General features: G+C 43.7%; 51 protein-coding genes, 6 tRNA genes and 1 other RNA gene (1 of these 58 cut by a window edge). 28 read left to right on the forward strand and 30 right to left on the reverse strand.

Annotation, left to right across the window (positions count from 1 at the left end):
- The first annotated feature begins 46 nt into the window (after positions 1–46).
- Both NI468_RS00510 and NI468_RS00515 read left to right on the forward strand, forming a co-directional pair.
- The gene (locus NI468_RS00510) at positions 47–1,333 is read left to right on the forward strand and encodes a PQQ-dependent sugar dehydrogenase (protein ID WP_249449783.1); all 1,287 of its coding nucleotides are present in this window, start codon (positions 47–49) and stop codon (positions 1,331–1,333) included.
- Positions 1,334–1,637: 304 nt separating this feature from the next.
- Positions 1,638–1,799, forward strand: a complete 162-nt coding sequence (locus tag NI468_RS00515) for a YqaE/Pmp3 family membrane protein (RefSeq protein WP_121979864.1) — start codon at positions 1,638–1,640, stop codon at positions 1,797–1,799.
- Between the two features lie 208 nt (positions 1,800–2,007).
- On the opposite strand, the gene ssrS is transcribed toward NI468_RS00515, so the two are convergent.
- From ssrS to NI468_RS00530, 3 genes are all read right to left on the reverse strand, one after another.
- Positions 2,008–2,191: non-coding RNA, 6S RNA (gene ssrS / locus NI468_RS00520), on the reverse strand.
- 97 nt (positions 2,192–2,288) lie between these two features.
- Complete coding sequence (locus tag NI468_RS00525) at positions 2,289–2,576, reverse strand: cell division protein ZapA (protein ID WP_004279505.1); 288 nt, start codon at positions 2,574–2,576, stop codon at positions 2,289–2,291.
- Entirely contained in the window at positions 2,573–3,130 is a 558-nt protein-coding gene (locus NI468_RS00530; protein WP_004279506.1) for a hypothetical protein, read from the reverse strand. Before NI468_RS00530 ends, NI468_RS00525 begins: the two co-directional genes overlap by 4 nt.
- Before the next feature lie 64 nt (positions 3,131–3,194).
- On the opposite strand from NI468_RS00530, the gene NI468_RS00535 reads away from it, so the two are divergent.
- From NI468_RS00535 to NI468_RS00565, 8 genes are all read left to right on the forward strand, one after another.
- Positions 3,195–3,827: a UPF0149 family protein gene (locus tag NI468_RS00535; RefSeq protein ID WP_005246896.1), complete on the forward strand. Its 633-nt coding sequence runs from the start codon at positions 3,195–3,197 to the stop codon at positions 3,825–3,827.
- Between the two features lie 129 nt (positions 3,828–3,956).
- Positions 3,957–5,291 carry a Xaa-Pro aminopeptidase gene (pepP, locus tag NI468_RS00540; protein ID WP_005107469.1) on the forward strand — a complete coding sequence of 445 codons (1,335 nt, stop codon included), beginning with the start codon at positions 3,957–3,959 and terminating at the stop codon, positions 5,289–5,291.
- Positions 5,292–5,584: 293 nt separating this feature from the next.
- Complete coding sequence (locus NI468_RS00545; protein ID WP_004279510.1) at positions 5,585–5,824, forward strand: DUF378 domain-containing protein; 240 nt, start codon at positions 5,585–5,587, stop codon at positions 5,822–5,824.
- Between the two features lie 526 nt (positions 5,825–6,350).
- On the forward strand, positions 6,351–6,719 hold the full coding sequence (locus tag NI468_RS00550) for a GNAT family N-acetyltransferase (protein ID WP_249449794.1): 369 nt from the start codon (positions 6,351–6,353) through the stop codon (positions 6,717–6,719).
- A 72-nt stretch (positions 6,720–6,791) separates the two neighbouring features.
- Positions 6,792–6,920: a hypothetical protein gene (locus NI468_RS16230; protein ID WP_276534223.1), complete on the forward strand. Its 129-nt coding sequence runs from the start codon at positions 6,792–6,794 to the stop codon at positions 6,918–6,920.
- 105 nt (positions 6,921–7,025) lie between these two features.
- Positions 7,026–8,234, forward strand: a complete 1,209-nt coding sequence (gene ubiH, locus NI468_RS00555; RefSeq protein ID WP_005107466.1) for a 2-octaprenyl-6-methoxyphenyl hydroxylase — start codon at positions 7,026–7,028, stop codon at positions 8,232–8,234.
- On the forward strand, positions 8,231–9,478 hold the full coding sequence (locus NI468_RS00560; RefSeq protein WP_180180379.1) for an FAD-dependent monooxygenase: 1,248 nt from the start codon (positions 8,231–8,233) through the stop codon (positions 9,476–9,478). Before ubiH ends, NI468_RS00560 begins: the two co-directional genes overlap by 4 nt.
- Positions 9,479–9,652: 174 nt before the next feature.
- Entirely contained in the window at positions 9,653–9,907 is a 255-nt protein-coding gene (locus NI468_RS00565) for a hypothetical protein (RefSeq protein ID WP_004646359.1), read from the forward strand.
- 90 nt (positions 9,908–9,997) lie between these two features.
- Here the strand turns inward: NI468_RS00565 and rsmI are convergent, their stop codons facing one another.
- A complete protein-coding gene (gene rsmI, locus NI468_RS00570; protein ID WP_253099003.1) occupies positions 9,998–10,840 on the reverse strand; it encodes a 16S rRNA (cytidine(1402)-2'-O)-methyltransferase in 843 nt (280 codons plus the stop codon).
- Between the two features lie 10 nt (positions 10,841–10,850).
- Here rsmI and NI468_RS00575 point away from each other — a divergent pair, with 10 nt between their 5' ends.
- The 4 genes from NI468_RS00575 to NI468_RS00590 all read left to right on the forward strand — a co-directional run bounded on the left by NI468_RS00575 (position 10,851) and on the right by NI468_RS00590 (position 13,929).
- Positions 10,851–11,810 carry a penicillin-binding protein activator gene (locus NI468_RS00575; protein ID WP_253099005.1) on the forward strand — a complete coding sequence of 320 codons (960 nt, stop codon included), beginning with the start codon at positions 10,851–10,853 and terminating at the stop codon, positions 11,808–11,810.
- 11 nt (positions 11,811–11,821) lie between these two features.
- The gene (locus NI468_RS00580; RefSeq protein WP_253099242.1) at positions 11,822–12,238 is read left to right on the forward strand and encodes a YraN family protein; all 417 of its coding nucleotides are present in this window, start codon (positions 11,822–11,824) and stop codon (positions 12,236–12,238) included.
- Positions 12,239–12,371: 133 nt separating this feature from the next.
- Positions 12,372–13,058 carry a BON domain-containing protein gene (locus NI468_RS00585; RefSeq protein WP_253099006.1) on the forward strand — a complete coding sequence of 229 codons (687 nt, stop codon included), beginning with the start codon at positions 12,372–12,374 and terminating at the stop codon, positions 13,056–13,058.
- Complete coding sequence (locus tag NI468_RS00590) at positions 13,048–13,929, forward strand: alpha/beta hydrolase (protein ID WP_005246884.1); 882 nt, start codon at positions 13,048–13,050, stop codon at positions 13,927–13,929. The genes NI468_RS00585 and NI468_RS00590 overlap by 11 nt, the downstream gene beginning before the upstream one ends.
- A gap of 106 nt (positions 13,930–14,035) precedes the next feature.
- Here the strand turns inward: NI468_RS00590 and nudC are convergent, their stop codons facing one another.
- The 3 genes from nudC to dnaQ all read right to left on the reverse strand — a co-directional run bounded on the left by nudC (position 14,036) and on the right by dnaQ (position 17,966).
- The gene (gene nudC / locus NI468_RS00595) at positions 14,036–14,812 is read right to left on the reverse strand and encodes an NAD(+) diphosphatase (protein ID WP_071851824.1); all 777 of its coding nucleotides are present in this window, start codon (positions 14,810–14,812) and stop codon (positions 14,036–14,038) included.
- Positions 14,812–16,455, reverse strand: a complete 1,644-nt coding sequence (locus NI468_RS00600; RefSeq protein ID WP_253099008.1) for a chemotaxis protein — start codon at positions 16,453–16,455, stop codon at positions 14,812–14,814. Before NI468_RS00600 ends, nudC begins: the two co-directional genes overlap by 1 nt.
- 125 nt (positions 16,456–16,580) lie before the next feature.
- On the reverse strand, positions 16,581–17,966 hold the full coding sequence (dnaQ, locus tag NI468_RS00605; protein ID WP_253099010.1) for a DNA polymerase III subunit epsilon: 1,386 nt from the start codon (positions 17,964–17,966) through the stop codon (positions 16,581–16,583).
- 207 nt (positions 17,967–18,173) lie between these two features.
- On the opposite strand from dnaQ, the gene NI468_RS00610 reads away from it, so the two are divergent.
- The 5 genes from NI468_RS00610 to NI468_RS00630 all read left to right on the forward strand — a co-directional run bounded on the left by NI468_RS00610 (position 18,174) and on the right by NI468_RS00630 (position 26,775).
- On the forward strand, positions 18,174–21,467 hold the full coding sequence (locus NI468_RS00610; RefSeq protein ID WP_253099012.1) for a LysM peptidoglycan-binding domain-containing protein: 3,294 nt from the start codon (positions 18,174–18,176) through the stop codon (positions 21,465–21,467).
- A 10-nt stretch (positions 21,468–21,477) separates the two neighbouring features.
- Positions 21,478–23,319, forward strand: coding sequence for an extracellular solute-binding protein (locus NI468_RS00615; RefSeq protein WP_253099014.1), 1,842 nt, complete (start codon positions 21,478–21,480; stop codon positions 23,317–23,319).
- A 24-nt stretch (positions 23,320–23,343) separates the two neighbouring features.
- The gene (gene yejB, locus NI468_RS00620) at positions 23,344–24,390 is read left to right on the forward strand and encodes a microcin C ABC transporter permease YejB (RefSeq protein WP_253099016.1); all 1,047 of its coding nucleotides are present in this window, start codon (positions 23,344–23,346) and stop codon (positions 24,388–24,390) included.
- Positions 24,390–25,400: an ABC transporter permease gene (locus tag NI468_RS00625; protein WP_253099018.1), complete on the forward strand. Its 1,011-nt coding sequence runs from the start codon at positions 24,390–24,392 to the stop codon at positions 25,398–25,400. Before yejB ends, NI468_RS00625 begins: the two co-directional genes overlap by 1 nt.
- 130 nt (positions 25,401–25,530) lie before the next feature.
- The gene (locus NI468_RS00630; RefSeq protein ID WP_253099020.1) at positions 25,531–26,775 is read left to right on the forward strand and encodes an NADH:flavin oxidoreductase/NADH oxidase family protein; all 1,245 of its coding nucleotides are present in this window, start codon (positions 25,531–25,533) and stop codon (positions 26,773–26,775) included.
- Positions 26,776–26,839: 64 nt separating this feature from the next.
- Here the strand turns inward: NI468_RS00630 and NI468_RS00635 are convergent, their stop codons facing one another.
- The 13 genes from NI468_RS00635 to pyrC form a co-directional block, all read right to left on the reverse strand.
- Positions 26,840–28,261 (reverse strand): iron-containing redox enzyme family protein, encoded by a 1,422-nt coding sequence (locus NI468_RS00635; protein ID WP_253099022.1) that lies wholly within the window; start codon positions 28,259–28,261, stop codon positions 26,840–26,842.
- A 308-nt stretch (positions 28,262–28,569) separates the two neighbouring features.
- Positions 28,570–28,645: transfer RNA gene (locus NI468_RS00640), tRNA-Glu, on the reverse strand.
- 46 nt (positions 28,646–28,691) lie between these two features.
- Positions 28,692–28,767: transfer RNA gene (locus NI468_RS00645), tRNA-Glu, on the reverse strand.
- Positions 28,768–28,791: 24 nt separating this feature from the next.
- A tRNA-Glu gene (locus NI468_RS00650) sits at positions 28,792–28,867 on the reverse strand.
- A 131-nt stretch (positions 28,868–28,998) separates the two neighbouring features.
- A complete protein-coding gene (locus NI468_RS00655) occupies positions 28,999–29,910 on the reverse strand; it encodes an alpha/beta hydrolase (RefSeq protein ID WP_253099024.1) in 912 nt (303 codons plus the stop codon).
- A 245-nt stretch (positions 29,911–30,155) separates the two neighbouring features.
- A complete protein-coding gene (locus tag NI468_RS00660; protein WP_253099026.1) occupies positions 30,156–31,049 on the reverse strand; it encodes an alpha/beta hydrolase in 894 nt (297 codons plus the stop codon).
- An 83-nt stretch (positions 31,050–31,132) separates the two neighbouring features.
- Positions 31,133–32,545 carry an amino acid permease gene (locus tag NI468_RS00665; protein WP_004646376.1) on the reverse strand — a complete coding sequence of 471 codons (1,413 nt, stop codon included), beginning with the start codon at positions 32,543–32,545 and terminating at the stop codon, positions 31,133–31,135.
- A gap of 114 nt (positions 32,546–32,659) precedes the next feature.
- Positions 32,660–32,735 (reverse strand) — tRNA-Glu (locus tag NI468_RS00670).
- 177 nt (positions 32,736–32,912) lie between these two features.
- Positions 32,913–33,071, reverse strand: a complete 159-nt coding sequence (locus tag NI468_RS00675) for a hypothetical protein (RefSeq protein ID WP_253099028.1) — start codon at positions 33,069–33,071, stop codon at positions 32,913–32,915.
- Positions 33,072–33,152: 81 nt separating this feature from the next.
- Positions 33,153–35,648: a TonB-dependent receptor plug domain-containing protein gene (locus NI468_RS00680; protein WP_253099030.1), complete on the reverse strand. Its 2,496-nt coding sequence runs from the start codon at positions 35,646–35,648 to the stop codon at positions 33,153–33,155.
- Positions 35,649–35,807: 159 nt separating this feature from the next.
- Positions 35,808–35,883, reverse strand: a tRNA-Glu gene (locus NI468_RS00685).
- A gap of 20 nt (positions 35,884–35,903) precedes the next feature.
- A complete protein-coding gene (gene rnt / locus NI468_RS00690) occupies positions 35,904–36,563 on the reverse strand; it encodes a ribonuclease T (protein WP_004279557.1) in 660 nt (219 codons plus the stop codon).
- Positions 36,548–37,582, reverse strand: coding sequence for a dihydroorotase (gene pyrC / locus NI468_RS00695; RefSeq protein WP_004279558.1), 1,035 nt, complete (start codon positions 37,580–37,582; stop codon positions 36,548–36,550). Before pyrC ends, rnt begins: the two co-directional genes overlap by 16 nt.
- Before the next feature lie 152 nt (positions 37,583–37,734).
- Between pyrC and NI468_RS00700 the strand changes: the two genes are divergently transcribed.
- Entirely contained in the window at positions 37,735–39,006 is a 1,272-nt protein-coding gene (locus NI468_RS00700; RefSeq protein ID WP_253099032.1) for a GGDEF domain-containing protein, read from the forward strand.
- A gap of 84 nt (positions 39,007–39,090) precedes the next feature.
- Here NI468_RS00700 and argG read toward each other — a convergent pair whose 3' ends face one another.
- Positions 39,091–40,431: an argininosuccinate synthase gene (gene argG / locus NI468_RS00705; RefSeq protein WP_004279561.1), complete on the reverse strand. Its 1,341-nt coding sequence runs from the start codon at positions 40,429–40,431 to the stop codon at positions 39,091–39,093.
- A 248-nt stretch (positions 40,432–40,679) separates the two neighbouring features.
- On the opposite strand from argG, the gene NI468_RS00710 reads away from it, so the two are divergent.
- The 3 genes from NI468_RS00710 (at position 40,680) to NI468_RS00720 (ending at position 43,387) form a co-directional block, all read left to right on the forward strand.
- Positions 40,680–41,033, forward strand: a complete 354-nt coding sequence (locus NI468_RS00710) for a hypothetical protein (protein ID WP_253099034.1) — start codon at positions 40,680–40,682, stop codon at positions 41,031–41,033.
- Positions 41,034–41,173: 140 nt separating this feature from the next.
- Positions 41,174–43,210, forward strand: a complete 2,037-nt coding sequence (locus tag NI468_RS00715) for an NADPH-dependent 2,4-dienoyl-CoA reductase (protein WP_253099037.1) — start codon at positions 41,174–41,176, stop codon at positions 43,208–43,210.
- 87 nt (positions 43,211–43,297) lie between these two features.
- Positions 43,298–43,387, forward strand: a tRNA-Ser gene (locus NI468_RS00720).
- A 124-nt stretch (positions 43,388–43,511) separates the two neighbouring features.
- On the opposite strand, the gene NI468_RS00725 is transcribed toward NI468_RS00720, so the two are convergent.
- From NI468_RS00725 to NI468_RS00735, 3 genes are all read right to left on the reverse strand, one after another.
- Complete coding sequence (locus tag NI468_RS00725) at positions 43,512–44,483, reverse strand: methyltransferase (protein ID WP_253099038.1); 972 nt, start codon at positions 44,481–44,483, stop codon at positions 43,512–43,514.
- 335 nt (positions 44,484–44,818) lie between these two features.
- A complete protein-coding gene (locus NI468_RS00730) occupies positions 44,819–45,517 on the reverse strand; it encodes a pirin family protein (RefSeq protein WP_114541932.1) in 699 nt (232 codons plus the stop codon).
- Between the two features lie 180 nt (positions 45,518–45,697).
- Complete coding sequence (locus NI468_RS00735; RefSeq protein ID WP_044110271.1) at positions 45,698–46,921, reverse strand: L,D-transpeptidase family protein; 1,224 nt, start codon at positions 46,919–46,921, stop codon at positions 45,698–45,700.
- Positions 46,922–47,126: 205 nt separating this feature from the next.
- Between NI468_RS00735 and hemE the strand changes: the two genes are divergently transcribed.
- The 5 genes from hemE (at position 47,127) to NI468_RS00760 (ending at position 53,185) form a co-directional block, all read left to right on the forward strand.
- Complete coding sequence (gene hemE, locus NI468_RS00740) at positions 47,127–48,197, forward strand: uroporphyrinogen decarboxylase (RefSeq protein ID WP_253099040.1); 1,071 nt, start codon at positions 47,127–47,129, stop codon at positions 48,195–48,197.
- A 10-nt stretch (positions 48,198–48,207) separates the two neighbouring features.
- Positions 48,208–49,011, forward strand: a complete 804-nt coding sequence (locus tag NI468_RS00745; RefSeq protein ID WP_253099042.1) for a DUF817 family protein — start codon at positions 48,208–48,210, stop codon at positions 49,009–49,011.
- A 143-nt stretch (positions 49,012–49,154) separates the two neighbouring features.
- A complete protein-coding gene (locus NI468_RS00750; RefSeq protein WP_004279577.1) occupies positions 49,155–49,625 on the forward strand; it encodes a DUF3015 family protein in 471 nt (156 codons plus the stop codon).
- Between the two features lie 77 nt (positions 49,626–49,702).
- Positions 49,703–51,589, forward strand: coding sequence for an Lnb N-terminal periplasmic domain-containing protein (locus NI468_RS00755; protein WP_253099044.1), 1,887 nt, complete (start codon positions 49,703–49,705; stop codon positions 51,587–51,589).
- A 198-nt stretch (positions 51,590–51,787) separates the two neighbouring features.
- The gene (locus NI468_RS00760; RefSeq protein ID WP_253099046.1) at positions 51,788–53,185 is read left to right on the forward strand and encodes a diguanylate cyclase; all 1,398 of its coding nucleotides are present in this window, start codon (positions 51,788–51,790) and stop codon (positions 53,183–53,185) included.
- Positions 53,186–53,196: 11 nt separating this feature from the next.
- On the opposite strand, the gene NI468_RS00765 is transcribed toward NI468_RS00760, so the two are convergent.
- The 6 genes from NI468_RS00765 to trpD all read right to left on the reverse strand — a co-directional run.
- Positions 53,197–53,757: a DUF4385 domain-containing protein gene (locus NI468_RS00765; RefSeq protein WP_247144120.1), complete on the reverse strand. Its 561-nt coding sequence runs from the start codon at positions 53,755–53,757 to the stop codon at positions 53,197–53,199.
- Between the two features lie 114 nt (positions 53,758–53,871).
- A complete protein-coding gene (locus tag NI468_RS00770) occupies positions 53,872–54,306 on the reverse strand; it encodes a hypothetical protein (protein WP_253099048.1) in 435 nt (144 codons plus the stop codon).
- A gap of 323 nt (positions 54,307–54,629) precedes the next feature.
- A complete protein-coding gene (folE, locus tag NI468_RS00775) occupies positions 54,630–55,178 on the reverse strand; it encodes a GTP cyclohydrolase I FolE (RefSeq protein ID WP_253099244.1) in 549 nt (182 codons plus the stop codon).
- Between the two features lie 93 nt (positions 55,179–55,271).
- Positions 55,272–55,955 carry a Smr/MutS family protein gene (locus tag NI468_RS00780; protein ID WP_005246851.1) on the reverse strand — a complete coding sequence of 228 codons (684 nt, stop codon included), beginning with the start codon at positions 55,953–55,955 and terminating at the stop codon, positions 55,272–55,274.
- Between the two features lie 197 nt (positions 55,956–56,152).
- Complete coding sequence (trpC, locus tag NI468_RS00785) at positions 56,153–56,959, reverse strand: indole-3-glycerol phosphate synthase TrpC (RefSeq protein ID WP_044110283.1); 807 nt, start codon at positions 56,957–56,959, stop codon at positions 56,153–56,155.
- Between the two features lie 20 nt (positions 56,960–56,979).
- Positions 56,980–57,671 carry the 3' portion of an anthranilate phosphoribosyltransferase gene (trpD, locus tag NI468_RS00790; RefSeq protein ID WP_064095533.1) on the reverse strand. The gene runs 355 nt beyond the window's last position, so the window shows 692 of its 1,047 coding nt (coding positions 356–1,047); the start codon falls outside the window, past its right edge; it ends in the stop codon at positions 56,980–56,982.

The following is a 57,671-nucleotide window of genomic DNA, read 5'->3' on the forward strand; positions in this document are numbered from 1 at the left end:
TATTCAACTTTTACTTACAGGTACCAGCTGTGCACTTCTCCTAACCATGACTGGATGTACCATGCCTTCCAAGTCGCCTATCAATGACAGTTATGGTTCCCAGCCACATTTGCCCAAACCAAAATCAAGCTTGCTGCCTACGGTCAATATTGCGCCTGCTAAAGGTTGGCCTGAAGGTAAAATGCCGACACCTGCGACAGGTTTAAAAGTTCAGGCATTTGCCAAAGGGTTGCAGCATCCGCGCTGGCTGTATGTATTGCCGAATGGTGATGTACTGGTGGCCGAAACCGATGCACCGCCCAAGCCCGATGACAGCAAAGGGATCAAAGGCAAAATTATGAAATGGGTGATGCAACGTGCCGGCTCATCGCATCCCAGTACCAACCGCATCAGTCTGCTTCGCGATAGCAATGGAGATGGGGTAGCTGAACAAAAAACCGTATTTTTACAGAATCTCAATTCTCCATTTGGCATGGCGCTGATTGGTAATACATTGTATGTAGCCAATACTGATGCGCTGATGCGCTTTCCTTATCATAACGGGATGACTCAAATCACAGCAGCCGGTACCAAGGTGCTGGATTTACCGGCAGGCCGTTTAAACCATCACTGGACCAAAAATGTCATTGCCAATCCTGCAGGCAATAAACTTTATATCACAGTGGGTTCCAACAGTAATGTAGCTGAAAATGGCTTAGAGCAAGAGCAGGGCCGAGCACTGATCATGGAATTTGACATCACCAGTGCTCAAGTACGACCTTTTGCTACCGGACTGCGTAATCCGAATGGCATGGATTGGCAACCCCAGAGCGGCACACTTTGGACGGTGGTGAATGAACGTGATGAGCTCGGCAATGATCTGGTTCCTGATTATCTGACCTCTGTCAAAGAAGGCGCTTTTTATGGCTGGCCCTATAGTTATTATGGCCAACATGTAGATACGCGGGTCAAACCGCAAAACCCTGCGCAAGTTGCGCGGGCAATTCTACCGGATTATGCATTGGGCAATCATACTGCGTCATTGGGCTTGGCCTTCTATAAGGCAGATCTGATGCCTCAATATCGAAACGGTGCGCTGATTGGCCAGCATGGTTCATGGAACCGCAAACCGCACAGTGGCTATAAAGTGATTTTTATTCCCTTTCAAAATGGACAACCGATGGGCCCACCTCAAGATATCTTGACTGGATTCTTAAGCGATCAGGGCGATGCATATGGGCGACCGGTCGGTGTGGCGGTAGATTCTTCAGGTGCCATTTTGGTTGCTGATGATGTCGGTGATGTGATTTGGCGAGTATCACCCTTGAGTACACCAGCTGCAGTAAGTAAATAAAGGTCTAGGGGTTTAGGGTTTTATTTAGATCTAAATCTGTGGGATAGCAAGGTTGAAGTAAAAGCTATTTCATTAAAACATCAATATTTTGATTGAAAATATGCAAAAGCTAGCGGGTTTAAAACAATTTTTAAGCTTCATTTAAGCTGGCTGAATTAGGCTTTCAGGATATTTTTAAGCGTAATACAGCATGTACAGAGATTATGCTGATCCCATTAAAAATATCTAAATCTTAGTGCCAGTTTTAAGTGCCAATAAAAACTGGATATAAGAATTTAAAACATGGCAAAAGAGGGTTTTAAGAATGAAATCAATTATTGCATTTATCTTCCCTTGGTCATTATTTATGACCATTCATCGACCAGCCGAAGCGACAGTATGCTTAATGCTTCAAATTTCGATTTTAGGCTGGATTCCTGCTGCAATCTGGGCGATACATACTTTATATCGAGATAAAATAGCCTGAAAATAGGAAAATAAGTTACTTAAAGATTGTTTGATTTTGACGGAAGTAATTAAAGCCCTATCTTTTTTATAGCTAAAGATTTTTTTTCATTCCAGATGATGAATACATCAATAAAATGAATCTAGAGGAATGTTCGAGAGAAATACTACAAAATTAAAATAAGAGGAAATTCGGGAAAAATTATAATTATATTTTGAAAAAGAAATTGAAGTACTCCGAAGATGCCGCTGCATGTGTCGTTACCCTGAACCCGATGAGTTCAAGGAGGATGCGACGTATACTTGCTGGGTTTCCCATACGGAGATGGGCATACACTCTAAATATACAGAACACACCCATAAGTGTTAGTATCGGCAGGGGAATAGACCCGCTGGCGAACACCTCAGAGTTAAGTTAATTATAAACAATAATGCCGGTGTGGCAACTCTCTGCTGTTCATGAACTGTAAACAGTTCGGTCGAATGTCCGAAGTTTAAACAAAATTCGAGATTATTCAGTCAGTTCTTCAACTTCTTCTAAAATAGTTTGTAACAAACGTTCGCAATGCGCATATTGTTGCAGTGATCTGTTCATATTCAACACCTCCTGCATCAGCTCAAGTGCCACCATAATAATCAGCTTGCTAGGTTCCATGCGTGGCGCTTTACGGCGAAATTCATCATATTTGTCATTTAATAACTGTGCTGCGCGTTCTAATTCTTCCTGCTTGTCAGGAGTAGAGGCCAAACGGAAACTATGCCCCAATACTCTGAGATCAATTGCAATTTGTTCACTCATGATGAGGCTTCCTCAGTCGCTTCAGTCGGATGGGCCAGTTGTTGAATTTCCTGTGCGTGATGATCCTGCGCAGTACCGAGAATCGCCAGACGTTGAATAATCGCTTCAACCTTGGCTTTGGCATTTTCATTTTTCTGGGTTAAACGTTCAGATTCCTGAGTCAGACGCTGAATTTCCTGTTGGGCATGACGCTGTTCAAGGATCATCTTTTCCTTAACCACACGCAGTTCATTCCGTTCAGCCAGAATTTCCTGAAAACGGTTTTTTAGATCGGTACAGCTTTTTTCCAGACGGCCATAACGGTCTGCCAGTGCAGTTGCATCATTATTGAGCAGTTGAAATTGGGCACGAGAATCCGTCAATTGTTCTGTCAGATTTTCATTTTCTTGTTGTTTTTGCGCAATCACGCTGTTCTTTTGTTCAATTTGCTGTTGATGTTGCATCATTGAAGAGTCTTGCTCTTCGCGCAAACTGGAATTTTCACTTTCAAGCCGTGCAAGTCGCGTTTTTAACACGCCGATCTGCACTTGTAGACGCTGTAATTCTTCTAACATATCGAGGTCGCACAGTGTTGCAAACAAAGGTAATATATAAGCAGTATAAAGATTGGATAAACGAATGCAAGACGATATTTCAGGTTGGACCGAATGGCACCGCAATTTTTCTTCAATTGAGGAAATTTCTAGCCCTAGCGAACTGCATGGTTTGCTAACAGGCATTGTTTGTGTCACCCAGGCGCCAAGCAGTGAAGAGTGGTTACAGATTTTAGAAACACTGGATGTACCTGAACTGGATGCCGAAGCATTAGAGTTGTTGACGGGCGAAGCTGAAGATGTGTTCCATGCATTGTCTGAAGATGAGCTGGATTATTTACCTTTGCTGCCTGATGATGAGCATGTGCTTTCAGAACGCGTACAGGCTCTGGCGGACTGGTGTGCCGGCGTGGTCTTAGGTTTCGGACTGGCTTCAGGACATATCCGTCAGGATGAAGTTGAGCTGATTGAACATTTACAAGATGTAGCCGCAGTTGAATTTGAAGACTCAGACGATGATGCTGAAGGTGAAGAAAGCTATCAGGAATTGTACGAATTTGTGCGTCTGATTCCTGTCAGTCTGTCTTTAGGGCGTAAAAAGGTCGAAGTTGAAGAAACGCCACTCTTACAGCAATTTAGTCAAAAAAATCAGCCTAAAGTCGCTACTACAGAAGCGCAAAGTGTAGTCGAGATTTTCTCGCCTAAACGTCTAAGCTGATGAAATGCTGAGGTGAGTCATCACCTGCTTGAAATCAGGCATATATTTTGCTGTTTACAGTGAAATCTATAGTCTGATTTCAAGACTATATTCTAAATACAAGTATTGATCGATAAGAAGTAAGGTGTAATGAAGAAATTGACACAGGCAGTTTTTGAGGAGCGTCGCGCAATCCTCGCAGGGGAAATCGGTTTACGCAGTATCGCTATTATCGCGACCAGTCCGGTAGCCATGCGTAACCGTGATGCAGATTATAAATACCGTGCAGACAGCAGTTTCTTCTATTTAACCGGATTCGCGGAACCTGAAGCTGTGGCTGTGATTGAAACCTTTGACACTGAAGAAGAAGGCTATAGCTACAGTTTGTTCTGTCGGGAACGTAACCGTGAAATGGAAATCTGGAATGGCTACCGTGCGGGTATTGATGGAGCTATTCAGGATTATGATGCAGATGAAGCCTATGCAATTGATCTGCTAGATGAAGAAATCTTAGAAAAGTTACAAAATAAAGATCAGTTATTTTATCGCATTGGACAGCATGCAGAGTTTGATGCGCGTGTCGCCAAATGGATTGCAACTGCAAGTGGTGAAAGCCGTCGTGGTACTTCTGCACCAGCGCAAGTAATTCAGCTGGATCGTATTGTCGATGAAATGCGTCTGCATAAAGATGCAAATGAAATTGAATTGATGCAGATTGCTTCCGATATTTCTGCTGATGCACATACTCAAGCGATGCTAGCAGTACGCCCGGGCATGATGGAATATGCACTGGAAGCCGAGCTGAATTATATCTTTGGCAAAAATGGCGGTGTTCCGGCCTACAACAGTATTGTCGGTGGCGGTGAGAATGCCTGCATCCTGCATTATGTAGAAAATGACAAAGAACTGAAAGATGGCGATTTGGTCCTGATTGATGCTGCGGCTGAATATCAGCTTTATGCTTCAGACATTACCCGTACCTTTCCAGTGAATGGTAAATTTAGCCCGGAACAGAAAGCTTTATATAATGTAGTGCTGGATGCTCAAATTGCTGCAATTAATGCTGTGCAAATTGGTAACTCGTATAAAGAACCACATAATGTTGCAGTGCGCATCCTAGTGCAAGGTTTGCTCGATCTTGGCTTGATGCAGGGGAATATTGACGACATTATAGAAAAAGAAGCTTTCCGCCAGTTCTACATGCATGGTACCGGACACTGGCTCGGTATGGATGTGCATGATGTCGGTGCTTATAAGGTGGACGGTGAATGGCGCTCGTATGAAGAGGGTATGGTCGTGACCGTTGAGCCGGGTCTTTATATCGCGCCTGATGATGAAACAGTAGATGCTAAATGGCGTGGAATTGGCATTAGGATTGAAGATGATGTGGTGGCCACTGCAAATGGCCCGCTAGTTTTAACCGCGAAAGTCGTCAAAACGGTAGAAGAGATTGAGGCATTAATGGCGAAAGCGTGCGCTGCTTAATTTGAGAAAAAATACAGCAAGCCGGTCGCAAGATCGGCTTTTTTTATGACATTTCTATGCCGTTTCAAACAAGAATTCCTAGCTATATCGCATCGATCAAAAAGTGATTTAGCTTACGTTTATATCGAACAAGTCAAATAAAACTCACCTAAGTAAAATTTACAGCTTAAAAATTGACAGGAAGTCAACACAGAAAATCCGTTTTTAGCATCAAAGCTACATATTAAATGCGCTGAGATTCTCATACTTTCTCTGATCCTTAAATAAACTTAAATAAGAGCAGGAGAACACTTATGAGATTAAATACGATTGACTGGATTGCTTATGCTTTAACAATCATTGGTGGCATTAATTGGGGTTTAATTGGTGCATTCGATTTTAATTTGGTCGCTGCAATCTTTGGTGATATGAGCGCCTTATCTCGAATTGTTTATGTATTGGTTGGTTTGTCGGCATTGTACCTGATTTATACAGGAACGAAGTTGGGTAAAACAGTACACCACACAGATCATCATACCAATATTGTGCGTTAAGCTAATCTTCTTGGGCGAGTTTCTTGCAAGATAGGATTCATGTCTTCGAGTAACTTGCCGAGAGGATAGAAATAGTGTGGAAGATGAAGAAACCTCGGTAGATTTCCGGGGTTTTTTATTAGGTGTTTATACGTTATTAATAGAACCATCCCCAGATCTACAACAATGCCTAGCTAAAGATTGATGATCACTATCATACAAATAAGATTAGATTGTACATGGTTGGATAAATTTTTTTAAAATATCTGTTAGCTCAAAGATCGAGTTATATTTATACAATTATCTTAAAATAAGAAAAGAATAGTGATTGTAAATGGGCCTCCTGCTACTGAAAGTGAATATCAGCTCATTTATAAATGGCTTGATTCACAATTTTATCATTCAGGATCTACGAGCATCAGTATGTATTCAAAATTGTGCGAAGCGAGTAGATCGAGTTATACCAATTTGACTAGGTTTGCGATCGAATCGTATAAGTGCCAAATGAAATTACAACATTCCGTTTTTTAATGCTGAGTTGATAAAAGTGAGTATAAATATTTTAGTTGCTGAATTAAAGACAACTCGGTTGGAGTTAAGAGCATATAAAGTTGGAGATGAATTTTTATTATTCCAAGAGTATTGTGGCGACGTTGAAGCATCAAAATATTTACAACGGCAGGTGCATACAACAGTCAGTCAAACTCAACAGATGTTGCAGAAATGGGCGTTAAGCTATTGGCAGCAACCGAGTGAAGGATTTTCATGGGTGATTGCTGAGCGAAAAAGTCATCTGGCAATCGGGTTACTAACGATCATTCAACAGCAAAATAACAGCCTTGAAATTCATTTCGGACTTGGTCCTCGATTTCAGGGTCAGGGCTATATGCTTGAGGCGATGAAAGCGGTGATTTAGTATTTTAGACAATATCTTACATTTAAATCATTGGATACTTTCTGTGATGCAGAACATATACAGGCACACCAAGTGCTGTTAAAGACAGGGTTTGAAATCGTTGAACGGATCAATGCCTATACTGTATTGCCGAAGTTGGGGACTGAAAAGCGCGATGTCTTGGTTTTTCAATATAGGCTGGATCATCATGGAGAAAACTAAATAAAACGAATCATTATAAAAATTTAAAGCCTTGAGGTAAGATAAAACCAGTATACGTTTTATGTAATTCGCCATAGATGCGAATAAACAGATAAGGAAGTAAGCATGCAACAAGAAGTCATCATTGTCGGTGGTGGTATGGTCGGCTTAAGCCTCGCATTGATGTTGGCGAAAATCAATATTGCAGTCAAACTGTTGGAAGCCATTAAATACCCAAATTATGATGATGAAAATCTTGCGCCATATCATTCCAGTTTTGATGCACGTAATAGCGCCTTGTCACGTCGTAGCGTACAAATCTATCAGGAGCTTGGACTTTGGAATGCCTTGCAAGAACATGCTACCCCAATTCTGGAAGTGAATATTACCGAACAGGGCAGTTTTGGTAAGGCTCGACTGAAAGCCGAACAGGAAAAAGTCGAAAGCTTTGGTCAGGTCATTGAAAATGCCTGGCTCGGTCGTGTACTGCTGACCCAAGTCAAAAAAGAGCCATTGATTGAACTGATTGATGGTGTTCAAGTGACATCCCTTATCCAAGATACAGACTTTGCTTATATCGAAGCTCAGCGTGGTGAATCGTCACTAAAATTACAGTCCAAACTGGTTATTGCCGCCGATGGGCGGGATTCTTTCTGCCGTAAAGCCTTGGGTATTGGTGCGTCAGAACATGATTATGATCAGGTTGCGATTGTGACCACAGTACAAACTTCAAAGCCACATGCTCATGTGGGCTTTGAGCGTTTCAGCCATTTAGGGCCTTTGGCACTTTTACCACTACCGGGTGAGTATCGTCGTTCAGTGGTCTGGCCAGTGAAAAAAGGTACTGAAGGAGAATGGTTGGGGGATGAAAATGACCAGCATTTTCTGGATGCCTTACAGGAAACGTATGGTGATCGTGCCGGAAAATTCCAGAAAACCGGAAAACGGTTCAGTTTTCCATTGTCTCAAGTGTTAGCCGAAAAACAGGCTGTTGGCCGTGTCGTATTGATGGGCAATGCTGCCCATACGATTCATCCGGTCGCTGGTCAGGGTTTTAACCTGTGTATGCGTGATGCGCATGTATTGGTGCGTTACCTGAAAGAACAGCAGGTACAAGGCGCAGACTTGGGCGATGCTGGAATATTACAAGACTATGAAAAATCTCGTCTCAGTGACCAGCAGCGTGTGATCAAGTTCTGTGATTCAGTGGTACGTGGCTTTAGTAACCAGAATCCATTTTTAAAGCTGATGCGTAATACAGGTTTAATCGCTTTTGATACGATTCCTGGCATCAAGCCACTCGTTGCAAATTATGCCATGGGGTTAAAAGCATGAGCTTAAATCAAACTAACGAAATATTAGACGTCGTCATTATTGGTGGTGGGCTGGTTGGTGGACTTACAGCGCTTCTGTTAGCTCAAGGTGGTGTGCAGCCTACAGTTCTGGATGCAGCGCCAATTCTGGATGCAGATAAAACTTTGCGTGTGGCCAATCCGCGTGTTTTGGCTTTAAGTCAGGCAACCATTCACCTGTTAAAAACGGTGGGTGTCTGGGAAAATTTAGTACGCCAGCAGCCTTATACTGGTATGCAGGTGTGGAATAAAAATGGCTATGGTGAAATTAATTTTGGCCAGTCTTCAGAAAAAACACCATCGGTAGAGCAGGCTTTAGGCTCGATGGTGGAGCCCAGCATTCTGAATCTGGCCATTCAGCAAAAGATGCTGGAAAATGTTCAAGATTATAGAACACAAGTCAAAGTCAGCCGTGTTGAACGTGGAGTCGGTGTGTGGATCATTCATCTGGCTGATGGTACACAACTCCAAACTAAACTGGTGATCGGCGCAGATGGGGCCAATTCCTTTGTCCGTGAGCAAGCTTTCATCGATATTGATGTACTGGACTATAAACAGGCGGGGATCAGCTGTGCCATTAAAACAGGCCAGCCACATCAACATATGGCACGTCAGATTTTTCTGGAAACTGGCCCTCTGGCTTTTCTACCTATGGCCAGCCTTAATCCGGAAGAGCAGGGACACTGGCAATCGATTGTCTGGACTTTGCCAGAGGATTATGCCGAAGAATATGCAGCGTTGTCAGATGCTGAGTTTACCCAGCTATTAACCCGTGAAAGCCAGCATATGCTGGGTGAAGTATTGCAGGCGACACCACGTGCCACTTTCCCTTTAAAAGCCCGCGCCGCCCAGCAATACGTTCAAGATGGTTTAGCACTGATTGGAGATGCCGCACATGTCATTCATCCACTAGCAGGTCAAGGGGTGAATATTGGCTGTCTGGATGCTGCCGTGCTTTGTGATGTTTTGCTGCATGATCAGGCGCGTGGCGTATGGGCACATGAGCAGACCCTAAAACGCTATGAGCATCGCCGTAAGGGCCAGAACGATGCCATGATGCACAGCATGTCTGCGATTGGCTGGATGGAAACCACATTATTCTTCCCGATGGTTTGGGCACGCAATTTCGGCCTGAAACAGGTAGAAAATCAGCCCATGTTGAAAGATGCATTTATGGCGCAAGCCAATGGTCTGGGTTTACTTAAAGACACACGCTACGCAGCTTAAGACAGAAATGTAAATTTTTTAAACAAACACCAATAAAGAGTAACGATTTTGTTTAAAAAAGATACGATTTTTTGATGTTTGGTACTAGGCGAAGGTCGAAGAGATTGCTAAATTTCACTTAATTCGATACCTGACTTGGAATACCAAGCGAGGGCCATTTTTGGGGAGATGCAAATGACAGACATGAATGATTATGATGACGACGTTGAAGATTCAATTGTTGACGATGATGAAGCAAAAGCCGCTGAAAAAGGCGCGGTCGATAGCACAGAGGTCGTCAGTGATACCGATCTTGTAGAAGCTGAAACTTTGACCGTCACTGCAAAGCTGAAAAAGCGTCAAGCACTTGAAGACGAGATTGCGGCTTTCCTTGCCAGTGGTGGTCGTATTGTTGAAGTGCCGGCAGATGAATCAGTAGCCAAAGAATAAGTTATTGATTAACTTGTTTCTTATAAAAAACACCACATCAATTGTGGTGTTTTTTTTGCAAATCAAAACGTGATAGAAAATTTTGAACCATTAATCGTTTGCCGAAGTCAGTTCTAAAGCACGTTGATAAGCGATTTTCTTTTTAATACCCGTTAAATCTGCTGCCAACTGTGATGCTGCTTTGACCGAAAGGTCCTGTAACAAACGGTTCAATAATTTATCCAGCTTTTCTTGATCCAGATCTTTTTCTTCGGTGGCACCGCCAATCACCAGAACAATTTCGCCTTTTTGCTGATTGTGATCATTGCTAATGAATTCCACCAATTCACCCAAAGTCATTTTCTTGATAGTTTCAAAAGTCTTGGTGATTTCTCGCGCAAAACCGACCGGGCGATCTGCTCCGAAAACGCTGGCCATATCCTTAACGGACTCCAGAATCCGGTGCGGTGCTTCATAGAAAATTAAAGTCTGGGTTTCATCTTTCAGTTTTTCCAGATTTAGCAGACGCTGACTTTGTCTGGATGGCAGAAAACCTTCAAAACTGAAACGGTCACTCGGCAAGCCGACTGCACTTAAAGCTGCAATCGCAGCACAAGCACCAGGAACGGGAATCACGCGGATATTATGCGCTTGAGCAGCCCGGACAAATTTAAAGCCAGGGTCGCTAATCAGGGGAGTGCCAGCATCACTGATCAGGGCCATATCTTCGCCATTGAGCAGGCGCTGGATCAGCTGATCAATCTTGTTGCTTTCATTATGCTCATGACAGGCAGTCAGAGGTGTTTGAATATTAAAGTGTTTAAGCAACTGTGCGGAAGTTCGTGTATCCTCAGCAGCAATAAGACTCACCGACTTCAACACCTGAATTGCACGATAACTAATATCATCTAAGTGCCCGATTGGAGTCGCAACAACAAATAACTGAGCACTCATAGGTTTCTCCATGTGGAATAAATTGAATAATAAAAAATGGAAGATTAAAAATAAAATATTGGGCTTGTGTTTAGTCAGCTACATCAGCAGCGTACAAGCAGAAGTGTTGATCATTTTACCCGAATCCGGACCTTTGGCGCGAGCTGCATCGAGTATCAAACAGGGTTTTCTCAGTGCCTATGCGACTTCCGGGCAGAAAGTTCCATTAAAATGGGTCAATTCCACTCAGAAAAATATCTCTCAGCTACTGAGACAGCATGTCAATAAAAAGACCAAAATGGTGGTAGGGCCCTTGGCACGTAGCGATGTAGAACAACTACTCAAGAGCAAACCTAAAGTACGTACCCTCAGCTTAAATGATGTAGCAGGGTCATCACCCCAAGTCTGGCAATTCAGCCTGTCCAAAAAAGAAGATGCCGCTGCCTTGAAAACACTCTCGTTTAAAGATGGGGTTCAGCAACTGCTGATTTTACGCCAGCCGGGCAGTGAAGCCGAGCATGAACTGTTGCTGATGTCTTTGTTCAGTCAGAGTGATCTGAAATTTAAGATCGTGAATAAGGCCCCCATTTTTTTAATGCCGAAGCAGGGGCTCTTATTCCTTGGTAATGCAGAAGGGTTGGCTGCTATACCGGAATTAAGCCATAAACGGATGTACACCGTAGCCAATGCGATTAGCGAACAGCACAAACCGCCACGAGGAATCAAGTTCTGTGATGTACCTGTGCTTTATCTGGCTGACTGGCCGGATGTTGTACAGGCCTATGCCAAAGAGCCGGTGGATATGTCCTATCAGCGGCTGATTGCCTTCGGTGGCGATGCCTGGCAGATCACCCAGCAGTACCTGTCACAACCGCATTTGCAGCATATTGAATTTCAGGGTAGAACTGGGCGAATTGAAATCACGGACCACAGTATTCAGCGTAGTCCACAATGTTTTCAGTACAGTGGCACAGGCGTCAAGCTACTATGAGCGAAAGATTAATGCTACGACAGCAACTAGGTGCATGGGCGGAGCAGCAAGCGGCCCAACTGATGCAAAACCATGGATTTCAGTTCCTGACCGCCAATTATCACAGTCGCTATGGCGAGCTGGATCTGATTCTGGTGCGCGATCAAGAGCTGGTCTTTGCGGAAGTCAAGGCACGTGCACAAACCCGATATGCGCAAGCGATCGAGTCGGTTTCCAGAGCGAAACAGGGCAAGATGCTCAAGACAGCAATGTGTTTTATTCAGAAAAATCCACAATTTGCACACTATTACTATCGTTTTGACGTGATTTGTTTTGATTTTAAACAGCAATTTGCAAAAACCATACAGCATGACTTTTCGCAATACCCTTATGATCTGGAATGGATTGAAAATGCTTTTACTTTTGATCAAGAGTTTATTAACCTTTGAACAAAATAAGGTCTAAAGATGCTTATATTTGCTTCAAGATCATTGTAAAGTTCAAGCAGAATTGACATGATCTGAGCTTGAAAACAGATTATTAGATTGAAAAAGACGTAATAAAATGAAGGAGTCTTGCTGAGTGGTTAAGCGTATTGCAATAACAATGCTGTGTGTCGCAAGTTTATCAGGTTGTGCCAGTTTTATTTCCAGTGGCACAGGTACGGCTCCTGTAGGAACTGAAAGTGGGGCGCGTACCTTGGGGCAGGTATTTATTGATTCCTCGATTGTCCGTACTGCAAAAATTAATCTTTATAAACTGGATTCGCGTTTCAAGCAGGCCCGGGTCAATATTGAAAGTTTCCATGGCAATGTCTTGTTGACCGGTCAGGTGCCGGATGCCCATTTAAAGCAACTGGCTGAAGACAATGTCAAATCCATGAGTGATGTCAAAGCGGTACATAATTTTATTACTGTCGGCAATCAGATCAGCTATAGCACCATCATGCAGGATACTGCGGTGACTGCAAATACCCGTGGCTTGATCATGAAAGCGACTGTGGTTGCGGATAGTAAGGTGCATGTGCATACTGAAGATGGCGTTCTGTATGTAATGGGGCGTTTAAACAGTGCCGAGATTGCTGACCTGAATCAGGTGTTACAACAGGTGGGTAATGTCACTAAAATTGTGACCTTGATTGATAATGTTGAGCAATATTCAAGCCTGGCTAACCAAAACTTTGCCGCACCGGCATATGCGCAGCCGGGTATTGAACAGACGCCGGTTGCCATTGATCCTGATACGGTTGAACCGACCTATGAACCATAAGGTCGGCCAGTTTAAAACCCAACTCTCACAGCGTATTTTGCAGTTTCAACAGCACTATCAAGATTTCCGGTTATACGATTTTGGCAGTTATGCTTTAAATCGTTTAACCCCGAAACAGGGCTACACGGTCGAAACACAATTGGCCTATGGTCTGAAATCCCGGCAACGCTTTGACCTGTTTCGAAGTCAGCAGCCTTTGCCTCATCGTCCCCTGATTGTGTTTGTACATGGCGGTGCCTGGTTGCATGGCGATAAAAAGGATTACCAGTTTATCGGTGAGGCTTTTGCTAAAGACGGCTATGATGTGGTGGTGATGAATTATCATCTGGCGCCACAACATATTTTTCCGACCTATATTCATGATCTACATTTATTGCTCAATCATTTGCAGCAGTCAGCTGGACAGTTGCAGATCTGTGCAGAAAATCTGGTCCTGATGGGACATTCTGCCGGGGCATTCAATGTCATGTCTGCCTTGTATCATCCGCAATCTGCCAGCATTGATCACAATCAAATCCGGGCGATTATTGGTCTGGCGGGGCCTTATCATTTTGATTACAAAAATGATCCGATCTGTGCCGATGCATTTGATCAGGCGGTGCCTTATCAGCAGGTGATGCCTTATTATTTTGTTAAAAATAGCTCAATCCGGCATTATCTGTTTATTGCCGAAAAAGACAAGATTGTTGGGCATTTCAATAGCCAGGATTTGGACCGCGTACTGAAAGAGAAGGGCAATCATAGCCATCTGATTCAAATTCCGAAACTTGGTCATATTGCGATTGTGGGTTCACTCTCCAGTTTGTTTAGCCGGTTTTTCCAGACCAAGGCACAGGTGCTTTGGGCGCTCGAGGATGCATTTAAATCCTGATACTGATATGTTAGTTTAACCAAGCACTAGATAAAAAAGAATCCAGTGGATGATCTCCCCTGGATTCTTTTTTTGAGCCGTTGGGCTAAATCTTTCAAATACAGATTTACAGCCAGGTCTTGGTGTCGTCTGCGACGGGCGTACCTTGAGTCACATGCATGATCATGGCATGGGCAATACTGCCTTTAAACGGAATTTCAGGCAGCTGATCGAATTTAAAGAATTGCGCATCGCTAATTTCTTCTTCCTGCAGCTGTAGCTCACCGCCAGCATATTCTGCCTTGAAGGCAATCATCAGATTGCTTGGGAAAGGCCAGGGCTGGCTGGCCAGATACTGAATATTCTTGAGTTGTAAGCCAACTTCTTCTAGCGTTTCACGACGTACTGCATCTTCCAGCGTTTCACCCACTTCAACGAAACCGGCAATCAGTCCATACATCTGGCTTTTAGTATTACGTGCATTTTTGGCCAGCAGAATCTCGTCTTTGCCTCGGGTAATGACGGTAATAACGCAAGGCTGTACCCGTGGATATTGCCGGTAGTTGCAGGATGGGCAGACCATGGCATATTCAACAGCATGCGCTTCAGTCGCTGTACCGCAATGACTACAGAACTTATGGTTACGACGCCATTCTAAAAGTTGTACTGCGCGGCTGGCCTGTTCGAATTGCTGGGTATTCCAGAACTGTAACAGCTGACGGATGGGAACCAGTTGCAAGCCTGCAGGAATCGGCTCATCGGGAAGAAGATCACGGGCAATCACCTGATCACCCGTGTGGAGTAGCAAATCACTTGCTAAGGCTTCAACCCGTGGAAGTTGAAAGTGTTGATCGACCAGCAGTTGCTGTTGTTGAAAAATATAAGCAAGTGATAATTTGGACATTAGGCAACTATTTTGAGTTTCTCACTACTGTCCAATGCTACCTGAAACATCGCCTGTAATACAGGCTGTTTGTTCTTTAAGTTATCAATCATCATGTCGGCACTGGCCAGGGTGTCTAAAGCACGATGAATTTCTTCCGGACTTAATGCAATCGACAGATCAATACGGTTCTTGATGAATTCTGCAGTGGTGGTGAACGCAGTACGAACATGTTCTGCATTCAGGAACAGCATCGCGCCGCCAATCTCGCAAAACTGTACAGGAACAGGTTCGAGGGCAGTCAAGTCATGATCTTGCAGGTAATTGCTGAGAATCTGGCTAGAAAGCTCGATCAGGGCCTTGGTTTCTGTGAGTAAAGCAGCGTGTGCTTCATCCAGACGGTCCAGAGAAATATTCATGTTGTTGACGCGCAGCTGCAAGCGGCTCGAAGTGTGATGACGTTCCAGTACGCCAATCGAGTTCATGGCAGACAGAATGACATTCATCAACTGCTGGGCAAAGCTGGCATCCTGCATCATCTCCGGCTGGCTCAGTGAAGCGGCCTGACGGGTCAGGTCATGATAGGCTTCATTCAGGTTCAATACCTTGAAGATATTCGCCAGATTATTCAGCTGTGCCTGTAATTCCTGAGTCTTTTCAGGCGTCATATTCTGATAATTGAACTCGATATCATTACGAATTTGCGCCATTTCCGTGGTCACCAATTCGCTGATGGTATGCATGGTTTCAAAGTCTGGACCATACAGATGGCGACTGAAGACCTGTAATTGCATATCGGTCAGTAGGTCATCGCCCACATTGAGCTGGCTACGGATAGATTGCGCAGTTTCATCTTCCTGACTGATACACAGGCTAAGAATATTAGCTAAATCTGACAACGAAGCCTTGAAGCTGTCTGCTGAGCTAAAATATTGTGCCATGTTGCGTTCAATGCTCACCAGTGTGCGTAGACGTGGTTCATTAATCAGCAGGTGCTCAATATTGTTCAACGCGACATAGACCAGATTCCAGTACTGCTTGCTGTCATGTTGTTCTGCAAGTCCTGCCAGATAAGCCCCCACCAGTTTGATGGCTTGCAAATCCAGTTCACTTTCTTCCTGATTGATCAGCTTGTTGAGTGACAGCTTATACAGGCGATGTACATATTGGGATTTTTCCAGACTTGGTGCCTGTGGCAACGAAAAATCAGGGGTGACGCAATCCAATAAACCTTCTACATGCTGGCCTTCAGTCGTCAGTGGCTTACCCAAAGCCAGTTCCAGACGGTTCAGGGTATCCAGCAAAAACTGTGGAATTTTCACTTCACGCAGACAGATGAATTCGATATAGCGTTTCAGCATAGTGGTGCCTTCACTCAAGGCGATCACTTCTTGAGTATTGACCTGCGCCGGATTCCCCATAATCTTGCGCATCAGTTCTGCTGAATATTGAGCGACTTTTGCCAGACTGGACATGTCGATGAGTGCCAGAACCTGGGCGCATTGTTCGAACTGATTTAATGCATCATCAATACCAAAAGGTAAAGTCTGGTCTTCTACCAAGGTGCTTACTGCTGATTCGACTAACTTGATCGAGTTATCAACCTCATTTTTTATTATCAGTAAAGCTGTTGGATCAAAATGTATAGAGGTTTGGTAAGACATGATCTGCACCTTTCCTGGAGTATTATCTATATATGAGCCCCACTTTAAACTACGGGGCCTCTTTGTATTTACTATAACTGAAGAACGATAGTTTTAAACCTAAAGTATCCCCGGAAATGTAGATTTTATTTCGCGAAAAGGCAAGCAGTTCCATGTTTTTCTTCGAATTGTTTGACCCAATTCTCATGTTCTTGTAATTCCTGTGCTGAAGGCAGAATCACAGGCAATTCAATTTCAACTCTGGCCATCCCTGAACGGCTGTTCTGGTCTTCAGACTGGGACAGGGCATCGATATCAAAAGACACCTGTCCACCGGTCATGGCCAGATAAACATCGGACAGGATTTCCGCATCGAGCAAGGCACCGTGGAAGGTACGGTCGCGTTGTGGAATCTCGTAACGGCGCACTAAGGCATCCAGCGAGTTTTTCTGCCCTGGATGCTTGGACTTGGCCAGTGCCAGGGTATCGGTGACGTCACAGACCTCGGAGAGCGCTTTAAAACCTGCGCGTTTGAATTCCATATCCAGGAAGTTCATATCGAAGGTCGCGTTATGCGCAATAATTTCCGCGTCGTGTAAATAGTCAAACAGCACTTGAGAAATTTCTTCAAACAGCGGTTTGTCTTGCAGGAATTCGTCGGTGATGCCGTGGACATTGACAGAATCACCGACCGGTGTTTTCGGATTGATATAAATATGAATCGAGCTGCCGGTCAGTTTACGGTTAATCATTTCCAGCGCGCCGACTTCAATAATCCGGTCACCATCCTGATAATAAAAACCGGTAGTTTCAGTATCCAGAATCAGTTGTCGTGGGCCATGCAGCTGGAGCTTTGCTGGTGTAATGACAATTTGCGGATGTAGCTCAGTCGAGGTAGATGCTTCTAAAGATGAAGCATCTTTATTGCTGTCCGTTGCTAAAACTTCAGTCTGGGTAATTTCTTCAACAGTCACTTCGATGATTTCTTCCGGTAGATCTTCCAGCTCTTCTTCACTATCGGCCAGATCAAGACCAAATGGATCGTCTAGCAACCAGTCGGGTTCAGATTTTTTTTTATCTTCAGACATTGAAGGGCTTTGCTTGGATTTTTTCAGGGTTTCATCAGCACCCAGATTGGCCAACTGATCGGCCATTTCATTGCCCGGATGTCCAGCATGACCTTTGACCCAGTGCCATTCGATGTCACGTCCCTGACAGACTTCATCGAGTTTTTGCCACAGATCCGGATTTTTGACGTCTTTCCAGTTTTTCTTTTTCCAGCCGTGAATCCATTCGGTAATGCCTTGTTTGACGTACTTAGAATCGGTATAGATCACCAGTTTGTCTTGCTTGTCACAAAACAGAATCCCTTCAATCGCAGCCGTCAGTTCCATACGGTTATTGGTAGTATGATCTTCACCGCCACAGATTTTGTGTTCTTGTTGGCCATTAACAATGTACGCACCCCAGCCGCCTAAACCCGGGTTGCCGCGACAGGCGCCATCAACATAAAGTGTGATAGTGTGTGACATAGATTAAATCCGATCAAAATAGAACAAGCTGGAAGGCTTATTGTATAGCGCAAATGCAGTCGATCAATCTATATGTCCGGGATTTTTTAATTTCTTGTAACATTTAACGTGAAATCGCGGTAAATTATTGGCTTGAGTCTTCGACATGCTTCACTACAATGGCATATCTAAAAAATAAATTTATATACGAGTTGTTTGGATTTCTTTATGTATAAACCAACCGCAATTTTGTGGCAGCCGACATTACCTACATTTTTAAAATATTCTGTACTGGGAACTGCGCTTGCTTCTCTAGGACTGACGGGCTGTTCATCTACACAAAGTGCGACCCAAACAGCATCAAGCAAGCAGGTTGGATCACAATATCTGGATGCCAGCAGTCTGGATGGACTCGAAGATTTACTTTCTGCAACGGATATGCGTGCAGTCGAAGGTGACCGTTTACAGATTCTGAAACATGGTGATGTCTGGAAACGCATGACCGTGGGTTTCAAGATGGACTTAAGTGTCTGGAATCCGCGGATTGATGCTCAGCGTGGCTGGTTTATTTCACGTCAGCCTTATCTGGATCGCTTAAGTGCGCGTGCATCACGTTATTTATATTACACGGTAAAAGAAGCAGAACGCCGTGGTATGCCGACCGAGTTGGCGCTGTTACCGATTATCGAAAGTTCTTATGATCCGGCTGCGACCAGTAGTGCGGCGGCGGCAGGTTTATGGCAATTTATTCCAAGTACCGGCCGTATTTATGGTTTAAAGCAGACCTCATTATACGATGGTCGCCGTGATGTAGTGGAATCGACCCGTGCAGCCTATGAATTTTTAGGCAGTCTGTATAACCAGTTTGGTTCCTGGGAATTGGCGCTCGCTTCTTATAATGCCGGCCCAGGCCGTATCCAGCAGGCAATTAACCGTAACAAAGCCGCAGGTCTGCCCACCGATTATTGGTCCTTGAAACTGCCACAAGAAACCATGAGTTACGTGCCACGTTTCTTGGCGGTTGCACAAATTATTAAAAATCCCGGCAGCTATGGGGTGAGCTTGCCACCGATTGCCAACCGTCCGCATTTCCGTGAAGTGCCAGTGGGCGTTGCCAGTTTAAATGAAATTGCAGCCATCACTGGTCTAAGCCGTGCAGAACTGTATCAATTAAACCCGGGTCATCGTGGTGATCATATTGATCCTGCAAGTCCGCGCCGTATTCTGATTCCAGCTGACTTAAGTCCTTCAGTGGATGAGAAGCTGAAAAAATTATCCGGTTCAGGTGGTTTATGGGCGAGTAACACGAACAGCTTGCCGCGAAATACGACGACAGTGGTGCCCACCAGAGCTACACCGCCAGAATTAAATACGAAAACGATTACGCCTTCTAAACAGACTCCGCCAGCGGTTGTTAGTAATCAGCCTGCAACGACCGTTGCCAAAACGACGACTCCGGCTAAAGCTGCAAGTACGCCACCTGTCGTCACAGCGGCGGTAAGTACCGCGACAACGGCCAATACTGTAACGAAGACTACGAAAAAGATTTCGACGCCTCAAGGCTCATCTGCTTTGGCCAGTTTTGCGGCACAAAGTGATTTGCCAATTCCAAGTGCGCCGCGTATTCCGGTAGCTGTGACGCCTGCGGCACCAGCGAAACAGATTCAGGTCGAACCACCGATTTCTGCAGCTGAGCGTCAGCAAGTTCAGCAGGCGGTCATCGCACAAGATATTCAGAAAACAGTGGATGAAATTCTGCAGCCTGTCGCCACACCGGCAGAACAGGCCCAGGTGGTTGAAGAACTAAAAGCATTGGCGCCGGCAGGCACAGAAATTGTCGATCCTTATGATGGTAAAATCAAGCTGACGGCTATTCAAACCAGCCTGTCTGTGGCTGAGCAGCAAGGCAAGGAACTTACCAAAGGCTTCTCTTATCCGAAAGAAGTTGCTGACAATACCACAGCGACTTCGGTCGAAGCCCAGTTGAACCAGGGTAAAAATTACGTCAAGACTGATTCTGAAGTGGTGGTGGTCGCGCCTAAGGGCAAGCGTAGTACCTATAAGGTTTTACCGGGGGATAATCTGGCACTGATTGCAGCAAAAAATGGGGTGAACTGGCGTGATGTAGCGAAATGGAACCAGATCGATCCAAACTCTACGCTATATGTAGGCACCACGATTTATTTGTATGATGCCAAGCCGGTGCAGGAACAAACCAAAGCCAAAGAAAAGCCGGAATCTTATGTGGTTCAGGCCAATGATTCTCTAACCAGTGTGGCAAGCCAGTTTGGTTTAAGTCTCAAACAGCTGGCTGATTTTAATGGTTTAAGTACCAACAGTGGTTTATTTGTCGGTCAGAAGCTGTCGCTGAAAGAAACGGCTGCATCTAAAGCCAAAGTAGAAGATGCTAAAAAAGCTGAAACTGTCAAGGTTCAGACCAAATCCTATACAGTGAAACGTGGTGAGTATCTGAAACTGATTGCCGATCGTTATGGGCTTTCAAATGCTGAACTGGCATCCTTGACTTCAGGTCTGACTGCCGGTAGCAGTCTGATGGTGGGACAGAAAATCAATGTACCACTTCAGGAAGTTGAAGGGCTAACGGCATCTAGCCAGAAAACTGAGCAGAAGTTTGAAAATGTCAAAGTCGATCAGACTGCGACTGAAAACTATCAGGTCAAACGCGGTGAAACCCTGTATAGCATTGCCAGTCAAAGCAAGCTGAGTGTTTCTGAACTGGCTGCATTGAATGGGTTGTCTGCCAATAGTGGTTTACGTATAGGTCAGACCATCAAGATTCCAGCCGGCAGTCAGATCCCTGAAACCTATACGGTTCAAGCGGGTGATACGCTGACCGGCATTGCCGCAAAATACAATCTGTCAATGGACCAGGTGGCGAGCCTGAATGGCATGTCACGTAATGCCGGCTTGCGTGTGGGACAGCGCCTGAAACTCAGTGGTGAAGTTGCTGAACCGGTACGTGAAGTGGTTGCTGAAACTGCGACGAAGAATACAAAATCGGATTCGCATGTGGTGAAGTCAGGTGAAACCTTAAGTTCTATTGCACGTCAGTATCATTTACAACTGAAATATCTGGCAGATTTAAATGGCCTGAATACCAATAGTACGGTGCGTATTGGTCAGCGTTTAAAAATTGAGGGTGACTTTCCGGCAGATAAAAAAGTTGAAGGCGTGAAAGTGGCAGCTAAGCCTGTAGCTTCTAAGGCAACTGAATCCTATACGATAAAATCCGGTGAATCCCTGAATGTAATTGCCAGCCGTTTAGGTATAAGCGTGACCGACCTGGCTCAGTTAAATAATCTGAGTCCACGCGCAGGATTGCGTGTCAGTCAAACGATCCAGATTCCAAAACTGATGACGGATTATAAAGTCAAACGCGGTGATACCTTAATCGGTCTGGCTTCACGTTATGGTCTGAACAGCAATGAACTGGCGGAAATGAATGATCTCAAACCAAATACACAATTGCGTATTGGTGATGTGATTAAAGTGCCGAATTAATGAATGGATCATGAGATTCGCGCATTTATTTAAAACTTTCAGGTTGATCTGGCTAGCCCCGCTGCTCGTAAGTAGCAGTTGGGCAGCCCTGATCACCACCCCATATATTGCACTACATAGCCAGCCGAAATATGCCCAGGCCAAATCCCTGCCTTATGCCAATCCGCAAGCACCGAAAGGCGGTACGCTGATTCTGGCAGCTGATGGCAGTTTCGATAATTTGAACAGCATGAATGGCAAGGGCAATGTCACTGAGGGGGGCAACTATATTTTTGACAGTTTGCTGTCCAAGTCACTGGATGAGCCTGGTGTGTACTATCCCTTGCTGGCGGAAAAAGTCAGTTTTGCCCCCCAAAAAACTGCCTTTATTATTTTTCATTTAAATCCCAAAGCACGGTTTAGCAATGGCCAGCCGGTGACTGCGCAAGATGTCAAATACAGTTTTGAGTTGTTTCAGACCCAGTCCAATTTTGGCCTGCAGATGTATCTGGCTGATTTAAACCGGCTGGAAGTCCTGTCACCTTTACAGATCAAAATGCATTTTAAATCTGGACATAATCCGGAAATGGCGATGATTGTCGCGCAGATGCCCATTTATTCTAAACAGGAATGGCAAAAACGTAATTTTAAAGAATTGACGCTGAAACCGATGCTGGGTTCAGGGCCTTATGTCATTGAACACATAGATGCTGGACGTAGTATTAGCTACAAACGCAATCCCCGATACTGGGGCAAAGACTTGATGGTCAACCGCGGGCGTTATAATTTTGACCGGATCAAGTATCGTTATTATCGTAGTCCTGAAATCAAGTTTGAAGCTTTCAAGTCGGGCCAATTTACCTTGCATGAGGAAAAACAGGTCAACCGCTGGGTGAAAGACTACCAGTTTCCCGCCGTTCGGCAAGGACAGGTGCAGCGTTACCGCTTTCAGCATCACAACCCGATTCCGACCCAGAGTCTGATATTCAATACCCGCCGTCAGCCTTTTGCCGATATCCGTTTCCGCCAAGCCTTGAGTTTTGCCTATGACTTTGAATGGCTGAATAAAGCCATGTTCTATGGTGAATATCAGCGCCTGAACAGCTTTTTTTCCAATAGCGAGCTTGCATCTCATAGACGGCCAAGTGTTCAAGAACTGCACATTTTGAAACCCCATTTAAAGCAGCTTGATCCGGTTCAACGTCAGGCGGTACTTGAGGACTGGAAATATCCTCAGTCAGATGCCTCCGGTTTTAACCGGAACAATCTGTTAAAGGCCCGTCAATTGCTATTAAAGGCAGGCTATCGTTATCAACAGGGGAAGTTGGTCAATGCTGCGGGTCAACCGGTACAGATTGAGTTCCTGTTACATCAGGCGGAACAGCAGCGTGATCTGATGCCATATCTACGTCATTTAAAACGCTTGGGCATTCAGGCCAGCATTCGTATGGTAGAAACCGCGCAATATTATGAACGGCTGCGGAATTATCAGTTTGATATGATTGTCGATACCATGCCGCAATCCCTGACACCGGGGCAGGAGCAGAAACAGTTCTGGGGCAGTCAGGCCGCCACGCAGCCAGGTAATTATAATTATGCCGGCATTCGAAATCCGGCCATTGATGCCGTCATTCAGCAGGTGACACAGGCTCAAAACCGTGAACAGCTGGTGAATAGTACCCGAGCATTAGACCGTTTACTGCGTGCAGGCTATTATCATATTCTGACTTATGGTACGGGCGAATACTGGTATGCTTACTGGAATATGTATCAGCAGCCGCAACGAAAACCTAAACTCTCCGCCGGAATTGATTACTGGTGGGTCGATGCAGAAAAGGCCAGACATGTGGCTGATTATTTCAAACAGCATTAAGCTCCAAGCCTATCAGGGAGTGCCATGAGCACTTATATTCTCAAACGTCTGTTGCTGATGATTCCAACCTTGCTGATCATTTTGCTGATCAATTTCATGGTGATCCAGCTGGCACCCGGTGGTCCGGTGGAGCAGGCGATTTATCAGGCGCAACAGGTCAATGGTTTGGCGCATACCGGATTGCAGTATCAGGGAAAGCAAGGCCTCACACCGGAGATGCTTGAGCAGATTAATATCCAGTACGGCTTTGACCAGCCGCTGCATATTCGATTTTGGGAAATGCTAACGCGTTATGCGCAGTTTGATCTGGGGCAGAGTTTTTTCAAAGACAAACCTGTGACTGAACTCATCTGGGAAAAATTGCCAGTATCGCTTTCTTTAGGCCTGTGGAGTACCTTGCTGATTTATCTGGTCTCCATTCCTTTAGGGATTAGAAAAGCCCGAAAACATGGCAGTCTGTTTGATCAGACTACCTCTCTAGTGTTGGCAGTAGGCTATGCCATTCCAGCCTTTATTTTTGCCATTTTACTCATCGTATTTTTTGCTGGTGGGTCTTATCTGCACTGGTTTCCATTGCAGGGAATTCGCTCTGAAAATTTTGCTGAACTCTCATTCTTTGCGAAAATTCAGGATTATTTCTGGCATATGGCCTTGCCGCTGTTGGCCATGGTGCTTGGCGGATTTGCCAGTTTGACCTATCTGGTCAAATTTTCCTTTGTAGAAGAGCTGACTAAGCAATATGTCTTGGCTGCCCGGGCCAAAGGTTTAACTGAACATGCAGTGCTGTATCGGCATGTATTCCGGAATGCCATTTTAGTGCTTATCGCAGGTTTGCCTGAAGTTCTGATCGGGGTGTTTTTTGTGGGAAACCTGTTTATCGAGATTATCTTTAATCTGGATGGGTTAGGTGTTTTAGGGTTTGAGGCAATTATCCAGCGTGACTATCCGGTGATTTTCGGTACTTTGTTTATCTTTACCTTGCTCGGCCTGCTGCTGCGCTTGCTGAGCGATTTGCTCTATCAACTGATTGATCCAAGGATTCATTTCAGTTCACGTCGAGGATCACAATAATGTCTTCCTTGATGCAAGCACGCTGGCAACGTTTTAAGCAGCATAAGCTGGGCTTTGGCTGCTTCATTATTTTCAGTGCTATTTTCATCATTTCCTTGGGTGCAGAACTGATTGCTAACGATAAGCCCTTGTTGGTGAAATATGATCATGCTTTTTATCTGCCTATCCTGAAATCCTATCCAGAAACCACGTTTGGTGGGGTATTTGAGACAGAAGCAGAATATAAAGATCCCGCTGTACAGCAACTGATTGCAGAAAAGGGCTGGGCGATCTGGCCCATCATTCCGTTTTCCTCTCAAACGCCAAATTTTGAACTGGCTGAACCGGTGCCATCGCCCCCGAGTGCGCAAAACTGGCTGGGAACAGATGATCAGGGCCGTGATGTTCTGGCACGGATTCTATATGGTTTAAGGATTTCATTACTGTTTGGTTTTGCTCTGACTTTATTGTCTGCGGTGCTGGGAATTTTAGCAGGGGCAATTCAGGGTTATTATGGTGGATGGATTGACCTGATCGGGCAACGCATACTCGAAGTCTGGAGCGGTTTGCCGATGCTGTTTATGGTGATGGTACTGGTCAGTCTGTTTACCCCGAGTATTTACTGGCTATTTCTGATCATGCTGTTATTTGGCTGGACCACACTGGTGAGTATGGTGCGCGCTGAGTTTTTGCGCGCCAGAAATCTGGAATACGTCTGGGCAGCAAGAAGTATTGGGGCCGGGGATGGACGGATCATGTTCAAACATATTCTCCCCAATGTGATAGGTTCTAGCCTGTCACAGTTACCTTTTATGCTAACCGCCAATATTACTGCACTGACAGCGCTGGATTTTTTAGGGTATGGTTTGCCACCCGAGTCGGCATCCCTAGGGGAACTCTTGCTTCAGGCCAAAAACAACTTAAATGCGCCGTGGCTAGCATTGTCGGGATTCTTTAGTTTGGCAATTGTACTGAGTTTGCTAATCTATATGGGAGAAGCAGTACGGGATGCTTTTGATCCAAGAAACTAAATCACAAAAATCTTTAACCATAAAAAAATAAGCAGATAAAAATTGTGTAAATTTGACAAGACTGATTGTCAATTGTTCTGGCTTACGTTATAAACGAATACAAAATAATAGTAACGTATCAGGACAGATCATGACTCAATTGGCCGATTCCATTCAAATTCGTAATACCACTTTTAAAAATCGCATCATTAAAGGTGCCATGAGTGAAGCACTGGCCAATGATGCCGGCCAGCCCAATCAGGCGCATTTCAAGTTGTATGAAGCATGGGCCGAAGGTGGCTTGGGTTGTGCTATTACGGGTAATGTCATGGTGGATTATCGTGCCAAGAATGAACCGGGGGTCGTAGTGGTAGAAACAGAACGCGATCTGGCGCAGCTCAAAGTCTGGGCCGACGTAGGCAAACAGCATGGCATGGTACAACTGGTCCAGTTGTCGCATCCGGGCCGCCAGTGTCCCAAGGGCCTGAATCAAGAAACGGTTGCACCGTCCGCAGTCCCATTTAGTCCGGCTTTGGCAATGAGCTTTGGAACCCCGCGGGAACTGCGTGAAGATGAAATCCTGGATATTATCCAGCGCTTTGCCACTTCGGCTGCTATCTGTGAACAAGCAGGATTTGAGGGGGTGCAGTTGCATGGGGCACATGGTTATCTGATTAGCCAGTTTCTGTCACCGCTGACCAATAAGCGTCAGGATCAATGGGGTGGTAGTATTGAGAATCGCACCCGTTTCTTGCTGCAAACCTATCAGGCTGTTCGTGCTGCGACTTCGGAAAATTTTATTATTTCAGTCAAGCTGAATTCAGCTGATTTCCAGCGCGGTGGTATTAGCGAAGAAGATGTCATTTATGTCTTTAAGGCGATGGACACTGCAGGCATTGATATCATTGAAGTGTCAGGTGGTAGCTATGAAGCACCTGCGATGGCCGGCGTGAAAGCAGACAAGCGCAAGGCCTCGACCATTGCCCGTGAAGCCTATTTCCTCGATTTTGCCGAAAAAATCCGTCAGGAAGTGAAGTGCCATATCATGGTCACTGGTGGATTCCGAACAGTTGAAGGCATGAATGCCGCGCTCGACAGTGGTGCCTGTGATTTTGTCGGGATTGCACGTCCCTTTGCGGTAGAACCTGACTTGGGCAATCGTCTGGTTGCAGGGCATGATGTACGTTATGCGGTTGAGAAAATTAAAACCGGTATTCCAATGGTCGACAAAATGGCGATTATGGAAATCATCTGGTATGCCGCGCAGTTTAAAGAAATTGCCAAAGGCAAGCAGCCTAATCCAAAGCTGTCACCGCTAAAAGTCTTTTTGCAGTATCTGAAAGGCAATGTCAAAGCGGTGATCAAGGGACAATTAAACTCGCGAAAATCGGCTTAATCTTTATTAAAAAACCGGACACTGCAAATGTCCGGTTTTTTAATTTCTGGCACTTAGGGGTGCTTTAGGAATAATGCATCGCCTGGGTCTGAAAAGGAAATAATAACTGGCTTAACTGACGAGTCGCCCATAAACCAATTTCAGTATGATGCATATGCGGTGCAGTATAAGGAATCAGTAAATCAATTTTCTGTTCCGCACCTTCACAGCGCATGAAGCGACTTTTTAACTGATTCAAGCGCTGCTGGTCCATACGGCTCATTGCAGGTTCAATTTTTACCTGTGATGGGGTTGCACTACGTGAGGACAGGCGAGTTGCCAAGCCTGCCCCCTGAATCCAGTCTTTAATAATCTGTTTTTCAGTCGCATTAAAGACCCCAAACATTTTACCTTCCGGTTGATCTATCATTTTCCAAAAGCGGCTTTGTTCCACTGCTGCACCTTTTACGATCCAGCCTTTTTCAATCATGACCTGCAAAAACTCGGCAATCTGGGCAGGATCGGATAACCAGTCATTGATGGTCTTACCACTAAACTGGCATTTCTGATTGTGAATATACTGGCCAATCAGAGCCTTGTTCTGGAAAACTTTTAAAGCCATCTGTTCAATGTCCAGTTCCTTGATGATTTGGGAAGAACTTTTACCGATGTCATTTAGAACATAGCCCTTTTTAATCAGATCCAGATAAGTTTCCGGGTTTTCTGCATGATTAAAATGCTGGATAAATGCTTGCAGGGATTTCTGCGCATGACCATTGTGAGCATTATCAATAGTAATGTGCACATTGAAATAATGCGGATCGATACCCAGTTCAGCCAGTTCATAATTGGTGATTAACAGATGCAGCGGTAACTGTTCATAACCGAGATTAAAGCCAATGACCAGAGGTAAATATTTGGCCGGGGCATAAGCCAGTGCCAACTGTACGGCAGCCTGTTCATAATAACTGTCATTCAAATGCTCGGCATAACTATTCAGCTCATAATGACTCAACAGGTCCTGATACATGGTGACATGATTGGCACGCGGATGCCCTAAGCCAAGCTCTTCGAGATAGATGTAAATCAAATCTTTTAGCTCGGGCTGATTGCAATTTTGCACGGTCGAATATAACCAGGCACCATCGACCAGTTTAACCGGTGCAACTTTCGCCAGGAATTCGAAAGCATGGGAAACCGTAGGAAAATATTCCCGGGCTTGGCGCTGTTTACGGCGATTGACATAGGCCTGGAAAGTGGCACAGATTTGATGATGTTGTTCTAAAAGATGCTGTTCAACCTGTGGGGGCTGATCTAACCATCCGAGAGTATCAATATTTAAATTTTTAATCAGATCGCTCAAATAAGATTCAGCTTTTTCAGTTTTGGTATATGTCGAAATTTCAGTATCTTGAAAAAAGTCGACCCAATCCTTAAAGCTTTTAATTTGATAATTATGATTTTTATTTGGCGATAAAGGTAAACTTAGCTCTGTGCTGACGAACATAATCTGATCCTTGCAGATTTCTCTTGATTTACCTTAACGTGCCCTCTAAAAGCAGGGTGTTGAATTTTTGTTCTAATTTATTGGTGTATTGCTTTAAATGAAAATGAACGGATATTTCTATGCATAGAAATGTTAAAACAATACAATTTGTAAAATTAAGAATGGGATGGCAGCCCCCAGAAAGAGAGCTAGATTTGAACGAATGATAAAAACAAGGTTTAAAGTTTTCAGAAATAAAATTTGCAAGATAAAAAAAAGCCCGAGTCGCAATGCTCGGGCTTTTTGTTGAGATGTTGCCATCTCGAATATGGCGTCCCTACGGGGATTCGAACCCCGGTTACCGCCGTGAAAGGGCGATGTCCTAGGCCTCTAGACGATAGGGACAGTACAGAAGATAAATTTTAAAACCGCTACTTTTAGCTTGAAGTAATGGCGTCCCTACGGGGATTCGAACCCCGGTTACCGCCGTGAAAGGGCGATGTCCTAGGCCTCTAGACGATAGGGACTTAATAAAATGTACTTCTGAAAATTGGCGTCCCTACGGGGATTCGAACCCCGGTTACCGCCGTGAAAGGGCGATGTCCTAGGCCTCTAGACGATAGGGACGTTTCAGAGGTGGGCGTATAATAGGGTGAAAACAGGGGGGTGTCAAACGCATTTCCATAAAAAAAATGATTTTCTGGGTTGAGTGCATAAATTTAAAACAATCTAGAGAAAATACTGGAAAATTACATGGTTTAAGCTGGATTTTTAAGCAATTCCAGAATTGCTTCTACTACCTGCGGATGGAGTAAATAGCCGGTAATATCATGCGGGCGGTGAATATGGGTACGAATGCCGTGGTTAATAATTGCGGGTTGAAACTGAAATGGCGGTTGTGTAAGAGGAAAGGCGGTAAGAAAATCATCAGTTGAATAAAAATTTATCCAGTCGCCTGTAATTGCTGCAGGTCGTACAATGGGTTGCGGTAAATGTGACTGGATCACCTGAAAGGCTAATGGCGATCCTAAAGTAATAAAACGCTGTACGTTCAGTTCAGGATGCTGAATAAGATAATTATAGGCAATCACACTGCCCAGAGAATGAGCAATCACAATACAAGGTTTGCGACCATTCAATTGCCGGGCAATCCGCTCATGAACTTCCTTCATGAAAGCAGGATTGTCGAGATACAGATAGGTTTCAATCAGAAATTTCTGAAGCAGGCTCCGATGCAGACTGGGAAAATAATTCAGCAATAATACAAAGTCTCGCAGTGCAACACTTTTGCTTAGCGTGGTAATAAATTTGAATTTCTGTTTAAAATCCATCGTGTCATTCAAATGAATCTGGGGAAGATCGGAAATCACGGGCTTGCGCCAGCCAGGACGTGGAACGGGTGCAGGAAGCTGAGGATGGACAGGTTGACGGAAACGAAAGCTGGGCCATTGCTGGGGCATTAAGGTGCCAGCATTCAGGATGTTGCGAACGTTATAGTGTGAAAGTAAGTCTCCATAAAATGGAATGTGAATGTGACGTCGTAAATAACTGAATCTGGCATCATGACGGTGTTTGCGAATGCCTTTTTGAAGTATATGCAGCCAGCGCTGGCGAATCGATGCAGCACTATGATGTTGCTGGTTCATTCCATGAATAAAAATAACTTTCATCGATACCTCACGGAGGTCGATCTATATATTCACAGTATAGAGAAAATTGCGGCAAGCCAAGCTGCACTTTTTGTGGCGTTAATGTGTAAATTATCTTTGATAAAACAATCATTAACAGACATCTGTATATTTATAAAAAAGGCAGAAAAAGCAGTAAATTGGTAGGTCCGAATGAAAGATTTTACTGAATAGAGAAAGAATATGAATGGAACGGTAAAAGTTGAATTTAGAGGTTGGCGTGAGTTTTATAGTAATTCCAGTAGCGCTTTAATGATGTCCGGATGCTGAATATAACCATCAATATCATGCGGATGATAGATGGAAGTATGAATCTCTTGATTAATAACCGCCGGCTGAAGTTGAAAGGGTGGTTCTGATAATGGAAAGGCGGTCAGAAAGTCATCGCTACAATAGAAATTTATCCAATCGCCTGAAATTGCAGTAGGTCGTACAATTGGTTGCGGCAGATGAGCTTGGATGACCCTAAATGCCAACGGTGATCCAAGAGTAATAAAACGCTTGATATTCAGCTTCGGATGCTGAATCAAATAATTATAGGCAATCACGCTGCCAAGCGAATGTGCCACTAGGATCTGTGGCCTGCTGCTATAGAGTTGATCATGAATGCGGTGGTGAACTTCCTGCATAAAATGCGGGTTGGCCAAATAAAGATAAGTTTCCAGCAAAAACTTATGCAAAAAGCTGGCGTGTAAGCTGGGAAAATAATTGATGAGTACCGCAAAATCCCGCAAGGCAATATCTTTGCTTAATGCTGTGATGAACTTCAGTTTCTGATTGAAATTCAGGGCATCATCAAGATTTAACTGCGGGACGTCACAAATTTGATAGGTGCACTGATCTGGTGGCGGTGCCGGTTGCAGCTGTGCGGGATGTAAAAAAGGGAAATGCGGCCACTGTTGCGGCATCAGGGTGCTGGCATTCAATACGTTATGAAAATGATGCCGGGAAAGTAAATCACCATAAAAAGGGATACGGATATGCCGTTTTAAATAAGTAAAACGGGCTTGCTGTTGTGGGTTTCTCCGGAGGCCTGTTTTGAGGAGATGCAGCCAATGTTGACGTAATGAAGTAGCCGTATGCTGTTGCTTGTTCATGCCGTGAATAAACACAATTTTCATCGACGCACCCTTAAGGCTGCCCACTATGGTTATAGTATAGATAAAAAAAAGAGCGGCCGGAGCCGCTCTTTTAAAACTGATGCTTAAGACTTGTTGTGATAAAAGGCATAATAACTTGCATAACACGCTGCAATAAACAGCAGACATCCTACGAAGCTGATGCGCATTGATGGATCAAAGACCATACTGACACAGGTAATAAAACAGAACACAAAGCCCAGGATTGGCACAATCGGGAACAATGGTGCAGCAAAGCCTAGTTCTTTGGCCGTATGACCCTGTTTATACCACTGACGACGGAAGTTGAACTGGCTTAAGCAAATACTCATCCAGACCACCACCATGGTAAACGCCGCAACGCCCAGCAAGTTGGTAAAGATCGTTTCTGGCGCAAACTGTTCAGACAATAAACCTGGCAATGCACCCAGCATGGTCACCATGACTGCAATATACGGTACACCGCGAGCATTCAGTCTTGAGAATACGGCAGGTAACTGTTTGCTGTATGACAATGACCACATCATACGAGAAGCAGCAAATAAGCCTGAGTTGGCAGCAGACAACAACGCAGTGATAATGACAAAGCGGATGATGTCTTCAGCATATGGGATACCAATGTGCTGGAATACGGTTACGAATGGACTGCTGCTCACGCCTTCCGCGGCTAAGCCTGCTTCCTGATGCGGAAGTAATGCCGTCACCACGATAATCGTACCCACAAAGAAAATTAATAAGCGGAAAATCGCAGTATTAATCGCTTTCGGGACATTTTTCGCAGGATCTTCAGTTTCACCGGCAGCCACACCAATCAGCTCGGTACCAGAGAAGGCAAAGTTCACGATCAGCATCGTCGCAAAAATCGGGAACAGACCTTCAGGGAACCAGCCCTGTGCCGTCAGATTGGTAAATAAAGGGGCAGCTTCATAGCCTTGATAGCCCAGAACACCAAAGATGGCCAATAGACCTAAAAGAATAAAAGCAACAACCGTGACCACTTTCACCAGTGCCAGCCAGAATTCGGATTCTGCAAACCAGCGGGTAGAAATCATATTTAAACTAAACACGAAGACACCAAAGATGATGGTCCATAACCACATGGAAATGTCCGGGAACCATTCCTGCATCAGCAAGGCCGCTGCAGTAAATTCAGTTCCGAGAGTGACTGACCACGTCAGCCAGTATAACCAGGTGATGGTATAGCCTGTGCCTGGTCCAATATAACGTTTGGCATAAGCACCAAATGAACCAGATTCTGGCATATGAACGGCAAGTTCGCCCAAACATAGCATCACCATGTACGCGATAATACCGCCCAGGAGATAAGCGAGAATGGCACCTACAGGCCCCGTTTGTGCAATGACTTCACCCGATCCTAAGAATAGGCCTGTTCCGATTGCGCCACCAAGCGAAATCATGACCAGATGTCGAGTACTCATAGCGCGTTTTAAAGGCGCAGAATTGCCCTGATGCGTAGCATCATTCGGAGATGAGTGCATAGGAAATAAGAAATACTTCAAAGGAATGAAGCGAGCTATTGTAGTGAAAAACTACAAATCTGCAATCGAATAATGGTAATTTCGAATAAGGTCTGATCGTATGAGATCAATAGATGGCGTCCCTACGGGGATTCGAACCCCGGTTACCGCCGTGAAAGGGCGATGTCCTAGGCCTCTAGACGATAGGGACGTTGCGAGGTGATGCGTATATTAAGGATTAAGCCGGGTTTTGTCAAAAGGGTTTTTGCTAAAATTCATTTAACAGTTTAAACATTAGGCAAAACAAAAACTTTATTTTATTAAGATGTTATTTTCTGAACAAATTTCAAGACTATAAAAAATAATTATTTGAAAAGATCACTAAAACTTAGTGATCTGGAGTTTGATATTGTTTAGGCTGGGGATTTTCAGCAGGCGTTGTCACTGCCTCAGTCTGCGCAGTTTTATTGTCATCACGGTTGACGATATAGAGATACAGTGCCGAAGGTGCCAAAATAAGTAAAACAAGCAGGAATTTCTTGAGCATGGAAAAATTTCAAATCTTAAAATTAGTCTGATTATAGCCTAAGCAAATCTAAAAGAGCAGCAGCACGTACCTATTCAGGCTCTAGAATTTAAAAGTAACATCTGCGATAAATTGGCGGCCGATTTGTGGATAGACAATACCCGAATCCAGATAGAAATTATCACGATTCGTCACATTGTTAATCGTTAAACCTAAAATGGCTTTAAGGTCCTTATTTAAAGGAATATCATAGGTCGTCCGTACATCCCAGTAGAAGGTATTTTGGGTGGTGTATGGGATATACATATCATATTGTTCATTATTTTTATCAGAATAACCTTTTGATATTTTCTTCATGGCATCCACTTTGCCTTGGTAACTGATGAAGTTATTAATGCTTAAAGGAATCCGGTCAAATTTAATATTCCAACCTAAACGTGTTGTCCAGGGAGTATTAAAGATTTCAGATGGCTTATCTTCAGCATTGATCAATTTACCATCGTAGTAGATGATGGGAGTGCCGGTATAATACGCTGTGCTGTATGAGTCGAAGTTACGCTGGGTTTCAGTATAATCTGCATTTAGGCTGAACAAATGCTGTGTGCCAAATAACTTCAATGGGCTAATGTTAATCAGGCTTAAGGTATAAATATTTGATTCAGATTTACCTTCATTATCATAAGTATAGCTAAAGCGATTGGTTGAAACGGCTGGATCTTTAACTGATTCTGTGCGGCGGATCTGGTTCTTATTTTTACGATTAACCCATTTTAGACCAATACGGCTATTTGCATATTCAGCATTGATTCCGAACATGGTTTCATCTGCATAAGGGCTATCAAGCTGCGAACGATAAGTAAAAGAACCGGCATATGCTTTTTCTTTCCAGTCGGCTGATAGGTTGTCACGTGTTTGGCGAATGATCAATAAACCTTTTTGATCTTGTAATTCATTATAAAAGGCATTTAAACCATAGTAGCGGTTCCAGCCAGTGGTAAAGGATAATTGTTCATTAGCAAAAGGTTTAAAAACAAATGAGCTACGTGGTGCAACATTATTATTTTTAGTTAAGCTGTCATAGTCTGCACGTAAGCCAAGTGTTGCAGTGAAGTATTTGTCCCATTGAATCTGATCCTGTAAAAATACATGCCAACGGTCTTGCTGTACCTCAGTTTTACCTGCCAAATAAGAGGTGCGATTTTTTAGAAACTGTCCGTCTTGGCCATTTCCTTCATCACATGCATCATATTTATTACCAGTATTTAAATAACAGCTGAGATTGGCAATATTTCCAGTCGCACTAGAATAAATGCTTGTTGTGACAGGACGTTCCCAATAAGCATTATAGTGTCCATATCCTCCGCCCATTTTGAACGTGTGGGTCGTGTGCTGGGTTTGAATGGGTTCAAATAATGCCTTAAGACTATATTCCAGTTTTTCTTCCTGCTGCTGAGTGCTTCCGAAGCTGCCTTCAATTTGCATACCCGAGGACTTCCAGTTTTTGGTTGATGATTTCAACCAGGAAATATTATCTGTCGCACTTTTACGGTTTGCACTCTGCGTTTGATAATTGACTTGTTGCTCAAGTTCAACTGAATTCAATTTATTTTTTAAGTTGATATAGAAACTTTGGCTGTCTGATGTATGTGAGCTTTGGGAGTTATGAGTCGATGAAAGAAAATAGTCACCACTCGATTCCATGAATTGTGTGCCAATCTTTAAAACCGTATTGTCACTGGGAGTATAGAAAAACTCTATACCTGCATTGTTTGAACCTCGTTTTTGTTCATAAGAATCTGGTTTAGCAATACTTGTTTTTAAAGGAATATCTGCACGGCGATATGAACCAAATGCCTTGAAACCCCAACTTTCAGCAAGTTTGCCATATGACGTTGCACTGATCCCTTGACGTGTAAAGAAAGGTTGTTTGCTTTCACTGGTTGAATTTTCAAATTCTTCAGCTGCTTCTTTACTAGGGGAGTTGATGTCTGACCAATGATCAGAAGTATAGTCATAGCTCAGGCTGCCATGAATTTTACCAATTTCGGTTTGGGGAGCACAGGTTTCTGCACTGACTACGCCACCTGTGAACTCACCAAATTCGGCACCCACATTGCTATCAAGTAAGGTGATTTTACACAGCAGATCGGCATTAATTGTCACTGCTTGGGAGCTTCCCATCATTTCATTCAGGGTATTACTTTTTGCGTCACTACCTGGATTAATGTTGTTATTAATGCTGAGGCCATTGATCAAAAACTTATTATCGTATGGTAGGCTGCCATTAATACTGATATCCGTCGCGTTGAGTTCGCCTTGTTGCAATCCACTACGTGCGTTTGAATCAAATTGTACATTCGGATTAACTTTTAATAATTCAGTAATGGTCTTAGAGCCATTTGGTATTTGCTGTATGTCCTCTTTATTGTAAACCGTTTTCCCCACCTCATTTTCTTGCTGAGCTTCGATAATAATTGTGTTGAACTTAATCGTTGTTTCATTGAGAACAGGCTCTTGATAATTCGATTCTTTTGCAAAACTAGATGTTGATAAAGCTGTTAAAACTGCAATAGAAAGTGGGGAATAAGCAAAACGCATGAGAAGGGTTGAATATGCGAAAGATAATGGAAGTGATTATCATTAAATTTAAGAAGGCGATCAATAGTAATGAGAATTATTTTCATTAATTAGTAAAAGCGTAAGACTTGAGCAGCTTAAGATGCTGATCAAAGAAATATAAAGAAGAGAAAAAATAGATGGCGTCCCTACGGGGATTCGAACCCCGGTTACCGCCGTGAAAGGGCGATGTCCTAGGCCTCTAGACGATAGGGACGTTTAGAAGATGGCGGTATCTTATTGATCCGCCACCAGAGTGTCAAGCAGGTGAGGTGCGAGTTTGTTTAAAATATAGCAAAACAGTTCAGCGGTCTTCTGCGTATCATATAATGCAGAATGGGCTTCTTTGCCATCAAACTCAATCCCAGCCTGAATACAGGATTTTGCCAGTACGGTCTGACCAAACATCACCGCACTTAAAGTCACTGTATCGAAGACAGAAAAACTATGAAATGGGTTCTGGTTTTTGGTTCCGGTACGCGCAATCGCGGCCTGAAGAAAACCCAAATCGAAATGTGCATTGTGTCCAACTAAAACTGCATGGGTACAGTTTTGCTGGCGACGCACTTCATTCACAGATTTAAAAATACGCTTAAGCGCAGTTTTTTCATCTTCGGCCATGGCGATTCGCATCGGATTCGAAGGATCGATCCCAATAAACTCCAGCGAACGTCGGTCGAGATTTGCCCCTTCGAAAGGATTGATATGTGCATGGTAAGCTTGACCCGGCACAAATTGACCCTCCTCATTATAAACAATCGGAATGGCCGCAATTTCCAGCAATGCATCAGTCTGCGCATTAAAACCTGCAGTCTCGACATCGACAACTACAGGTAAGAATCCACGAAAACGTTGACCAATGATTGGGAGCGTTTCATTTGTCACACTTTTCTCCATTGAATGGTTTTACCAGCATACAGTGGGATAATCTGTTCACCATCCAGATAGTCTAAACTTTCAGGGATTACTTGATCTTCTTTAACCAGGGTAATGGTATTGGTATTACGTGGCAGGCCATAGAAGTCTGCACCAAAATGGCTGGCAAAACCTTCCAGGCGTTCAATTTTACCCACCTGATCAAATGCCTGAGCATACAGCTCAATGGCAGTCGGCGCACTATAACATCCTGCACAGCCACACGCATTTTCTTTTGCATTTTTTGAATGCGGCGCGCTATCTGTTCCCAGGAAAAATTTAGGATTACCGCTGGTTGCGACTTCCAGCAAAGTTTGCTGATGCGTTTGACGTTTTAAAATCGGCAAGCAGTAGAAATGCGGCTTGATCCCACCAACCAGCATGTCATTGCGGTTAAACAATAAATGTTGCGGCGTAATGGTTGCAGCGACATTACGGTCTTGCTCAAGTACAAAGTTTGCTGCTTCGCTGGTGGTGATGTGTTCGAGCACCAGTTTCAGCTTGGGAAATTGTCTGAGTAAGGGAGCCAGCACTTCATCCAGGAAACGCTTTTCACGGTCAAAAATATCGACATGATTATGCGTCACTTCACCATGTAGCAATAAAGGCACTTGGTGTTCTTCAAGCTGTTCAATTACGCCGTAGACTTTGCTCATATCGCTCACACCACTATCGGAGTTGGTGGTCGCACCCGCAGGATAGAGCTTGATGGCATTGACATGCGCAGATTCTTTGATCTTTTTAACTTCACTTGCCGGGGTGTTGTCAGTGAAATACAGCACCATACGCGGGTCGAAATTTACCCCTTCAGGCACATGTGCCATGATACGTTCACGGTAAGCATTGGCCTCTTCGACGGTTTTTACGGGTGGCACCAGATTTGGCATGCAAATGGCACGAGAAAACTGCTTGGCTAAATCGGGAACGGTACGTTGAAGTGCTAAACCATCACGCAGGTGAACGTGCCAATCATCTGGCTGGAGAATCGTAATCGTATTCAAGGCAAATTCAGTCGAACAAATAAAACAAATGATAATCCATCTATAGTAAAAATGGTAACGAGAAAGCGCTACAAAATAAGGGATATGTATAAATTAATTTTAAAAAGTATGTTATTTTAAAATTAATAAAAAAATTACATAAATACTTGGCAATGGAATACAAGTACAATCTAGTGAAATTGCAAGATGATAAAGAAGACATAGAACAACTGATTACACGGCAAAGTCAGCGTGTAGGCCCGGTCTTCCCTCAACATCTGGAACAAGAATTCTGGACCAAAAATCTGGAACGCGCCCGCAAACATGTCGAAAAATATGTGTGGGCTGGGGTATTGGCCTATTTCCTTTTTTTAGTGGTAATGATTCCTACAGATTACTGGAGCATCAGCAAAGAATATTTCGTGCATGATTTTGTCCTGTGTATGTTGGGCTTGCTCAACGGCGGCGTGTCATTAATTATTTTTTATATGTTCTCCTGTTTACCCAAGATCAAGCGCTTTTTTCCTCAGGCTTCGATGCTGTTGGTATTCTGGGTACAGGTGTCAATTTCATGTATCACCATGTCGATTAAAACTGATGCCTTGCAGCATCAATCCATGGCGATAGTCACGATCGTATATATCCTGGGTTATGTTCTGACCGGTATTAAGCCGATTCAGATGCTGGTCACCGGATTACTCGCTGCGGCAACTACTATTCTTGTATTGTTTAGCCTTTCAGTTGAATTTAATCCTATGGTTTTTGGCCGGATTTTAATTGGAAGTTGCTTGCTGGGTTATGTGATTAGCCATATGATTTTTGCCCGTGAGCGTGTGATATTTCTCTATAGCATTCGCGCCAGAATCAGTGAGCAGATCCAGCGTATCCATACCAACGAATTATTACATTTGAGTCAGTACGATGAGCTGACCAAGATTTCCAATCGACGGACTTTTGATGAGACGCTGCAAGTCCATTTCGAACGTGCACATCGTGAAGAAACGGCATTGGCAATTCTGTTTATCGATGTAGATTTCTTTAAAAATTACAACGATTTTTATGGGCATCAGAAAGGTGATGATGTCATTTCGACTATTGCCAAAACCATCAAAAATGCGATCCGTCATATGGACTTTGTCGCGCGTTATGGCGGGGAAGAGTTTGTGGTGCTCTTGCCAGAAACGGATGCACATGGTGCTTATGCAGTGGCTTCAAATATTTTTAAGGCGATTGATCGTCTGGAAATTCCACATGAAAAATCCTCGGTTGCGAAACATATCACCATCAGTTTAGGCATTACCGTCTATCGTGGTGAAGATGATATTGATAAAGACGCCTTATTGGGAATCGCGGATCAGGCGCTATATCGTGCCAAACAGCTTGGACGCAACCAGATTTATTATCAGTCCATTCGTTCAGTCAATTCAGATATCGCAAATGGTTAGAGATTATTACAATCAATAAACGAACCCTCAATAAAAAACCGCTCATCAGGAGCGGTTTTTTATGAAACTAAAAAGGACTAAAACTTAGTTTTTGTCTTTTAGTTGTGGCACTGCAGATGCTGAACCAACTGCCAATAAACCAGTCTCTGTATAGATGCCCAGTTTAGCACGAGTATCCGTGATATCCAGGTTACGCATGGTCAACTGACCAATACGATCCATCGGCGAGAACATAGAATCACCTTTCTCCATAGTCAAACGCTCAGCTTCATAAGTGAGGTTCGGAGATTCAGTATTCATAATGGTGTAGTCATTACCACGACGCAATTCGATCGTTACAGTACCGGTAACTGCTTTAGCAACCCAACGCTGTGCAGTTTCACGCAGCATAAGCGCTTGAGAATCGAACCAGCGACCTTGGTAAAGCAAACGACCTAAACGTAGACCGTTAATACGGTATTGTTCAATCGTATCTTCGTTATGAATACCCGTTACCAGACGCTCATAAGCGATGTGAAGCAGCGCCATACCCGGAGCTTCATAGATACCGCGAGATTTCGCTTCGATGATACGGTTTTCGATTTGATCCGACATACCTAGACCGTGACGGCCACCGATGCGGTTCGCTTCAAGAATAAATTCAACTGGATCTTCAATGCGTTGACCGTTAATCGCAACCGGGAAGCCTTCTTCAAAAGTAATCGATACTTCTTCAGCTTTTACTTCTACGTCATCTTTCCAGAACGCAACGCCCATGATTGGCTCAACGATTTTGATGCCTGCATTCAGGTATTCAAGATCTTTAGCTTCATGCGTCGCACCCAGCATGTTTGAGTCAGTTGAATAAGCTTTTTCTTTTGACATTTTATAGTCAAAACCATTGTCGATCAGGAACTGTGACATTTCCGCACGGCCGCCCAGCTCGTCAATGAAAGTTTGGTCTAACCAAGGCTTGTAAATTTTAAGCGCAGGATTGGTCAACAAGCCATAACGGTAGAAACGTTCAATGTCGTTGCCTTTATAAGTCGAACCGTCACCCCAGATGTTAACATCATCTTCTTTCATGGCAGTTACTAGCATGGTGCCAGTTACTGCACGACCCAATGGCGTCGTGTTGAAATAAGGCATACCACCTGTAGAAATATGGAACGCGCCACATTGAATTGCAGCAATACCTTCTAATGCAAGCTGTAAACGGCAGTCGATTAAACGTGCTTTTACTGCGCCATAAGCTTCAGCTTTTTTTGGAATCGCATCGTAATCGTCTTCGTCTGGCTGACCCAAGTTAGCTGTGTAAGCATAAGGTTCAGCGCCTTTTTGTTTCATCCACAAAAGAGCAGCAGAAGTATCTAGACCACCAGAGAAGGCAATACCAACTTTTTTACCTACTGGGACATTCTGCAAGATAGTTGCATTATCAGACATTGTTCATCCTAATGATATGAAATAGGCACGCCAGAATTGGTGGCCTGAAAAAATACATATTGCATCAATTGTATCATTAATTTATTTAGGTTTGCTTTAGAAAAGAAAAACTCGTTTTAAAATCTCTATTCAATAGGCTTAAATAATCATAAATCGCACGATTTTCACCAGAATCCTGCTGAAAACGGAAGAAATTGGTTATATTCAGCCGAATAAAGTTAAAAATCAGATAAAACAGGAATAAAAGCATGGCGACTCGCATCCCACCTTTACCTAATTTAAATCTTAAAGCTAAGAATGAAACGCTGGCACTGTTACATGGGATTTATGCCGGCCTGATTGGTTTTAGTACAGTGCTGTTTTTATATCTTGAATATCAGCAATCTAGTATTTCCATGCTGAGTTTAGCTGTGGTGCTGCTGCTTTTAGGCTTGCTGATGTTTTTTAATATACAGGCCAGTATCAAGGTGAAGCAGGACAATGGTTCAGGACAAACTTTATCCAGAATAATGGCCATCCTGATGTTGCTGAGTTTTCCAATTGGTACAGTATTGGGCGCGATTGCATTATGGAAATCCACTGCACGGCAATGGCAGAGCTAATTCGTGATGTATAGAACGAGCTGTTTTCGAAGATTGATGTTTGTGCCTGAAAATGCTGAACTCCGGGTCATAAAAAGCCTCTGAAAATCAGTTAAAGTAAGGGAATGACTTGCTCAGCCAAATATAATCAGGGATTTGTTATGACCACGACGCGCTATGCCAACATTTTAAAGCCACTGCATTTGGGTTTTACCACCATTAAAAATCGGGTGGTGATGGGGTCGATGCATACTGGTCTGGAAGACCGCTTCTATAATTATCCTAAACTAGCTGCGTATTTTGGTGAACGAGCAAAGGGTGGCGTAGGTCTGCTGATTACGGGTGGTATATCGCCAAACCGTCAAGGCTGGTTATTGCCGGCAGGCGGCACCATGAATACCTTGGGCGATATTGCACCACATCGATTAGTCACCCATGCAGTTCATAAACATGGTGCCAAAATCCTTTTGCAGATTCTGCATGCCGGACGTTATGGCTATCAGCCTTTTGTGGTCTCGGCCAGTCCAATCAAATCGCCGATTTCTCCTTTTAAACCGCGTGAAATGTCAGATAAGCAGATTTTGAATACGATTCAGGATTATGTAAAAACTGCTAGCATTGCTAAAAAGGCCGGCTATGATGGCGTGGAAATCATGGGTTCTGAAGGTTATTTGCTAAATCAGTTTTTAAGCCGTCATGTCAATCAGCGTACCGACCGTTGGGGAGGTCCGATCGAAAACCGGATGCGTTTCGCTGTAGAAATCGTCAAAGCCATTCGTGAAGAAATTGGCAAAAAATTTATTATCTGTTTTCGTTTGTCGCTTCTGGACTTGGTACATGATGGCAATACCATGCAAGAAGTGATTACCGTTGCTAAAGCATTAGAAAAGGCCGGGATAACTTTACTTAATACCGGTATTGGCTGGCATGAAGCGCGTATTCCCACTATTGTGACTTCTGTACCGCGTGCTGCTTTTGTCGATTACACGGCTGAAGTTAAGAAACATGTTTCGGTGCCGGTGATTGCATCCAACCGGATCAATATGCCAGACACTGCCGAAGCAATTCTGGCTTCTGGTCAGGCAGATATGGTGCAGATGGCACGTCCACTTTTGGCAGATGCGTTCTGGGTCAATAAAACTGCAACCAATCGTGTTGATGAAATCAATACCTGTATTGCCTGTAATCAGGCTTGTCTGGATCATACCTTTAAAAACCAGCGCGCAACCTGTCTGGTCAATCCGCGTGCCGCTTATGAGACCGAACTGGTCTATGTCAAAACTAAAAAACCGAAAAGTATTGCAGTGATTGGTGGTGGTGTTGCAGGTCTGTCAGCGGCTACTGTCGCAGCCAGTCGCGGGCATGATGTCACTTTGTTTGAGGCCAGTCATGAAGTAGGCGGGCAGTTCAATCTGGCTAAAGTGATTCCGGGGAAAGAAGAATTTCACGAAACGATTCGTTATTTTAAAGTGCAGCTAGAAAAAACCGGAGTTGATCTGCGTCTCAATACCCGAGTCAACCGCGAGCAGTTGGAGCGTGAGGGTTTTGATGAGGTGATTGTGGCTACAGGGGTTGTGCCGCGTGCCTTGAATATCGAAGGCAGTCAGGCACCACAAGTATTATCTTATGCAGAAGTGCTACGTGGCGCACCTGTCGGTGATCGTGTTGCGGTTATTGGCGCAGGCGGGATCGGTTTTGATGTGTCCGAGTTTTTATTAAAGCCACCGCATCAAATACAGCCGCAACCTGTGGATGAGTGGAAGCGTGAATGGGGTGTAGATTCTCATCCAGATTATGTGACTGAAGGCGGGTTACAGCGTGCTGAAGTAGAACCTCCAGTACGGGAAATTTATCTATTACAACGTAAAAAGACACCGCTTGGCGCAGGACTAGGCAAGACTTCAGGCTGGGTACATCGTGCCCAATTAAAAAAACATGCCGTGCGGATGTTGCGCGGTGTGCAATATAAATCTGTCACGGATGAAGGCTTATGGATTGAGGTAGATGGCCATGCTCAATTATTGCGTGTGGATAGCATTGTGGTATGTGCAGGTCAGGAATCGGTAAAAGACCTGATGCCGAGTGCTGGGGAAAATACCTTGGCGCAGTATCATATTATTGGCGGTGCAAAACTGGCTGCTGAACTCGATGCCAAGCGCGCCATTCGTGAGGGAGCGGAATTAGCAGCAAAACTGTAAGGATTTGATGAAACTATATGCAGTTGATTGCATTCACTGTAATTTTCACTTGTCAGCCGGACAAAAGCTCCGTATTATTGCGCCCATGGAAGCGTGGCAGAGCGGTTTAATGCACCGGTCTTGAAAACCGACGAGGGTGTGAGTCCTCCGTGAGTTCGAATCTCACCGCTTCCGCCAAATTTTAAAAACCCCAGTCGAAAGATTGGGGTTTTTTATTTCTATGATTTTAATAAAACGATTTAAAATAAGCTGATAGCGAACAAAGTCAAAATTTTAAAATTCCATAATTAATAAATATTCTTTAATTGCCTACTTCAATTTTGATTAATGCCAACGCAATTCTTTCCACATGTTGGTAAGCCGGTTGTTCCAGTTCTTCACCAAAAATATCCGGGTCAATTTCTTCATAGGACCAGATTATATTTTGATGCTGTTTCATCAAATCTTTAAGATGCTGCAAAAACAGATTGCCATGTTCAGTCACGGTCACACCGGTATATAGAAATAAATGTCCGCCAGAATTCAGGCGCTGTAGACCTTCTTTTATAATCCTGAATGATAAATCACAGCCATCCAGCGCATTACCGCCATGACGATATTGACGTTGTTCGGGATCAATTAAATACGGTGGATTAGCAAAAATCAGATCAAATTTTCCATCAAGATTGGAAAATAAATTACTTTGAACCGGATGAATATGGTTTAAGCCGGCAAAACTGATATTAATCTGGCTATAGAGCAAGGCTTTGGGATTCAGGTCTGCAACCATAATTTCATTAACATCTGGAAAATGTCTGGCAATGCTGATCGCGGCTGCTGAAGTGCCACAACACATTTCCACGGCCCGTTTGAAAGGACGAGGCTGAGTGGCTAGATATTGCTTGAGATGATAGATAAAGCGATACGTATCCGGGCCAAAAAATACCGCATCTTGCTGAGTAGTCGGAAAAGCTGAATGAATAAAGAGTTCGCCATCGAGTGAAGAAACTCGAATCTGACTCAAGTATTGATCTTCCTGAACCTGTAGAAGTTGATGTTCTTGCAATAATTCAAACAGAACGGGATCAAGATCAGTTTTTTTAAAGTTTAGATTCCAGCCAAAGATATCCTGAAGGGTTCTGTGCTTATAAATTTCATTCTTTTTCCGATTCAGAATTCGCTGGTGGGAAAGTGGTGTAATGGTCGTGAACTGATAATCTTGTTGTTTTAAAAAGGCTAATAAATAAAACAAAGCTTGCTGCTGGATGCTTTGCATCTCTAAAATCTGGTTCATACGAATATGCTCTTCTATTTATTTAACCTACATGAAAAGATTAATTCACTTTATGCCTGCAAAAGACAATATCAAACCAGTCGTGAATGATCAAAGCTATACAGCACTGGATTCCATGGAAAGGGATCAGTTTATATTCACCTAAATAATGCATTGCTTAGGTAAAAATGTGATGAGAATTGGTTGGATTTGTATAGGTCGTAGGCATAATTTTATTGGTTAAGCAGCCTTATTATGATTTTGCGAACTATTATTTTTTATTCATGATTATACGTATAAAAAATGGCTATTAATCACTGGGATCAATAGCCATTAGAGCTGAGAGCTTTAAAAGCTTAGTTGGGTACTTCCGGCAAATCAAACCAGATCACTTGCGCATCTTCGCTTGCTTTAATTTCTGTATCATCTAGAAAAGCAATTGCGCCGCCAGCTTCAACTGTATGTTCAGCGATCTGGACAGTGCCAGAAACAACATGTACATAATTAATATGCTGGGTCGCTTTCACTTCCAGACTTTGGCCTTGCTGAATCACCGCAGTTTTGACTTCGGCATTCTGACGAATATGCATCGGTGCATTGTCATTCGGACCACAAATCAAATGCCACTGGTTCGGTTGCTCATGCGGGTCAAGACGGATTTGCTGATAGTTCGGCTTGGCATCACGTTCATTTGGAATAATCCAGATTTGCAGTAAATGGACCTGTTCGTCGCCTTGGTTCATTTCACTGTGCCGCACACCTGTTCCTGCACTCATCAGTTGCCATTCACCCGCAGCGATTCCGCCATGATTGCCCATGCTGTCCTGATGGGTAATGGTTCCTTTCAGCACACAGGTCAGGATTTCCATATTGTCATGTGGATGCGTTCCAAAACCCTGATGTCCATCAATCAGGTCATCATTAATGACACGTAAAGCGCTGACACCCATATACTTTGGGTTATACCAGTTACCAAATGAGAAACTGTGTTTAGACTCCAGCCAGCCCATTTTTACATGACCACGATTTTCGCTAGGATGTAGAAAAGCATTCATGATTTTATCTCGACATTATTTTTAACTTGAGATCATCATACTGTCGTTTTATAACTGAAAAAATCTCAAATAGGCGACAGATCATTGCATTTTTGCAACGAAAGAGCTGAAAGTAAACATAAGGAATAAAAAAGCCCGCTCAAAAGCAGGCTATTTTTATTCAAATCGGCAGACCGATCATCATTCTAAGAAACGAACCGTTACCCCAGATTTGACTTTACGGCCAAGATCATTGGCATCCCAGTTAGTCAAACGAATACAACCATGTGACGCTGTTTTCGAAATGGTAGACGGGTTTGGTGTTCCGTGAATACCAAATGATTTCTTGCTTAAACCAATCCAGATATTCCCGACAGGACCGTTAGGACCCGGTGGTAAAGATAGTGGTTTTAAGTTTTTACCTTGTACAAAGTTAGACGGTGAATAGCTGTACCAAGGGTTTGGTGCAACACCTGTTACTTTATAGGTTCCGGTCGGAGATGGTGTATCCGCACTACCAATGGTGGCAGGGAATGACGCGATCATTTGATTTTTACTGTTAAATAAGTATAGTTGTTTCGCACCTTTATGTGCAACAATCAAGTGAATACCTTCAGGCAAGTCATTACGTACATTACTGACCAGTAATTTTTCCCCAACTTTATTAAAGTTAGCATTTGGATTGAGTTTCTTTAAGAAATTCTCATCCATATGGAATTTTTCGCTCAACATTTCACTGACACGTGTGTAGTACAAGCCTTTCATTTTCGCCTGTAACGCATAATCTGAAGGAATAGACTTGGCAAATGGGCCTGCCAGATCTTTTTCAGTAATGGTGTATTCAACAAAGGCTGGCTTAGAACCCTGACGTGCAACTAGTTTATCCCAGGTTTCCTGAGTCAAAACACCTGTCGGTTTAATGCCATTCATTTGCTGGAAAGATGCAATGGCTTTTAGTGTATTTTTACCGCTGGTTCCGTCAATCGCCCCCGGTGATGCATGGGCATTATTCAGCATGACATGTGCACGTGCGTAAACTGGGAATTGACCTGCACCGATATTTTCATACCACTGGGCATTATTTAAGCCGTCTAAAGTCCACGAAGCTTTGGTCGCTGCAGAGTTAGTCGGTGCTTTGGTATTTGGTGCTGCGCCAATAGAAGCAGTCTGATCTTCGGTATCCTGTAGCTCATTCAGCGCTTCAGATGCCTGTTTTAAGTCTTGTTGTTCTTGTGCGGTAATTTGCGCTTCTGCAGGTGCTGCTTGGGCCGCTGAAGCTTCAGTTGCTAATGGATCAATCGGATCTTGCACTGCAACATCAGTCACCACTTGGGGTTTTAATGGTTGTTCAGCAGTAGACGCGGCAAAAACTTGACCTGCGAAAATGCAACCTAGACTCACAGCGAGCATTGTGCGAACGAACATGTAACTCAACCTTAAGAATTATTTCTTTAACTATGTGAAAAAACGCTATAAGTATTACAGAAAAAATGTGGAGATGCAGTAGTTGTTTTGTGTAAATCACTAGGTTGCCGTTCAATCCGATCGGTTTTTAAAGTTGCCAGAAGTTATTAAAACTGCGGCCTTTTTGCTATGATATTGGCAATGTCAAAGAAAGATGGGAATGTGAATGACGACCTTAAAAAATGATCGTTTTCTGCGCGCATTGTTGCGTGAGCCTGTAGATGCTACGCCAGTATGGATGATGCGTCAGGCTGGCCGTTATTTGCCTGAGTACCGCGAAACGCGTACCAAGGCAGGAGATTTCCTTTCGCTTTGCAAGAATACTGAACTGGCCTGTGAAGTAACTTTGCAGCCTTTACGCCGTTATGATCTTGATGCCGCGATTTTATTCTCGGATATCTTGACGGTTCCGGATGCTTTGGGACTGGGGCTGTATTTTGAAGCCGGTGAAGGCCCGAAATTTCACAAGACCATCCGTACCGAACAGGATGTCGCCAATCTGCCTGCATTTAATGCCAAGTCGGATCTGGATTATGTGATGAATGCCGTTTCGACCATTCGTTCAGCCTTGGGCGGTCAGGTTCCTCTGATTGGTTTCTCGGGCAGTCCATGGACTCTGGCAACGTATATGGTCGAAGGCGGTTCAAGCAAGGATTTCCGTTTTACCAAACAGATGATGTATGCGCAGCCTGAAGTTTTGCATGCTTTACTGGATCGTCTGGCTGATGCAGTGACTGAATATTTGAATGCGCAGATCGATGCGGGTGCACAAGCGGTACAGATCTTTGATAGTTGGGGTGGGGCATTAGCACATCGTGAATATATCGAGTTCTCGCTGAACTATATGCAGAAGATTGTCGCTGGTTTGCAACGTGAGAAAGACAGCCGCAAGATTCCGGTAATTCTGTTTACCAAAGGTGGCGGTCAATGGTTGGAACCGATGATTACGACAGGCGCAGATGCATTTGGTCTGGACTGGACCACGCCATTGAATGTCGCTCGTCAAACGGTTGCTGGTCGTGCAGCACTTCAGGGTAACCTGGATCCTGCAACTTTATATGGTTCATCAGACACCATCATTAAAGCGACAAAAGCCATGCTGGATGATGCCTATGCCAATGGCGAGAAAACCGGTTATATTGCCAATTTAGGTCATGGTATTACCCAGTGGGTTGATCCGGCGAATCCAAAAGCATTTATTGATACCGTACATGAGTATAGTGCCAAATATCTTTAGGATGTAAACCTTGATCGATCTATTCAAATCAGGGTTTGAATTTACTTATAAGGCAGCTTCGGCTGCCTTATTTGGGATTTTACTCCTGCTCGCTTTTGCGCTGACTGCTTCTATGGGCAGCGATCTCTTCTTTGGTTTTTACCGGTATGACTATCTGCTTTTTTTTGCTTTGCTGATTCAGGTGATATTGCTCTATACCAAACTGGAATCCTGGGCTGAAGCCAAAGTGATTGCGTTATTTCATCTCATGGCCATGGTGATGGAAATCTTCCTGACCCATCCGGCAATTGCTTCCTGGCATTACCCTCAACCCGCAATATTTAAAATCCTGACCGTGCCTTTATTTGCCGGTTTTATGTATTCTGCTGTCGGCAGTTTTTTTGCGCGCTCTTTACGTCTATATCAGGTTTCATTTGAAAAATTGCCGCGTTTTAGCCATATGCTGACATTGGCTGTCTTGTCTTATCTCAACTTTATGAGCAAGTTTTTTATTCCCGATTATCGGGTGATTTTATTTGTCTGGAGCGTGCTGATGTTCTGGAAAACCAGAATTCGCTTTCAGCTGAATCGGCATACTTTTCAGTTGCCGATGTTACCCGTACTGCTGATTCTGGCGTTTATTATCTGGATTGCCGAGAACATCAGTACCTTTTACCAGATCTGGCTCTATCCAAGCCAGATTGAGCAATGGCATATGGTGGGATGGGGCAAACTGGGCTCCTGGTATTTGTTGTTATTGCTGAGTCTGGTGTTAGTACTGAAAATCTTGGGACAGCGTAATTCACAAGGCGATTGGGCGCTCAAGGAACAGTAAAATCAATCAGGTTATGTTTATGTAAAGCATACATTTTTTCAATTGCGCCAAACTTGACTTGTCGCTACTCTGCTGAGTATGTAATTTAAATTACATTATTAGAGTAATAACAAAGATTGCATGAGAATAATTGGAGAATAACTATGTTGAAAAAAATTATGCTGGCGGCGGTATTGGCGACAGGTTCAAGCATGGCGATGGCTGACCGAGATGTCGGTTGTGGTATCGGAAGTCAGGTGTGGGCGGGTCAGTCTGGTATTATTCCTAAACTCTTTGCAGGTACGACCAACGTTCTGTTCACGAATCAGTGGCTCGGGATCACTTTTGGTACTTTGGGTTGTAGCCAGGGCGGTACCGTAACCGCTCAAGTGGTGACCTTTACCAATGAAAACGCTGAAGCACTGGCACGTGATATGGCAGTTGGTGAGGGTGAAAGCCTGAATGTTCTGGCTGAACTTCTGAATATTAAATCTGAAGATAAAGCTCGTTTCTTTAGTGTTTCCAAGCAGAATTTCTCTGAAATTTATTCCGAAGAAAACCAGAATACATTACAAGTTTTAAGCACCTTACAAACTGTGATGGCCAAAGATGAAGTATTGAAATCCTACATCTGATCCGCACCTCAAAAACCCTGCTGTTCTGGCAGGGTTTTCTTATGACTAAAAGAAATTGATGAGAATAAGTTAACTGAATGAAATATGCGTTCTTCATGTTGGGCCTGACATTCAGCCCTTTAAGTTTTTCTAGCGAGATTAATCCAGACATCCAGCATTATCTAGCTCAGGCCGAAATCCAGCGTCTGGATCAGAGCACCACCTGGCAACGTCTCATGTATGCCAATCCCCAAAGTCATAGCGAGGTTAACTATTCGGGCTATTTCCTGGCAGAGCAGGGAAGAACTGATCTAAAAAAGGAAATGCAGCATAACATTCAGGCTTTATTTGTGAACGCAGAGCCGAATCAGTCTGTTCGCTGCAAGTTTCCGGCACGCAGCAGCTGGTTAATGCAGCAATTGAATATTTCCGAGCAACAATTGCCTGCGATTAGTTGTCCGGATCTGGATAAATGGATTGGTGAGGTCAAGCCTTATCAGGCGACCCTCATCTATGCCACGGATTTTATGGGTAATCCCAGCTCTATGTTCGGGCATACCTTATTGCGGCTGGACCCTAAAGATCAGCAACAACTCAATCTAATTTCTTATGCCGTCAACTATGCCGCAACGGTCGATGGCAATGACAACTGGTCTTTTGCCTGGAAAGGGCTGACCGGACAATATCCGGGTGAGTATTCCCTGATGCCGTATTACCGCAAGGTCAAAGAGTATGGTGACTTTGAAAGCCGGGATTTATGGGAATATGAATTAAACTTAGACCCGCAGGAAACCAGGTTTCTGGTACAGCATCTCTGGGAAATGCAAAATGTAAGTTTCCCTTATTATTTTATCAGTGATAATTGCGCTTATCGCCTACTGGGACTGTTTGATCTGGTACGTCCCGAGCTAAATCTACAGAAACAGTTTAATTCGACTGCGATTCCGATTGAAACACTAAAAGTAGTAGAACAGCAGGGCTTGATCAAACAGAAAGTTTACCGTCCGGCGCTTGAAACTCAATTGCTGGCACAGTCCAGACAGCATGGCAAAGCGCTGGCAAAAACTGCGCATCAGCTGGCTTATGCAGAAACAGGTGCAATGCCTTCAATCTTGCAGCCCTATCCGGCAGAAGATCAGGCCAAAATTCTGGAAATGGCCTATGATCATTTATATCTGGACTTTCTCCGACAAACAGTCGATAAATCATTTTCCCAGCCACGTTTCCGCAAGTTACTGGGTTTAAGAAGCCAGCTGGATATCGAGAAACAGCGTAAAGCGCCGGAACGTCCAAAAACAGATCCAGTACAAAGCCATCATGCACGAAATATCAGTCTTCAGGCCGGACAGGTTCAGGGTGAATCCTTTGTCCAGCTTGGCCATCGGCAGGCCTATCATGATCTCATCGACCCGCAAGGTGGTTTTCGAACCGGAACACAATTGTTGTTTCTAGATGGGGCTTTGCAATATCGTGACAGTGAGCTCAAGCTGGAACATCTGGATCTATTTACTGTCAATTCCTATAACCCGGTCAATCCGTTTAATACGCCATTATCCTGGGGTTTTAATCTGCGCTGGAAACAGGAGGCACTGGATGCGCATGGCCAGTTTAGTGAAGATGAACAGCATGGCGTCGCCAGCTTAAAAACTCAGGGTGGTTATAGCTGGGCAAATGTCAGCCGTGAACATCTATGTTATGCGCAAATGCAAACTCAGCTACAGGCAGGCAAGGCACTGGATCAAGGCTGGCGCGTAGGTGCTGGCCCTACTGTGGGGTGCCAGAATATCTGGAGCGATCAGATCAACAGTCTGGTGCAGGTGGAACTGCCTTATTGGGAAGATTCGCATCGCTGGCAGCTGAAACTGAATACTGAACTCCAATATGCATTCAATCCACAACATGCACTTCGGCTGTCTTGGGAATATCAGCAACAGCAGTCCAAAGACTGGGATCAATGGAGTCTTGGTTTGATCCGGTATTTTTAAGATTGAGTTAAAACTGATTAACACTATTCATAAAGTGCTGTGTATCCATGAGGTTGCTGTTCGGTTTTCCCTTGTATAAAAAAATTGGCTAGGTTGGGTACAAATAATCTGGTCGATATTTTAGGAAAAATACCTGATATTTGTTATATTTGTCACATAATGTGAGTGCGAATTGCAAGGTTTTGGGGAACACACAGTATGAATAATGAATGCATGGCAAGACTGGCCGAGCAATGGGAACAGATCTGTCAAAATTATTCATCTGATGACTTATTGCATGCCTTTCACTTTATTCAAGATCACTCCCTGATTCTGGTGGAAGAATTCTATAAAAACATGCTCCTTGAAAAGGAATCTGCAGAATTCTTTTCTGATGACTTGATTCAACAGCGCTTGCGCGACACTTTAAATGCTTGGCTACTTGAAAGCTTTAGTGTGGGAATTAATAAACGCTATGCCGATGCCGTGCAGAAACAGGCGATGGTGGGGCATGTGCATGCGCGTGTCGGAATTCCGTCTTGGCTGATCATGCGCGGTGTGCGTGAAATTGAGCGTAAAATGTTTGAACTGCTGGATGAGAATCCTCACCACAGTATGTTGACCACCTGCAGTTATATTGTCCAGATCATGGGATTTGCCACAGAAGTCATGTGCCGATCTTATGAAGCTAAAACAGCCATGAATCAGGAAATTAAACACAGTTATCGTGTTTTTTCAGCGATGCAGGATGTAGCCGTACAAAAAGATAAACAGCGTAGCTCATTGCTGGACTGGGAAAATGAGCTCATGTTCAAGGTCTTTTCTGAGCATGAGAAATTGAATCATTCGATGCTGTCCAAGTCGGAGTTTGGTTTATGGTTTATCCATAAAGCCTCTTATGCTTTTACCGGTTCTGACCAGGTCGATTTAATCATTGAACGAATTTATCAAGTCGATGAACTTAATCAAGAGATCATGGACTGTACGGACAAAAACAATATGCTGGGACTGATCCAGCAGATCCGTGACTTGAACCGTGAGATTCAGTTGTTAGTAGATCAGTTATTTCAGGTGGCCGAATATATTGAATCAGGTAATGATTCATTGACCCAGTTATTGAATCGTCGTTATTTGAATACCATTATTTCACGTGAAATCACTTTTTCCCGTAAGAATCATACGCCTTTGTCTTTACTTGCCATTGATGCTGATTATTTCAAAAGTATTAATGACAAATTCGGACATGCAGCAGGTGATCTGGCCTTGAAATTTCTGGCCGAAGCATTGCAAAAATACAGTCAGGGCAGTGATTATGCTTTCCGGGTCGGCGGTGAAGAGTTTTTGCTATTACTGGTGGATACTGATGAGAAACGTGCCCTGAATATTGCCGAAAGTATTCGTAAATATATTGAAAATGGCATGATTAATTCGGCACAAGGCCAGCAGTTTAAATTTACGGTCAGTATTGGTTGTGTGCTTTATGATGGACATCCGGATTATCAGCGCTTCCTGAATGCGGCAGATTCTGCCTTGTATATGGCGAAGAACAACGGGCGTAACAGAGTTTATATGGCTCATCAGTCCTTGAACCCTGTCGCACAGCCACTCTCAGTTTAAATGAAAGGTTTTTAGCCAGTTGCAGACTGCTGCTCTATAAATTCCTGAAATTTCTGTTTTTGCTGGAGATATTCGGGATGATTTTTAGCTTCATCCCATTTCTGTTTAAAGATTTTGGCAGCAGCGGCTTTAACCGGATCTTCATGATTACGTGGCAGCTCGGAACGGCCATGCGCACCACTCAAGCCTTTTTTATCCTCCGGAACCGGGCCATCGTATTTTTTGCCACCTTTATGATTGGCATAACGTCGGGCACGGGTGAAACCCATCTGTAAAAACTTGCGTGCCATGTCCGCACCGATAAAATCTTCTTGCTTTAAATAGTCTAGAAAAAGCTGATAGATTTTCTCGCTACTGGCTTGTGCTTTTTCTTCATCTGCAAAGCGCCAGTGCGGCAGGATTTCTGATTTATAAGGCTCAACCAGTAATACACCTTGTTCACCACGGCCAATCCGGTAGAGCTCCGGTCGTTTGCGGAAATTAACCTTTGCAAAGTCCAGAGAATAATCAAAACTATTCGAAACTACACGTGACGGGCGTTTTGGTGGCGCTACTTTGGCAGATGGCTTCATATTCGGCCTTTTCTGAAATTTAAAATTGCTCAATATTTCAGCTAATACAAATTATAAAAATAAAGGGGCAGGATACAGAAAAGCCCCTGTCATTTAGAGCTAGGGGCTTTCATTTTACTTCGATTTTTTTGAACTGGTCTTCGAGGTTTTAGCCTTGGTTGACTTGCTCTTAGAGGAGCTACTCGACTGCTTTTTAGCAGGCGCCGATTTTTTTGAAGAAGACTTTTTCACTTTAGTGTCGTCTTTACTCTTGTTGCTGCTTTTCACTTTAGCCGGTTTTTTCGCGGAAGAGGTCTTTTGGTCTTTCGCTTTATCACTGGCTTTTGAGCTCGAATTTTTCTTCGCCTTCACTTTTTCATCTTTGCTGGCATTGTCTTTCTTAGAAGATGCCGCTTTAGATTTACTGCTCGCCGCTTTTTTAGTGACTTTGCGATCACTGTCTTTGTCACTACTCTTATTCGATTTTTTCAGTTTCTCATCTTGGGTCTTTTTAGCAGTTTTTGCTGATTTTTTGCTGTCTTTCGCCTGGTTATTTTTACTATTCGCCATGGTTACTTTCCTTATCATTAAAAATCAATCAGAAAGATATAAAGCGCTTTGCTGTATATCAACTTCAAATTACTTTAATGGGAGAGCGGCAGGATTAAAACTTTATCGTGTATCCAAGTGTAGGCTTGTTGCAAACACAAGCAGGAATTGTTTGAGTTCTAGACTGAAACATAGCAAGTTTTGGGACAGGTCTTTAAACCCTGTTACCAGGTGTTATTTATAGCAAGTGAGCTTTTGAATTAAGTATTGATATCCTCTTCCTTTAAAAGCAAAAAACCCCGAATGATCGAGGCTTTGAGTAACTTATTTTTAAGCTTTAATAATTAATAGCTTTCTGGAACCGCACTTAAAAATTCATGACGTGTTTCTTTGTCGGTTTTAAAATCACCAATAAATGATACCGTACGTGTGGTTGATTCCTGCTTGCCTACACCGCGCATCATCATGCACATGTGCGCAGAATCAATCATTACTGCAACACCGCGTGCTTTGGTGACTTCAGCCACTGCTTCTGCAATTTGCTGAGTCAGATTTTCCTGAATCTGTAAACGGCGTGCAAACATTTCAGTAATACGGGCAAATTTAGACAGGCCTAAAACATGACCTTCTGGCAAATAGGCGATATGTACGCGGCCATAAAATGGCAATAAGTGATGCTCACATAGCGAATAAAATTCGATGTTTTTAACCAGTACCATTTCACGGTTATCGGAAGGGAAGACCGCCTTGTTGGTCACTTCTTCAAGTGTCTGGCTATAACCCGAGGTTAAATATGAAAATGCTTTCGCAGCGCGCACAGGCGTATCTTTGAGACCAGGGCGATTTAGATCTTCGCCAACGGCAGTAAGAATGTTTGCGTAGGATTGCTGCATAGTCATATGACGTATTCACTTAAACTGAGAATGAACAAGGACGGCATTGTAGCAGAAAACTTTTACAATGCCTTGTTTTGAGGCTAAAACCGTTTACTGTTTGAACTTTGGATTCTTTTCTGCACGTTTGAGCAGAACCAATACCGCACCGGTACCGCCTTGCTTTTCAGGTGCACTGACAAATGCCAAAACATCGCGATGCTGACGCAGCCAGCCGTTGACATAGGTTTTTAAAATCGCTTCTGGACCTTTACCATGTACGATTTTAATCACGTTCTGGTTTTCATCTTTGGCGATCTGGATAATCTGCAGCACGGCTTGACGCGCTTCTTCCACGGTACAGCCATGCAGATCCACAGCTTCAAACCAGCGCAAGTTACCGGCTTTCAAGTCTTCAAACACTTTATGCTGCAAGGTGGCGATGCGATAGCTCAAGTTGGCCTGACTGCCGACAGGATTGAGCATGGCCTGAGTATCTGATAAAGCCATTGCCTCTGTTTCCAGCGGGCCAGTAGCCGCTGCACGCTTTGCCAAGATTTGTGCATCCGGCTTTTTCTTGCGTGGTTTGTCCAGTTGAACCGTATTTCCCGATTCAATTTTTTGTACGCCCTGCATTTGCTTGCGGAATAATTCCAGTTCTTCTAACGCTTCTTGCTCGACAGTCTTTTCAACAGGTGCAGCAACGACCGCAGGCGTTTGCGGCTGTGTAATTTGCTTCTTAAAAGATTTCAGCAGGTTGTACTGATCTTTAGATAATGAAGAATCGTGTTTACTCATAATGTAAAAACAAGGGAGATGCGGAATTTACAAGAATTATAGTCTGAAAATAGACAAAGGAGAACTGAATTGCGTTCATGACATTGCTGAGGATTTTAAATACGCTCGAGAATCTATGATCTACTTTTCAATATTGAAAATAAAAAAGCCCAATCCTGAGATTGGGCTTTTTTAATGCTTAGGTGAGCATTTACATTTTAAACCGCTTCAGGCTCACCAAACAGATCGCGGAAAGCATGATCCGGACGTGGTTGTTTCATGAAGCTTTCGCCGACCAGAAAGGCGTGAATATCATTTTTCTGCATCATCGCAACATCCGCAGGTGTGGCAATACCACTTTCAGTCACCAGCAGGCGTGAAGGGTCCAGTAATTTTTTCAAACGTAATGATGTGTTTAAATCCACATCAAAGGTTTTTAAATTACGGTTATTTACACCGAGCAGACAACGATCAGAAAGTTTTAAAGCACGGGATAGTTCTTCTTCATCGTGAACTTCAACCAGTACATCCAGATGATGTTCAAATGCAGTTTTAGACATTTCTTCTAACTGCTGATCAGACAGGCAAGCCACAATTAGCAAGATACAGTCTGCATGCAGAGCACGTGCTTCAATGACCCCATAAGGGTCAATCAGAAAGTCTTTACGCAGCGCAGGCAGGTCGCAATGTGAACGGGCAATCTGAATATTGTCATCATGACCCTGGAAAAAGTCTACATCGGTCAGCACCGATAAACAGGCTGCACCTGCATCCTGATACTGTGCCGCAATTTCCGCAGGGTTAAAATTCTCGCGAATAATGCCCTTGGATGGCGAAGCTTTTTTTATTTCAGCAATCACACCAGGACGTTTCGACACTAAAGACCGGGCAAAACTACGTACAGGTGATGCACCCTGAGCCAGCTCCTCCAGATCTTTATAGCTTTTCTGCTTTAAACGTAGGGCAAATTCTTCTTTTTTACGGTCAACAATCTTGCCTAAAATTGTGTTTGCGATATTCACCATGATCAAAATCCCTGACCGAATTAAGCTTCGTAATGTTTAATGGTTTTGGTAAATTCAGACAGCACACTCATTTTTTCAAGTGCCTGACCGCCATAAATAATGTCATGTGCCAGCGCAACACCTTGCTTATAGCTGCTGGTCAAACCAGAGACATAAATACCTGCACCAGCATTCAGCGCGATCATGTTCGCTGCTTTATCACCGATGTCTGATTTCTTCTTGCCCAGCGCATCTTTGATCAAAGCCAGACTTTGCGCAGAATCTTCCACAATCAGTCCGGTCAGGGTTTGCGACTCAATATCGACCGATTCAGGAATAATTTCCCATTCAGTGACTTCACCATTTTTCAGTTCAGCAACATGAGTTGAAGAGGCAATACTGATTTCATCCAGACCATCACGTGAATGTACCACCATCACATGTTCAGCACCGAGCTGTTTCATGACTTCCGCAATCGGACGGCAGAGTTCATTGGAAAATACGCCAATGACTAAACGATTTACTCCGGCCGGATTCGTAAGCGGGCCAAGTAAATTGAAAATACTACGAATTCCTAATTCTTTACGTGGGCCGATTGCATATTTCATGGCTTGATGATGATTCGGCGCAAACAGGAAACCGACACCAACGTCACGGATACAGCGTTCAGTCTGCTGCATGTTCAGGTCCAGGTTAATCCCGGCCTGTTCCAGTAAATCCGACGAACCTGATT

It is taken from the genome of Acinetobacter lwoffii (genome assembly GCF_024129355.1).
GTDB classification, from domain to species: Bacteria; Pseudomonadota; Gammaproteobacteria; order Pseudomonadales; family Moraxellaceae; genus Acinetobacter; species Acinetobacter lwoffii_I.

Bases quoted from the DNA above. Each gene is read 5' to 3' on its own strand.
- NI468_RS00510 (WP_249449783.1), top strand. From the start codon at position 47: ATGACTGGATGTACCATGCCTTCCAAGTCGCCTATCAATGACAGTTAT.
- NI468_RS00515 (WP_121979864.1), top strand. From the start codon at position 1,638: ATGAAATCAATTATTGCATTTATCTTCCCTTGGTCATTATTTATGACC.
- NI468_RS00525 (WP_004279505.1), bottom strand. From the start codon at position 2,576: ATGAGTGAACAAATTGCAATTGATCTCAGAGTATTGGGGCATAGTTTC.
- NI468_RS00530 (WP_004279506.1), bottom strand. From the start codon at position 3,130: ATGTTAGAAGAATTACAGCGTCTACAAGTGCAGATCGGCGTGTTAAAA.
- NI468_RS00535 (WP_005246896.1), top strand. From the start codon at position 3,195: ATGCAAGACGATATTTCAGGTTGGACCGAATGGCACCGCAATTTTTCT.
- pepP (WP_005107469.1), top strand. From the start codon at position 3,957: ATGAAGAAATTGACACAGGCAGTTTTTGAGGAGCGTCGCGCAATCCTC.
- NI468_RS00545 (WP_004279510.1), top strand. From the start codon at position 5,585: ATGAGATTAAATACGATTGACTGGATTGCTTATGCTTTAACAATCATT.
- ubiH (WP_005107466.1), top strand. From the start codon at position 7,026: ATGCAACAAGAAGTCATCATTGTCGGTGGTGGTATGGTCGGCTTAAGC.
- NI468_RS00560 (WP_180180379.1), top strand. From the start codon at position 8,231: ATGAGCTTAAATCAAACTAACGAAATATTAGACGTCGTCATTATTGGT.
- NI468_RS00565 (WP_004646359.1), top strand. From the start codon at position 9,653: ATGACAGACATGAATGATTATGATGACGACGTTGAAGATTCAATTGTT.
- rsmI (WP_253099003.1), bottom strand. From the start codon at position 10,840: ATGAGTGCTCAGTTATTTGTTGTTGCGACTCCAATCGGGCACTTAGAT.
- NI468_RS00575 (WP_253099005.1), top strand. From the start codon at position 10,851: ATGTGGAATAAATTGAATAATAAAAAATGGAAGATTAAAAATAAAATA.
- NI468_RS00580 (WP_253099242.1), top strand. From the start codon at position 11,822: ATGCTACGACAGCAACTAGGTGCATGGGCGGAGCAGCAAGCGGCCCAA.
- NI468_RS00590 (WP_005246884.1), top strand. From the start codon at position 13,048: ATGAACCATAAGGTCGGCCAGTTTAAAACCCAACTCTCACAGCGTATT.
- nudC (WP_071851824.1), bottom strand. From the start codon at position 14,812: ATGTCCAAATTATCACTTGCTTATATTTTTCAACAACAGCAACTGCTG.
- NI468_RS00600 (WP_253099008.1), bottom strand. From the start codon at position 16,455: ATGTCTTACCAAACCTCTATACATTTTGATCCAACAGCTTTACTGATA.
- dnaQ (WP_253099010.1), bottom strand. From the start codon at position 17,966: ATGTCACACACTATCACACTTTATGTTGATGGCGCCTGTCGCGGCAAC.
- NI468_RS00610 (WP_253099012.1), top strand. From the start codon at position 18,174: ATGTATAAACCAACCGCAATTTTGTGGCAGCCGACATTACCTACATTT.
- NI468_RS00615 (WP_253099014.1), top strand. From the start codon at position 21,478: ATGAGATTCGCGCATTTATTTAAAACTTTCAGGTTGATCTGGCTAGCC.
- yejB (WP_253099016.1), top strand. From the start codon at position 23,344: ATGAGCACTTATATTCTCAAACGTCTGTTGCTGATGATTCCAACCTTG.
- NI468_RS00625 (WP_253099018.1), top strand. From the start codon at position 24,390: ATGTCTTCCTTGATGCAAGCACGCTGGCAACGTTTTAAGCAGCATAAG.
- NI468_RS00630 (WP_253099020.1), top strand. From the start codon at position 25,531: ATGACTCAATTGGCCGATTCCATTCAAATTCGTAATACCACTTTTAAA.
- NI468_RS00635 (WP_253099022.1), bottom strand. From the start codon at position 28,261: ATGTTCGTCAGCACAGAGCTAAGTTTACCTTTATCGCCAAATAAAAAT.
- NI468_RS00655 (WP_253099024.1), bottom strand. From the start codon at position 29,910: ATGAAAGTTATTTTTATTCATGGAATGAACCAGCAACATCATAGTGCT.
- NI468_RS00660 (WP_253099026.1), bottom strand. From the start codon at position 31,049: ATGAAAATTGTGTTTATTCACGGCATGAACAAGCAACAGCATACGGCT.
- NI468_RS00665 (WP_004646376.1), bottom strand. From the start codon at position 32,545: ATGCACTCATCTCCGAATGATGCTACGCATCAGGGCAATTCTGCGCCT.
- NI468_RS00675 (WP_253099028.1), bottom strand. From the start codon at position 33,071: ATGCTCAAGAAATTCCTGCTTGTTTTACTTATTTTGGCACCTTCGGCA.
- NI468_RS00680 (WP_253099030.1), bottom strand. From the start codon at position 35,648: ATGCGTTTTGCTTATTCCCCACTTTCTATTGCAGTTTTAACAGCTTTA.
- rnt (WP_004279557.1), bottom strand. From the start codon at position 36,563: ATGGAGAAAAGTGTGACAAATGAAACGCTCCCAATCATTGGTCAACGT.
- NI468_RS00700 (WP_253099032.1), top strand. From the start codon at position 37,735: ATGGAATACAAGTACAATCTAGTGAAATTGCAAGATGATAAAGAAGAC.
- argG (WP_004279561.1), bottom strand. From the start codon at position 40,431: ATGTCTGATAATGCAACTATCTTGCAGAATGTCCCAGTAGGTAAAAAA.
- NI468_RS00710 (WP_253099034.1), top strand. From the start codon at position 40,680: ATGGCGACTCGCATCCCACCTTTACCTAATTTAAATCTTAAAGCTAAG.
- NI468_RS00715 (WP_253099037.1), top strand. From the start codon at position 41,174: ATGACCACGACGCGCTATGCCAACATTTTAAAGCCACTGCATTTGGGT.
- NI468_RS00725 (WP_253099038.1), bottom strand. From the start codon at position 44,483: ATGAACCAGATTTTAGAGATGCAAAGCATCCAGCAGCAAGCTTTGTTT.
- NI468_RS00730 (WP_114541932.1), bottom strand. From the start codon at position 45,517: ATGAATGCTTTTCTACATCCTAGCGAAAATCGTGGTCATGTAAAAATG.
- NI468_RS00735 (WP_044110271.1), bottom strand. From the start codon at position 46,921: ATGTTCGTTCGCACAATGCTCGCTGTGAGTCTAGGTTGCATTTTCGCA.
- hemE (WP_253099040.1), top strand. From the start codon at position 47,127: ATGACGACCTTAAAAAATGATCGTTTTCTGCGCGCATTGTTGCGTGAG.
- NI468_RS00750 (WP_004279577.1), top strand. From the start codon at position 49,155: ATGTTGAAAAAAATTATGCTGGCGGCGGTATTGGCGACAGGTTCAAGC.
- NI468_RS00755 (WP_253099044.1), top strand. From the start codon at position 49,703: ATGAAATATGCGTTCTTCATGTTGGGCCTGACATTCAGCCCTTTAAGT.
- NI468_RS00760 (WP_253099046.1), top strand. From the start codon at position 51,788: ATGAATAATGAATGCATGGCAAGACTGGCCGAGCAATGGGAACAGATC.
- NI468_RS00765 (WP_247144120.1), bottom strand. From the start codon at position 53,757: ATGAAGCCATCTGCCAAAGTAGCGCCACCAAAACGCCCGTCACGTGTA.
- NI468_RS00770 (WP_253099048.1), bottom strand. From the start codon at position 54,306: ATGGCGAATAGTAAAAATAACCAGGCGAAAGACAGCAAAAAATCAGCA.
- folE (WP_253099244.1), bottom strand. From the start codon at position 55,178: ATGCAGCAATCCTACGCAAACATTCTTACTGCCGTTGGCGAAGATCTA.
- NI468_RS00780 (WP_005246851.1), bottom strand. From the start codon at position 55,955: ATGAGTAAACACGATTCTTCATTATCTAAAGATCAGTACAACCTGCTG.
- trpC (WP_044110283.1), bottom strand. From the start codon at position 56,959: ATGGTGAATATCGCAAACACAATTTTAGGCAAGATTGTTGACCGTAAA.